Here is a 53,252-nt window from a genome sequence, read left to right as displayed (position 1 = left end):
CATCGCTCAATTGCGACTTCCTTATGTTAACATCTTCGTTTTTCGATGTCAACTAAGTTTTTCATTTTCTTTTTTGTCGTTTACTGCGTTTCCGCATCAGCGACGTTTATTAATATATCATGCAGTATATGTAGGGTCAATACTTTTTACAAAAAAATTTCACATCCCGTTAAAAAGCTAAATTAACTATAGAAAAAAATTACTACTCCTCTTTTATAGACATACTTCTTCCACCTAATCTCTTTCTGTATTGCATCTTAAAAGAAAGCACTACTGTTCTTTAATAAGTGATAAATTTAATCATCGCCTTCGTTTTCATAAAATATTCTAAATTGTGTGTTATATTATCCCTATAGGAGTGTGGTGGGAATGGGTATTAAATATTCGAACAAAATTAATAAAATCCGAACCTTTGCATTGAGTTTAGTATTTATCGGTCTCTTCATTGCATACTTAGGTGTCTTTTTTCGCGAAAACATCATTATTATGACAACCTTTATGATGGTTGGTTTTTTAGCTGTCATCGCTAGCACTGTTGTTTACTTTTGGATTGGTATGTTATCTACAAAAACGATACAAATTATTTGTCCAAGCTGCGATAAGCCAACAAAAATGCTTGGTCGTGTCGACGCATGTATGCATTGCAACCAACCTTTAACACTCGATCCGAGTTTAGAAGGAAAAGAATTTAATGAGAAGTACAATAAAAAAAGCTATAAAGGATAACACGTACTTTCACTTTAGTATTTTTTCATCTCCATATAATGAAGAAAGAGGGTGACGATTTCGTCACCCTCTTTCTTCATTATATATTACGCCTTATGACACTCTGGACAAACGCCATAAATTTCTAAGCGATGACTATTAATAACGAAGCCTGTCGTTTTCGCAGCTTCCTCTTCAAGCTGTTCCAAACCTCCATAAGGAAAATCAACAATCTTACCACATTTTTCGCAAATCACATGATAATGTTGACTTGTAACATAATCAAATCTACTTGAAGCATCCCCATAAGTTAATTCCTTTACAAGTCCAACTTCTTTAAACACACGTAAGTTATTATAAACAGTTGCAACACTCATATTTGGAAACTTACCTTCTAATGCTTTATAAATGTCATCCGCTGTTGGGTGCGTCATAGATTCCACAAGGTACTCTAAAATAGCATGACGCTGTGGAGTAATGCGTACACCCGTATTTTTCAGCATTTCTAGCGCTTCTTTTAATTCTTCTTTGACCACCGTCATGCACCCCGATTCTATACGGATTATTATTTTATAATTCTTATAAAGAGTGTACTCTTTTTCTTATAAATCGTCAATATTTCTACTATAAGTATGTGGTTTATTTTTGTATATATCCTTATTCTTATATACCTTCCCCCATTTCCTATACATTTACATAGAAAAAAGTGCGACATAATCGCACTTGGAATACTATCATCTGAGGAGGTATGCCCTACACTTTCACTTTATGTATCGCAAGAAAATATGTATAGACGCATGCCTTACATATATATTTTTTCTCCACATTAATATAGATTATTTTATCCCGCTATTTGCGGGCAGTAAGACTCCCACTTCAAAATTCCGCAAATGCGAAGGAGTTAGGCGGGAGTCGGGCTGCCCGTAAAAGCCCAATTGGTGCGGGCTAATAATCAGTGTAGATAGACACCCCCCACTAATTAAAGTTTCACTTTATATAAGAAAGAACGTCCTCAATATGTCCTTTCACTTTCACTTTACGCCATTCTTTTACAAGTTCACCATCTTTATTGATAAGGAATGTAGAACGCTCGATTCCCATGTACTCTTTTCCAAAGTTCTTTTTCAACTTCCAAACATCGTACAATTCTGCTACTTTATGATCTTCATCTACTAAAAGTACAAATGGAAGCTCATGCTTCTCGATGAATTTCATATGTCTGTTCACCGAATCAGGACTGACACCAAGGATGACCGTGTCCTTCTCTTGGAATAATCCATATGCATCACGAAAATCACACGCTTCAGTTGTACACCCTGGAGTCATATCTTTCGGATAAAAATATAAAACTACATTTTTACCTCGGAAGTCAGCTAAGCGAATTTGTTCTCCGGTACTTCCCTCTAATGTGAATTCCGGTGCTATTTCTCCTACTGTGATCATTGTTATCACTCCTTTTCTTTTCTATTACTATAACAAATGCTACCTTATTTTTCATTGTCCATTACAGTCCTTACCACAAATGCAAACGGTAATGTATATCCAATTAGCGCTTCTCCAATTGCAATCCATCTTCCGATTCCAATCGGAGCTATATCACCATATCCAACGGACAATAAAGTAACCGCGCTAAAATATAAACATATTTCAACGAGCTGAAAGGAATGAGCACTTAACCTATCCCCATCTTCTTTCAAAACTGCAAAACCCATTTCCTCTAGCACAACATAACTTAATCCAAACGCAATCAGTACCGTTGTATAAATTAAAAACAACGTAGCTAAATTGTACAGCGAAAAGAAACGATTGGAATTTGAATATGAACTCCATAATAATTGGACACTTCTCAAAATAGCGATTGCTGCAATTAATAGAATAAATCCCCATAACATGTCCTCCACCTCATTTTATATGTATGAGGACTATAGCTGATTTATCCCTTAGAAACGAACAAGCTTCTATAATTAATTCCCTGCACCACGATATCGTTTAACCCCTTGATTCCAGAGGGTAATTGCAATAGTAAAACAGATAACACCAACAATTGGCGTTGCGAAAGCATAGCTATTCCACTCTGTTTTTCTTAAAAAGTATGCTGCTGGATATACCCCAACAAATGCAAACGGTAAAACAAACGTTAAAACAAAGCGAATAACACGGTTATAAATATCAACAGGGTAGCGTCCATAATTCCCTATGTTATACATAAGCGGCATAATGGAACTTTTCGCATCCGACCAAAAGCCAAGACTTGCAAGCGTAACAAATATCCCGCCGTACACAAGTGCCCCTCCCCCTGCCATAATTAGGAATAAGAAGAAATCATACCAGTAAAAAGATAATTGCAGCTCCATTGCTGCATAACCCATCACAATAATCCCCGTAATAGCTCCAATTAAAGATTCAAGTTCCATTCTTTCTAATATAATTTGAAATAAACTATGAATCGGTCTCGTTAATATACGGTCCATTTCTCCTTTAATAATGTAACGATCATTAAAGTCCCATATATTAAAGAAAGCTGAAAAAATGGCAAACGGTACTAAAAAGAACCCATAGATAAAGATTACTTCTTCTCGACTCCACCCTTTTAGTGCTTGAGTATGCCCAAACACAACGAGAATGAAGATTAAATTAACAGCTTGTAGTGATAAATCTGAAAGTAATCCGACGATAAAATCGCCACGATACTCCAATTTTGTTTTTATATATTGACTTGCATATTGCAAAAATAATTTTATATATATCATCTCGTCATCCCCCTTGTACGATTAGACGTTTTCTCGCCGTTTTCCACATCAGTACAATTGGAATAATAAGTATAATTGCCCAAATCATTTGAAATAATAAAGCTTCATATAACTTACTTCCTTGTATACCTTCAGAGAAAATCATACTCGGAATATAACTAATTGCTTGAAACGGTAAAAACACCATTGCTTTTTGGGCCCATAACGGATAAAAACTAATCGGTAATAATAAACCAGAAAATAAATCGATAACAACACGTTTCGCATACATAATTCCACTATTATTAAATAAGAAGAATGTAAGCATTCCTGTCATTAAATTTATTTGTGTATTAATGATAAAACTAAATATTAAAGATAAGAAGAAATATAACCACGTTTGAAAATTCGTTGTAATTTGTAATGAAAATAATAACGTAACAATAACCATACCCGGAATTGAAAAGAAAGCAAAACGGAATATCCCTTCTCCAAGCCCTTGCATAACTTTCATACCTAAATAGTTATATGGACGAATTAGTTCTACCGCCACACGTCCTTCTTGAATTTCCATCGCAATTTCTCTATCTATGTTATTGAAATAAAAAGCGCGTGCCATCCATGCGATTGCAATATACGTAGTCATTTGCGAAATAGATAAACTTTCAATATTCTCTTTCCCGCTATAAATTGCTTGCCATAAAAAATAATACGCACCAATGTTAATCGTATAAATTAAAATCCCGCTGTAATAATTTGTACGATAAGCAAGCATCATTAAAAAACGAATCCGAATCATTTCAATATACTTACCCATGCATAATACCTTCTTCATAAATGTTACGAATAATTTCCTCTGTAGACACTTCGTTAATTTTCAAATCTTTAATTTGAAAGGCTTGTACTACTTTAGAAATCAACATAGAAATGATAACTTCTTCATTCGGTATTTTTGCAACCCATGCGTTTTCTTCTTTCGCTTTTGACCAAACAACATGACTATCTGGCATAACCATTGATAACTCCTGGTATGAAACTGGGGCAACAAACTGAAAATGTATTTCCTTCTCTACTCCCCACTGCGTACGAAGATTATCTAAAGATCCGTCATACATAATATTTCCTTCATCAAGCATGATGACGCGTTCACATAAAGCTTCAATATCAGTAATATCATGTGTCGTTAATAAAATTGTTGTTTTATAACGTTCATTCATCTCTTTTAAGAATTCTCGTATTTTCAATTTCACAAGAACATCTAGTCCAATTGTTGGTTCATCTAAAAATAATAACGGCGGATTATGAATTAACGCCGCTGCTAATTCACAACGCATTCTTTGACCAAGAGATAATTTCCGGACCGGTTTATCTAATAAAGGACCGATATCTAACGTTTCAATAACATGTTCCATATGTTCCTTATACTGAGCGTCTGATACACCGTACACTTTCTTCAATAAACGAAATGATTCTTGTACAGCAATATCCCACCAAAGCTGCGAACGCTGCCCAAACACAACACCGATTGTTCTTACAAATTCTTCTCTCTGTTTGTGTGGATTCATTCCGTTCACTGTAATTTGTCCTGATGTCGGAGTCAAAATCCCTGTAAGCATTTTAATCGTCGTTGATTTACCAGCACCATTCTCACCAATATAACCAACCATTTCACCTTGCTTTATAGTAAAAGAAACATCATTTACTGCTGGCACTATTTTATAATTACGATTTAATAAATCGCGAAATGCACCCTTTAAGCCCGGACGACTTGAATAAGCTGTAAACTCTTTACGTAACCCTTGTACCTCAATTACCGATTTCATAATCGGACCCCCTTCCTAAATGTCACAACGAATAGTTTACCCAACTGCTCCTTCTATCACAAACAATACGTCTTTTCGAAAAACATGTTAGAATAATACATAGATTTTTGTAAGGAGATGAATTGTAGTGAATTTCACGAAATCAGAAGCATTACATAAAGAAGCGTTAGAACATATCGTTGGTGGTGTTAATAGTCCTTCTCGCTCTTTTAAAGCAGTTGGAGGCGGTTCCCCTGTTGCAATGGAACGCGGGAAAGGTGCTTATTTCTGGGATGTAGATGGAAATAAATATATCGACTATTTAGCAGCATATGGCCCAATTATTACTGGACATGCTCACCCACATGTAACAGAAGCAATTAAAACAGCGGCTGAAAACGGCGTACTATACGGTACTCCAACAGCATTAGAAGTAAAATTCGCAAAAATGTTAAAAGAAGCAATGCCCGCTTTAGATAAAGTCCGCTTCGTAAACTCTGGTACAGAATCCGTTATGACAACCATTCGTGTTGCTCGTGCTTACACTGGCCGCACAAAAATTATGAAATTCGCTGGTTGTTACCACGGTCATTCCGATTTAGTACTTGTAGCAGCTGGCTCTGGTCCTTCTACCCTTGGAATTCCTGATTCAGCTGGCGTGCCACAAAGTATCGCCCAAGAAGTTATTACTGTTCCATTTAATAATGTAGAAACTTTAAAAGAAGCGTTAGATAAATGGGGACATGAAGTAGCAGCTATCCTTGTAGAGCCAATCGTTGGAAACTTCGGTATTGTAGAGCCAAAACCTGGCTTCCTTGAAAAAGTTAATGAACTTGTTCACGAAGCTGGTGCACTAGTAATTTATGATGAAGTTATTACTGCTTTCCGCTTTATGTATGGCGGCGCTCAAGACTTACTTGGCGTAACCCCAGATCTAACAGCACTTGGTAAAGTTATCGGCGGTGGCCTTCCAATTGGTGCTTACGGTGGTAAGAAAGAAATTATGGAACAAGTTGCACCGCTCGGCCCTGCATACCAAGCTGGTACAATGGCCGGGAACCCTGCTTCTATGGCATCAGGTATTGCCTGCCTAGAAGTACTTCAACAAGAAGGCGTATACGAGAAATTAGATGCACTTGGCGCAATGCTTGAAAAAGGAATTTTAGAACAAGCTACAAAACATAACATCGATATTACAGTAAACCGTCTAAAGGGTGCATTAACTGTATACTTCACGACAAATACAATTGAAGATTACGATGCAGCCAAAAATACAGATGGTGAAATGTTCGGTAGATTCTTCAAGCTGATGCTTCAAGAAGGTATTAATTTAGCACCTTCTAAATATGAAGCATGGTTCTTAACGACAGAACATACAAAAGAAGATATTGAATATACAATTGAAGCTGTTGGCAGAGCATTTTCTACCCTAGCGAACAATAAATAATCTCTTCATTCAAAAGGAAAAAAGAAAGCCCATCTTTCTTTTTTCCTTTTTTCTATTTCATAAATCCCTCATTAATAGTATAATTATTCATAATTATCTGTTTTATATTCTTTTATATCCTTACTATCCCTGTATACAAGGCAGTTCACGCCTTAAATAGTAAGATTATTCAAAATTCATTTTCCAGAGGGGGGATTGACGGATGCTCAATAAAAAAAATAAATGGACACCGTCTTTATTTCGGAATTATAAAAATGCAGAACATGATGCGTGTGGAATCGTTTCCGTTATGGAAAAACGAAGAATTCCTACAAAAGAAAACATCGATTTGTGTATACAATCACTAGTCAAAATGAATCATAGAGCTGGTTTCATTAATGGCGAAGGAGATGGCATCGGAATTCATATCGACATGCCAAAAGCACTTTGGAATGAAAAACTAAAAAGTAGCGGATATAATCCAACGATTGTGGATCATCCCCACTTTATCGTTGGACATTTTTTTCTAAACAAAAAAGAAAACATTGCTGAGTTAAAAGATTACATTCGTACGCAACTAAACAATGAAAACTTTACAATTGTTCTCGAAAATGATGATGTAATAAACTCAGATGCACTCGGTCCTCTTGGTAAACAAGAAGAACCTTTATTTTGGCAAATTGCCCTTATCGCCCAAAGTGAAGTTAAAAATATTGAACAAACATTATTTTCTGTAACAATAAAAATCGAAGAAAATGAAGCAATTCATGTTGCCTCATTAAGTCATGAACATGTTGTATATAAAGTTCTGGGCGCTGGTGATACACTCGTTGCTTATTACAATGATTTACAACACCCACTTATCGCTTCAACTATGACACTAGGACATAATCGCTATTCTACTAATACGTTATCTAATTTTTTTCGTGTACAACCATTTAGTATTCTCGGGCATAATGGTGAAATTAACACGATTGCAAAATTACGTGATCAAGCTGACATGATTAATGTACCACTTACTGCCGGGGGCAGTGATTCCCAAGATTTAAACCGCACCTTAGAAACCCTTCTCGTTCAGTATAACTACAGTTTATTTGAAGCAATGGATATATTATTTCCACCAATTATTAATGAAATAAAACTTTACGAAACAAACTTACAAAACTTATACACTTATATACGTGAGGCTTGGGGGCATTTCGCACAAGGTCCAGCTGGCATCATTTCACGTTATAAAGATGAAGCTGTTTTCAGTGTCGATTCCCTTGGATTACGCCCTGTTTGGAAAGTAGAGACAGAGAGCTCCTATATTTTCTCTTCTGAACCTGGAGTTGTATCACCAGCCGAATATGTAGCAGAGCCGAAACCACTCGCTCCTGGCGAAAAGGTTGGATTAAAATGGAATGAACAAGATGAGCTTGTTCTCTATGAATACGATAATTATCAAATTGAAGTATACAACCGTTTTAAGAAACGAATCGATGTTACCAACTATCATGTAAACTTATCTATCCCTGAAACGAAAGAAACTGAGGGATTATGTGATTCTGTTCAAGTTGAAACGAAGCAATACGTCGCTTTCGGCTGGGATCGAGAACATATTCAGCTCCTTGAACAGATGGCAACAAAAGGCGTCGAACCAATTCGGTCACTTGGGCATGACTCACCACTTGCCGCACTTGATACAGATAGACGAAATATTGCTGATTTCATTAAAGAAAGTGTAGCCGTTGTTACCAATCCAGCAATCGATCGTGATCGAGAAGTCGAACACTTCTCCACACGTACTGTACTCGGAGAGCGTCCGAGTTTATTAGATAACTCTAAACAACCATTTGTAATTGAGATGCTCTCACCAATTATTTTAGAAGGGAGTTTAGCTCAATCTATCGCGGCAGACTTACAGACGATTACGTACGAACAACTTATACAGCTATTCATCACTCATAGCTCTGTCTCTACAATTCCTGTTACATTTAGCCCATCAGAAACTTTACAAAGCGCATTAAATCGAATTAGTTCCGAGGCGATAGCAGCCGTTAAAGACGGGGCTTCCCTACTTTTATTAGATGACGCTAAATCTCATCAAAATGAACTGTTATGGATTGATCCACATTTAGTTACTGCTAAAGTACATCAAACATTAACTGAAAATAAATTACGCCGGAAATGCTCTCTCGTTATACGTTCTGGCGCCCTTCGCTCCTTACACGATATCGTCACGCTATACGGATTAGGGGCAGATGGTATTAATCCATATTTATTGTTCGCAACGGTAAATGATGGAACAAAAGCACCAATTACTAATTTGTATACCGCACTTAATAAAGGACTAGAGAAAGTAATTTCAACGATTGGAATTCATGAATTACGCGGTTACGGTCGCCTCTTCTCCTCTATTGGATTACATGAGGAAATCGCAAATATATTACAAATTACAAACTTCTTCGGTTCAAATGATTTAGCTTTTTCACTTGAATCACTTGCTGAAGATGCGAAAATTCGAGCTGATGATTATAACAATCCAAAAGTTAGAATGCGAAAATCATTTCATATATTCCCCCGGATTTGGAAAGCAATTGGTGATGTTGCAAAAGGAAACTCTTATGATGATTACCGCGAAAAGTTAAGTGAATTAGAAGAAAATAACCCTATCGCAATCAGGCACCTTATGCAAACAAAACAAACAAAACATGTAATTCCAACTGAAGAAGTGTCCATCGGCATTCACAATCATGATTTACCATTTATTATTAGTTCTATGTCATTCGGTTCTCAAAATGAAATTGCCTTTCGCGCATATGCAGAAGCTGCCAATCAGTTAAATATGATTAGTTTGAACGGTGAAGGCGGCGAAATTAAAGATATGATTGGTAAATACCCACATACACGCGGACAACAAGTTGCATCTGGCCGATTTGGAGTAAACGCTGAACTACTAAATTCATCAAATTTAATTGAAATAAAAATCGGTCAAGGAGCAAAGCCTGGTGAAGGTGGACATTTGCCTGGTTCAAAAGTGACTGCCAAAATTGCGGAAGCGCGTAATGCTACAATCGGTTCAGATTTAATTTCACCTTCTAACAACCATGATATTTATTCAATTGAAGACTTGGCTCAAATGATTACAGAAATTAAAACGGCTAATCATCTTGCAAAAGTAGCTGTAAAAGTTCCTGTCGTTCCTAACATCGGAACAATTGCTGTCGGTATCGCAAAAGCTGGCGCTGACTTTATTAACATTAGTGGATTTGATGGCGGAACAGGCGCTGCGCGTATTCACGCATTGCAACATGTAGGTCTTCCTGTAGAAATCGGTGTTAAAGCTGCTCACAATGCGTTACTAGAAGCAAATATGAGACATAAAGTAGAAATTTGGGCAGACGGCGGTATTCGAAGTGTCAATGACGCCTTAAAAATCATGCTCCTTGGAGCAAACCGGATCGGATTTGGCACATTATCAATGATTGCAATTGGCTGTACAACTTGCCGTGGTTGTCATCTTGATACGTGCCACGTCGGAATTGCAACACAAATTGAATCTGAAGCTCAAGCGAAAGAACATGGACTGCGCCGTTTCGTTCCACGTGAATTAGCAAGCGCAGTTACAGGGCTATTAAGCCTATTCACTACTTTCGGTACAGAATTGAAACGTTTAACAGGGCAGCTCGGTTACACAAACTTACAAGATATTATCGGACGATCGGATTTATTAGAACAAACTCGAGGCAAGGACTTATTAGACTTACGTAATTTAATACAAACGATAGAAGATTCATCCGTGAAAATAAAGGTATCTGTACAAGAAAAACAATTTGAAACAACAAATTCTCTCCAGTCAAAAGAATTAGTAAGCGTCGGCGTAGAGCAACGCGTAATGGGCGGTCTAGAATCCTGTTATCGTATTCGTAGCAAATTATATGAAAACACTCAACTTGAACCACTTACATTAAAGTATACAAACGGATCTGTTCCCGGAAACGGATTAGGCGCGTACAATAGCGAGAACTTATTTATACACGTAAATGGTGGCGCGCAAGATGGAATTGGAAAAACTTCATTTGGCGGTGGCATTTATATAACGAAAGCAAAAGGAAAAGATGGAACATATTATAACGGTTCTGTCGGAAAAGGATTTGGATACGGCGCTCAAAAAGGTGCATTATACGTACAAGGTAACGCTGATGCTCGTGCTGGCATTCGCCTTTCTGGAGCAGATATGATAATTGGAGGCAGAATTACAAAACCACTTCGCGAAAAAGAACAAGGAAATATCGGAGTATATTCTAATATAAAAGGATTTGCTTTTGAATATATGACAAATGGTCGTGCTCTTGTTTTAGGAGATCCTGGTCCATGGATTTGTGCCGGCATGACTGGTGGTGTTGTTTATTTACGTCATGAGCCAAACTTAGGTTTAACAGAACACGCTTTAAAAAGAAGAATCGCTAAAGGTGCAAATGTAACATTGCAGCCAATTAGTAAACATGGTTTACAAGATGTAAACGAATTATTATTAGACTACATTCGTGTATTAAATGAGCATGAACAATATGAAGAAGTCGCTTTGTTAACACCATTATTAGATGATATCCAGCTTCACTTCTATGAAATTATCCCGAAAAAAGAACAGGCGGATCCATCTATTTCAACCGAATGATATGTATAATATTTATTTTCATAAAAAAATTGACGAAGCGAGCATCGCATAGTAATCTAGAATAACAATTTGAAACCTGCTGAAATTCAGCAGGTTTTTTTATTAAAGAATAGATGTTTAAAGAGAATTTGGAGAAATTATAAATTGATTGTAATTTATTTATTAAACTTTTTAACGTCACTAAAATATCACTTGCTAACATATTGTAATGAATGTATAGTATCATGTTGTACATTCATTATGACAAGAGAAAGGATATCAATAAGGGTATGAAACTTGGTGCTCGCATTTTAAAAACGGGTATTGCCATTACATTAGCTTTATTTGCTTGTATTTTACTTCAATTACCGAGTCCAGTATTTGCGGGAATCTCAGCTATCTTTGCTGTTCAACCGTCTGTATATCGCTCGTATTTAACAGCTCTTGAGCAAATTCAAGCAAACGTAATTGGTGCGGTATTCGCTATCGTATTTGCTACTGCTTTTGGACATAATCCTTTTATTATTGGATTAACGTGTATATTAGTAATTGCTCTTACTTTACAATTACACTTAGAAAAAACAATATCACTCGCTTTAGTAACAGTTATCGCCATTATGGAGTATCAAGGCGAAGATTTCTTTAATTTTGCCTTACTTCGATTCGCGACGATTATGATTGGAATTATTGCGGCTTCGCTTGTAAATTTAGTATTTATGCCGCCAAAATATGAAACAAAACTTTACCATCGCATCGTTGATAATACAGAGGAAATTGTTAAATGGATTCGTATGAACAGTAGGCAAGCTTCTGATTTTACAACGCTAAAAACCGATATTGATCGCATGAAAGAAAAAATGATTAAACTAAATCATTACTATTTGCTGTATAAAGAAGAAAGAAGCTATACGAAAAAAATACAATTCGCGAAAATTCGTAAGCTCGTTTTATTCAGACAAATGTTAGCGACAACAAGCCGTGCTTTAAGCACGTTAAAGTCATTACATCGCACTGAAAATGAACTGCGCTATATGCCAGAAGAGTTTCAGGAATCTATTCAAAACGAACTTGATTCATTAACGCATTATCACGAACAAGTGTTATTAAAATTTATTGGTAAAGCAAAGAAACAACAATCTGTTGAGATGCTTGATGAAGTTGAAACAGGTAAACAAGAATTGATTGATATCTTTATGGATTATCAAAATAAGGACGATGAGGAAGCATATAAAATATGGTTACACCTCTTCCCTCTTATTTCTTCAATTATTAACTACAGTGAGGAAGTAGAGCATTTAGATTTACTTGTGGATAGCTTCTACACATACCATAAACCAGAAAGCGAACTCCAAATCGAAGATAAAAAAGAAGACGAATAAAAAACAGCTCCTTTTACGCTAAAGGAGCTGTTTCTGTTATATGCTGAAGTCGATATAGATTGTAATAAAATCCCCTTTTTTTCATTAACTCTTCATGAGAACCCTTTTCTTTTATTTCACCATCTTCAACATAAATAATTGTATCGACATGCGTGATCGTCGCTAATCGGTGTGCAATGATAATTGTTGTCCGATCTGCAGCTAACGTTTGCAGTGCCTCTTGAATATACCGTTCATTTTCTAAATCTAAAGCGGACGTTGCTTCATCTAATATAAGTAAAGACGGATTCTTTAGAAAAACCCGCGCGATTGCTACACGCTGTCTTTGTCCACCAGATAATTTCACACCACGTTCCCCAACGACAGTATCATAGCCGTCTGGCAACTCTGTAATAAAATTATGAATTTGTGCAGCTTTGGCAGCTGAAATCACTTCCGCCTCTGTAGCTTTCGGATTGCCATATAAAATATTAGCCCCGATTGTATCGCTAAATAATAAATTATCTTGTAGCACAATTCCAATATGACTACGTAAATTTCTCATATTATACTTTCTTACATCTATCCCGTCTATATAAACTGCACCTTCAGAAACATCATAAAAACGCGGAATTAAACTAGCAAGAGATGACTTTCCTCCTCCACTTGCCCCTACAAGCGCAACCTTCTCTCCCGGGCGCATAGTTAATGACAGATTATGCAATATTTCTTTTTCATCCGCATTATAACGAAAAGAAACATTATCAAATGTAACTTCCCCATTTAACCTTTTCGTTTGCACCGCATTTGGCACATTAACAATATCGTATTTTTCATCCAACAATTCAAACACTCGATCCATCGAGGCGAAAGACTGTGTTAATGTTGTAGATGAATTAACAAGGCGACGAAGCGGACTATATAAACTATCCATATATCCAACAAAAGCAACCATAGTACCCAGTGTTAACGATCCTTGAATTACCTCATACGCTGCAAAACCAATAACAAGTAATGGCCCTAAATCCGTTAACGTATTCACTGCCGAAAATGTTCTCGCTGTCCAACTCGTATGAGTTAGTGCTTTCGTTAAAAATTCATTATTTCTCTTTTCAAACTGTCCTCTTTCATACTCTTCTAATGCAAAACTACGTGTCACTTGCATCCCTTGAATACGTTCATGTAAATACCCTTGCATAGTTGCTAACGCTTGTGAGCGCTCTTTCGTCAATTTTCGAAGGCGCCCGAAAAAATATTTCACTGCAACTACATAAATAGGTAAGATTAATAAAGCAACAAAGGTTAATTTTATATTCATAGAAAACATAACGATAATGGCAATAACAATTGTTGCAGTATCTAACCAAACATTCATAAGACCAGTAATTACAAAGTCCTTCGTTTGTTCTACATCATGGATTACACGTGAAATAAGCTCCCCTGTTTTTGTGTTCGAATAATAACGTAAGCTCAATTTTTGCAAGTGCCCAAAAATATATTTTCGTAAATCGTATAGTATTGTATTGGCAATGCGCTGCGCGAAATATTGACGATAATATTCTATCGGCGGCCTTACTACTGCAAAAATAAAAAAAGCAATCCCAATTGCGGTTATTAATTGAGACGTTTTTTCTTGAAGCGATCCCGTGCCTTGAATAACATCATCAATAATATACTTTAATAACCATGGCATAATAAGCGGGATACCAAACTTCACAAGACCAATAATAATTGTAATAGCAATAAGCCATCGATATGGTTTAACAAATTGTAAATATCTTTTTATACCTTGCACATAATCCCCCCTCTAATAGGACAAACCTGCCGGGAAATCCCCTGCAGGTTTGTTTTAATTTCTGTACATTAAATATCTTTCGTACCACATATCTACGAAATCCGGTGCGAATGGACCTTTTCTTTGATGAATCCACTGTGTTAAATGTGCTACATTTCGTTTTAAAATTGTATCAATAACAGGTGGATACTGCATGATTTGGCTATGCTTCTCATACTCATCTTCATCTAAAAGTGTATATGTCATATCCGGATACACTTTAATATCTAAATCGTAATCAATATACTTTAATGCCTCAGAGTCATATGCAAAAGGAGAACTTAAATTACAATAATAATATACTCCTTCTTCCCTTAGCATTCCAATCACATTAAACCAATAATTGGCATGAAAGTAACAAATCGCAGGTTCGCGAGTAATCCATGTTCGGCCATCTGATTCCGTAACTACTGTACGATCATTCGCGCCGATCACAAGACTCTGCGTCCCTTTTAAAATCGTTGTCTCTTCCCACATTCTATGAATGGAGCCATTATGTTTATAACTATGTATTTGTACCTTTTCTCCTTCTTTGGGAAATCCCATATATGCTCCCTTCTTTCAACTGCAAATGCCATTCTTAAGTTATCTTAACTACCCCTTGAACTGCATTCACTTTTTTTCTATTATAACTTTTTTGTCAAAATTTTAAAACTAAAGCGATAGGACACTTGTTTTCATGAGGAATATAATGAAGTTTGTATTATTGAATACCACATCACCAACCCTTTTACTAAAGGAAAATCCTCTATGAATTAGCAATACGTATTTTAGAAGATTAAACGAAGATATAACAAAAAGAAAAGTCCCCTCATCTCTGTTTAAGAAAGGACTTCTCCCTAAAATCAACAACATACCTCACCCTTAATTTTAAATTATTTTTTCGGTTTCAAAAGATTGAATCACATTATTCGTTTGCTGTTCAAATTTTTCATGCAAAAGTTTTAATGCTATTTCTGTTCTGTATATTTCTTGACGGATAAAATGCAATTCTTTTTTATCACACGTATCCCTTCCACTCATTTCAATTTGCTGATACTTCTCTAAATGTGATTGTAACTTTAAAAGCTCATCCATCGTTTCCAACTGCTCTCCTACCAACTTATCAAAATCGTTCATCACTTACCCCCTTTTGATTCATTCGCCAGTTATAATTCCTATTACATATTTCTAATCGTGAACTTCTTTCTCCTTTGACTATATTTGTTGACTTATTAGAAGTTATGTCGTTCCCTTTATTTTCATTACAGTGACACGCACACAAAGAAAACACTTCTCTCGAACGGAGAAGTGTTTTTCCTTCATTACTGATTTGAGCTAGAAGATTGTGATTGTTTTGCAGCTGATTGTGCATTTTGTTTTTTCACTGCATGCACATCTGTTTCAGTTGCAAACTCTGTACCATAACTAGCATTTGCACTTTGAGCACCAGAAGCTTGTGCTTTCTGTGCCTCTGATTGTGCGTTTGCTTGTTTTACTGCTTGTACATTCGTTTCAGTTGCAAACTCTGTACCATAGCTAGCATTTGTACTTTGAATGCTAGCACCAGAAGTTGCCTTATTATAACCTTGTTGTTTTTTACTCATCTTTCTCACCTCCACAATCAATAATGTAACCAATTCGCTTAGAAGTTATCCCTAATTTTCTTTTTAAAAATTCACGTATATATCTCTTATCACTCATTCAAACTACATATGATGGAGGTGGGAATATGTATACTGGGCGTGATATGACTGAGCTAACTATGATTTCCAAAAATGAATGGAAAGAGGATGAATTAGCTTATTTTCATCATTCATTTCAGCAAATTATGCCTTATCTAAATGTAGAGGGACAAACGATTTATAAAGAAGTTGTGAAAGAAATCGAGTCACGGGGCGGATTATAAACGCATGGATTTTTAACCTCAAAATACAAATTTATTTTCAATATAAAAAACGTGTTCCAAAGTTCTGGAACACGTTTTTATTATTTATCCCGCATTAACGGGCAGTAAGACCCCCACTGATTAAAGTTTCACTTTATTGCATTGTAATTTTCTCAACACACTTTTCGTAAATTGTACGATGTGATTTCGAGAAAGGTAACTGTTCGAACGCTTCTTTCGACACAAACTTTAATGTATCCGTTTCGACAATATTACCTGTTACTTTTCCGTAAAATATAAATATATCCCAAGTACGATGTGTAAAAGTATGTTGTACATTCATCGCGTATTCATCAATTGAAACCGAGAGATCAAAGCTCTCCTTCATATAATCCGTAAGCTGTTGTTTCTGATTACGAATACCTTCACCTAGTTCAATATTCGGGAACTCCCACATATTAGCCAGTAATCCCGTACTTGGGCGTTTATTAATTACGTAACGACCATCTTCAGTTTGAAGTACTCCTGCAACGAGCGGTACCATTGTAGGTGCTTTCGCTTTACTTTTCACTGGTAGTTCTTTTTGAACACCTTCAGCATACCCTCTGCAATGTTCACGTACAGGACAAAGTAAACAAGAGGGATTTTTCGGTATACAAATTAATGCCCCTAATTCCATCAAACCTTGGTTAAAATAAGATGGATTTTCTACCGAAATAATTTCACGCACAATCTCTTCAAAAACCTTTCTCGTCTTCGGTTTTGCAATATCATCCCACACTGATAAAATACGAGATAATACGCGCATAACATTTCCATCAACCGCTGGCTCTGGTATGCCATATGCAATGCTTAAAATGGCACCTTTTGTATATGGTCCTACTCCTTTTAATTTTTCAATTTTCTTTACATCGCTCGGTACTGTCCCGCCATATACTTCTTTTACCTCTTTTACTGCCGCGTGTAAATTTCGTGCTCTAGAATAATAACCTAAGCCTTCCCATGCTTTTAATACTTCTTCATCATCGGCAGTTGCTAGCGCTTCAAGCGTAGGAAACTTCCCCATAAAATTTGCGTAATATGGTTTTACAGCCTCTACCCTTGTTTGCTGTAACATAATTTCCGAAACCCAAACACGGTATGGATCTTTATTTTTTCGCCACGGTAAATCACGTTGTTCTTTTTCAAACCAACCAATTAAATCATTTTGAAACTGTTCTATGTTAAACTCATTTAATATTTCAAGTGTCAAACTTGATCCCCCTCATTTTTTTGCATATATGTACTATTATAAAGATTTTAGGAAAAAATTTAAGTAAGATGACATAGGAAATAGAAGGCAAAGGACTTGAGGTATCGAATAAAAAGAGTTACATTAATAAAAAACGGAGGTGGATTTCTATGGACACAGCCACTCACCTTGTTATGGGCGTTACTCTAGGCAGTTTGGCAACATTAGATCCAGCTATAGCACAAAGTGATATTGGGCCACAAGCAGTGATGCTTGCAACAATTGCCGGTTCCAATATTCCTGACATCGATACAGTTTTAAAATTGCGTAATAACGCTAAATATATAAGAAATCATCGCGGGATTACTCATTCCATTCCTGCAGTGATTCTTTGGTCATTCCTTATAAGTGGCATCTCTTTCGCCTTCTTTTCAGACGCTCCCTATCTGCATCTACTACTTTGGTCATTTATTGCCGTCTTTCTTCATGTCTTTGTGGATATTTTCAACGCCTATGGTACACAGGCATTAAGGCCCTTCACAAAAAAATGGGTAGCGCTCGGCATAATTAATACGTTTGATACGGTCATTTTCTTTATCCATATACTCGCTATAGCCTGTATGCTTGTCGGAGCACATAAAGGCTATACTGCTTTAGCAGCGTATATATTAATGTTTGTTTACTACATCGGCCGCATTATGATGCATCGAAATATCAAAAGTGTAGTATACAAACGTTTCAAAAATGTAGAGAAAGTGATTATTTCTCCTTCTTACAAATTTTATCATTATCATTTAGCCGTCGTTACAACTGAACATTACTACGTCGCAAGATGGCACCGCGGTAATATCCTTGTATACGATAAATTTAATCGCGTACCGTTCCCGAATACTGCCATTATGCAAGCTGCTGTGCGAGATGAAAATATATCTGCTTTCTTATCTTTCTCGCCTGTATATCGCTGGGATATTTTCGATTATGATAACTATTATGAAGTTCGATTTATTGATTTGCGGTATCGAAGTAAAGATTATTATCCATTCGTCGCAATCGTCCAGCTCGATCAAAATTTAAATATTATTAATTCATATACAGGATGGATTTTCAGCGAAGAAAAACTTCGAAAGAAACTGGAATTGCTTCCACATTAAAAAAAGCGACCTAAGTCGCTTTTTTTAATGTTTCAAATGATCTTCTTGATTGATTAAATGGCTATACTTCGGATTATTCGTACGCATTTCATGAAGGCGCTCTCCATGATTATTAACCCATGTTCGTACCACTTGTTCAGTCATTTCCTCACCTTGGTAACGACCTGATTTAGCATAAGTTGTTCGGAAGTCTTCCCACAGTAATTCAACCCATGCACGAGCTTGTGCGTAAGAAAGGTTGTCATTCTTATCTAATAATTCTTTCGTTAATGTTTCATAAATATCATTCATGTTCTATTCTCCTTTTACCTATTTATTCCCTTAATTTCTAAAGGATAGTTTCTTCTATTTTGCACATTCTATAAGTGATACTTCTTAAAGAGGTATCGACTGATAATGAGGGGGCGTTCTTAATGGGTAGACAAGCCGAATTTTGGTCTGAGTCAAAAAACAACAGCAAAATCGAAGGTCAACCGAAAGCGAAATCACGCTTCGCTTCGAAAAGACCTAACGGCACAATTAACACGCACCCACAAGAACGTATGCGTGCTGCAAATCAGCAGGAAGAGTAGTCCAAATTAAATTCCTACACGAGGTGATAAAGATGAGCTACCGTGACCATTTAGATCGTCGTTCTGAATTATTTAACCATACGTGGACTCGTCCAAAACATGCGAAGGCGCAAGTTAACGGACAGACGCAACAAACCCAGTCTCTCATTATACTGGCAAACGAATGTAAAAAACGCCAATTTTAGAATCTCCTATCTCCTTTAACGCCTACCAAAGATGAAAACCAGAGAGATTCGCTCTCTGGTTTTTATTTTTCTTGTAGCAAGGAAATTGGTATTCCAATCTCTTCATTATCATTTTGCTTATATCCCCAAGCAAATACCCCATTGAAATACGTAATTTTAAATACCACACCAGGTTCTTCTACTAATTCATATGTCTCACCAATATGGAATTTATTTATATCTATCATATAAGCACGAGCCATAGCCATTTTTCTCATTAATACATCGAATTCATTTACAATTCCAAGTTGCTCAGCCTTTACTGCTTGCTCCTTCAAAACCCCAATTTCTTCCCTTAGCTCATGTGGCGTCATTTCACTGTAGCGTTTTGGCATACCCATCTTATTTCCTCATCCCTCTTCACGTTTCATTTGTAAAAATATATCTATCTCATCAATAGAGAATCCTTTTCGATATAACGCTTGCTTCACCTTATTTTCGAATGTCCAACCATCATACTTCTTATATTTTTCATAATATTTATTCCCATGATAGTGTAACGCTTCTTGTTGCTGTTCGTCATCTTTTTCGTCTTTCAATTCTTCCAAACAAATTTGAATTACCTCTCTAGAATACCCTTTACGAACAAGCATTTCTTCTAATTTTTGTTTCATTTGTAAAAATGAATGCTTTTGATAAGATTTTTTTTTCTTTTCTATAAGAAACAAAGCATTCTCAATTTGCTTCTCCTTTGGATACTCTTGTAAACTATGTGTAATGATTAAATCCTGAACACCTTTACTTAATAGCCCTCTCCTAATAACAGTTGGACCTTTTTGATTCACATTACTTTGCGTTCGCACGTATGAAATCGCGTACTCTTTATCATTAATATATCGATCATGTAATAATTTCGAAATGACTTCAGAGATGATGGCCTGTCCCACTTCTTTTTTTCGTAAGAAATCTTCTATTTCTTGTTTTGTTCTCATTTGATAGGATAAATAGGAAATTGCTTGTAAATATGCTTTTTGTACCTCTTCATTGTACAAAATATTTCCTAACGCTACTTCATCAATTTCTAAGCCTTTTTGTAACCCATGTTTCATTAAGATTGATTGATTGACACTAAACCCGTACTCTTCACCCTGGCCTTTATCAATATAAATATTAAATCGTTCTTTCGATCGTTTTTGCACTTCTATTTTTGTAATGACAGCCATACTCTCACCTCTCTATTATTTTAACATAGTCAAGGAACGTTTTTGCTTTTCAAGAATATATATAATGAGGAGGAAATGATTGTGAAAATCGCAATTTCTGGTGGCTCTGGCTTTATCGGCAAATACCTTTCTAATTTTTTTATTCAAAAGGGGTATACTGTTTACATTCTTACTCGAAAAAAAACTGCTGAAACTCCACATACTAACCTTCAATACGTACAGTGGACACCGGATTTACAGACCTTCCCCCTCTCCTCTATCGATGTAGTTATTAATCTATCTGGAGAGTCTATTAATAGTAGATGGACAAAGAAACAAAAAGAAACAATTTTAAACAGTCGGATTCAAACAACAAAAGGACTCATGAAACAATTACAAGCACTCGCAACAAAACCACACACATTTATTAACGCAAGCGCTATTGGATACTATGGAACATCTGAAACAGAGTCTTTTACTGAGCAACAAGAAACTCCCGGAAATGACTTTTTAGCAGAAACAGTATTTTTATGGGAACAAGAAGCATCTAAAGCACGTTCTCTTGGAATAAGAACAATCTACTCAAGATTTGGAGTCGTATTAGGTGCAGACGGAGGAGCTCTTCCAAAAATGCTACTTCCCTATCAATTATATATTGGGGGGACAATTGGATCTGGAAACCAATGGTTATCATGGATTCATATAGACGATGTCGTTCGCATGATTGATTTCATCATTCACAAAAAAGAAATTGACGGACCTTTTAATATTACAGCGCCAACGCCAATACGGATGAAAGAGTTCGGTGAAATTATTGCCACTATAACTAGGCGACCTCATTGGTTACCTGTTCCTTCATTTGTACTGCGCGCTTTACTCGGTGAGATGAGTATACTTGTATTAGAAGGGCAACATGTATTACCCAATAAAGCGATTGAACATGGATATCGATACACATTTCCTACAGTTAACCATGCATTACAAAATATACTCTTGCATACAATGTAGTACTTCTAAAATAGTTTTACGGGTAGTTTATCTCCTTCAAAACTTCTCACTTTCTAAACTCCGGAGCATTACTACACGAACAACCTTTCAGTTACTTTGTCTTAACTTACACTAAATATTACAAAGTAACAGAAATGAGGTACCTATGAAAACATTGCTCAAACAAGCCATCGTATATCCTATTACCTCTCCAAAATTTCAAGGAGATGTACTGGTTACAGGAGAACGAATCACCGAGGTCAAACCTTATATTAAGCCTACTCAAGATATGACTGTTATAGACGCACGAGCTCTTCATCTTTTACCTGGATTTATTGATGTGCATACTCATCTTGGTCTCTATGACGAAGGCACTGGTTGGGCTGGTAATGATGCAAATGAAACATCTGAAGTTTCAACACCACATATCCGTTCTTTAGACGGGATCCATCCTTTTGATATTGCATTTCAAGACGCTGTACAAAATGGGGTTACGACTGTTCACGTTATGCCCGGAAGCCAAAATATTATCGGCGGTACTACTTGTGTAATAAAAACTGCTGGAACTTGTATTGATCATATGATTATTCAGGAACCCGCTGGTTTAAAAATTGCCTTTGGAGAAAACCCTAAAAAGGTCCATAGCAACGGCACAAAAGAATCAATAACACGTATGGGAATTATGGGGTTACTTCGTGAAACATTCTATGACGCACAACACTACGGGCATGAAGCTGATTTTCGAATGCTCCCTATTTTAAAAGCACTCCGCCGAGAAATACCAGTACGTATCCACGCTCACCGCGCAGATGATATCACTTCAGCTTTACGCTTTGCGACAGAATTCAATCTTGATTTACGTATTGAACATTGTACAGAAGGACACTTTATTGTTGAGGAACTTTCGAAACATAATTTAAAGATTTCAGTTGGGCCGACCCTTACACGACGTTCGAAAATCGAGCTTAAAAACAAAACATGGGATACTTATCATATATTATCGAAAAGTGGCATAGAAGTTTCTATTACAACAGATCACCCTTATACACCCATTCAATATTTAAATGTTTGTGCCGCTATCGCTGTTCGAGAAGGATTAGATGAAAAAACGGCCTTGGAAGGAATAACTATTTTTCCAGCTCGTAATTTACGTTTAGAGAATAGAATTGGAAGCATTGAAGTTGGAAAAGATGCTGATCTCGTGTTATGGACTCACCATCCTTTCCATTATTTAGCCAAGCCTGTACTCACCATGATTGATGGAAAAATAATTTACAAAAAAAATAAAAAAAACTAGTTTATTTTTTTGACTAGATAAAGTATTATACGATTATAAACTGAATGAAACCATAATCAATTTGTGTCGTGATTATCATTTTCAAATTGATGAATGGGGAAGGCAAATGGTGCGCCACCAGCGTTATAAACTGGTTCTAGTGGGTTCGATTCCCACCCCGAAATTTTTTAAAGATTGATATAAAAATTTCGAGGGTGGGTGTTTTTTCGTCATGCTACCCTCGTGTGAGGAGGAGTTAGTGTGTTGAAAAAACGCGACTTACACGACAGCCACGTTCTATACGAGTTAATGGTGGATCCAGCTGTCTTCCCTTTTGTGCGTCAAAAGGCTTATTCTTATGAAGAATATTTATTTTTAACGAAACAAACAATTGAAGCCGAAGAGCGTGGAGAATTAATCTCACGCACAATTTTAGATGAATGGGGTAACCCTATCGGTACAATTACTTTATTTGATGTGCAAGAAAAAGCCGGATTCCTCGGAACCTGGCTTGGCAAACCCTATCATGGCAAAGGATATAATAAATTAGCGAAAGATTCATTTTTTAGCGAACTTTTCTACGAATTAGATATTGAAACGATTTTTATGCGTATTCGTAAAATAAATATCCGGTCTATTAAGGCTGCCGAAAAACTACAATATGTAAATCTAGCAAACGAAACAAGAAAAGCAGTTTATGATGAAATTAACGCGCATGAAGAAGTATATAATTTATATGAAATTCCAAAAGATCAATATACACTTGCAACAATGCGAGATACAACATTCCAAGAAGCACACCAATTAAAAGAAGCATAATCTAAAAATTCAGAAATAATAATTAATCATTACTAATTTGACATATATGTATATCACCCCATGTCTTTGGAAACGATAGATAGTGACTTTAGGACACGAGGTGATTTGTAATGGATAAAAAGAAACGTGATAAAGCAAAAAACACATTATCTAGTACACAAGAAGTTCTCTATCAACGAGAATTTCGAAAAGCAGATCGTGCAGCGGGCTATCGCTCAAAAAGCATTTAAAGTGAAACTGAATAATTAGAAGGTTTCCCCCCTAATTATTCAGTTTCATTACATAAGATTTTCCAATAGATTGACAAAAAAGGTTCCTTATAAATAAGGAATCTTTTTTGTGGACAACTTTATCCACAAAAATCGTAGAATTGTGCATAAATTCCAAAAGTATTTTACGAATTCATCTATTTAAATGAATTCTAAACGTGAGAATTGTGGATAATTTTCTAAAAATTGTGGACTATGTGGATATAGTTGTTAATATTCCGATTTTACTGTCTAATAGAAGCGTAATACCTTGTGGATAAGTTAATAATTCACGTTTACTTTTTTTACAACAATAAAAAAACCCCCTTTAAATGCTTAAAAGAGGGGTTTCATATTAAGTAAAAGATTCGGCAAGAGCTGGTGATTTAATAGGTATATGATTCGGCTCTGCATGATTTTCTGCCAAAATTGTATCCACAATATGACCAGCTGGCTCAGGACGATAAATACTTTTCATTGCTTCTTTCATTTGAAGAAGCCTCATATCATCTTGTAATAACGCCTCTGTTTTTGCAAAAACTTCACTATCATCACGAATGACAACTGCAGCCCCTTTTTTTTCAAAATACAACGCATTTTCATTCTCTTGTCCTGGGACAGGTTTATATAAAATGACAGGTACTTGTAATGCTGCTGCTTCGCTTAATGTAATACCACCTGGCTTCGTAATCATACAAGAAGTAACACGGAACAACTCATCAATGTTTTCAACATAACCAAATACTTTTAAAGCATCAGAACTTTGTTCCTGTAGTTCCATTAAATCCTGCTTTAAAGCTTCGTTTTTCCCACAAACGACAACTACTTGTAAGTTTGGTACTGACATAAATGACTGGCATAGCTCTTTTACACTCCCTAGCACACCATGAGCACCTGCTACAATTAGTAACATCTTTTTATCCTTACATAACTGATATTTATTATATATAATTGCTGGATTTATCTTTAGCTCAAAACTGCTGCGAATCGGAATCCCTGTTTCAACAATTTGCTCTGCAGGTACACCGATATCAACCATCACTTTTTTCACATGATCGGTTGCTACAAAATAACGATCTACTTCTCGATGGATCCATATTTTATGCACACAAAAATCCGTTAATACGTTATAAACAGGAATAGAAATACCTATTTGCTTTTTCAATTCTGGTACAGCGATGATTGGAAAGGTATTAATAACAATATCCGGTTTCTCCACCTGTAATAGCGTCTTCAAACGCTTTCTTCCAAAATTCGCATACCAAGATGCTATTTTTTTATCATAAATTTTCTCTACACCATAATAAAACAAACGATATAATTCTTTTCCTACCGTATAGCTTTTTAAATATAAATATTTTGTAATATCGGTTATAACTGGATGTGATTCTCCAAACAAGTCGCATACAATTACATCTTTGATTCCTTTTTGACGAAAGGTTTGTTCTAATGTTTTCGCTACTTGCACATGACCGTTACCGTAATGTGCAGTTAATATTAAAACCTTGGGGTTTTTTATCAAACAAATCCACTCCTAGCTTTTTGTTTCTCCATATTGCATATACGACAATAGGAAAAACATTTTCCTTAAACATTACATACTCGGATTCCAATATTCCCCTGTTAGCTATGTACCTGTCGTGGATATGCAAAGCATATAAGATTGACCCCTTAATCCTATCTGTGCTCATATCTTTATATTATACTTTTCTATAAGGGCTTTCGCAATAACTTACAAATGTTCTATATTTCATGATACTCACTCTTTTACTTCTTAATTCTTTTTACTATTTTGTTTTCCCTTTACAATTATGTAAATTTCTCCGCCTATCCTTTACAAAAATATGGATATTCTCTCTTCAGTATACTCTTTTCTAAATATATACTCTAGATTTTATTATAAAGTGAAGGCTAATAATCAGTGGGGGTTTACGGGCAGCAGGGCTCCCACAAATAGCGGGGTAAAGAAACAAAAAGCAGTCTAATCCAATATTTGGATTAGACTGCTTTTAAAATATGTTTTGCATGCTCAACATTTTCTTCTGTCGGTGGATTCACATCCGCAAGTGGATACTTATGTCCAAGTGCCTCCCATTTATAAACACCGAGTTTATGATATGGTAACACTTCCACTTTCTTAACATTAGATAGACTTTGAATAAAGTTTGATAATTTTTGCAGATCCTCTTCACCATCGGTAACACCGGGAACCAATACATGTCTTACCCAAATTAGTTTCTTTCTATCCGATAAATAACGAGCAAATTGTAAAATGTGTTCATTTGGTTTCCCTGTTAATTTACGATGTTTCTTTGAATCAATATGCTTCAAATCTAATAAAACTAAATCTGTATAATCCATTAAAATATCTAGCTTATTTTGGAATTCTGGTTCTTCAGAATAACAACCGCCCGAAGAATCAATTGTTGTATGGATACCAGCTTCTTTGCACTTTTTAAACAACTCAATTAAGAAGTCTAGCTGTAATAGTGGCTCTCCACCGCTAACTGTTATACCGCCTCCAGAAGCTTCAATAAATGGAAGGTAACATGTCACATCCTGCATCACTTCTTCAACTGTTATTTCTTTACCTTTACCGATTTCCCACGTATCAGCATTATGACAATATTGACAACGTAATAAACACCCTTGTGTAAATATGACATAACGAATCCCTGGGCCATCAACAGTACCGCAAGACTCTACAGAATGTATTCTTCCTTTTACCATGTTACTTCCTCCTTTATTGAAACAGCCTCCCTCCGCTATATATTAAAAGCGGAGGAACACTTTTTTCACTTACATGCTTTCATGCATTGTACGGTTAATTACATCAATTTGTTGTTCACGAGTTAATTTAATAAAGTTAACAGCGTAACCAGATACACGAATTGTTAATTGTGGATATTTTTCAGGGTGCTCCATTGCATCCATTAATGTTTCACGGTTAAATACGTTAATATTTAAGTGGTGTCCTTCTTTTATTGCATATCCATCAAGCATAGATACTAAGTTGCGTACTTGTACATCATCTTCTTTACCAAGTGCTTTTGGAATAATAGAGAATGTATTTGAAATACCATCTTGTGCATCTTCATATGGTAATTTAGCTACAGATAATAATGACGCTAATGCACCTTTTGTATCACGGCCATGCATTGGGTTTGCCCCCGGTGCAAATGGTTCTCCAGTACGACGTCCATCTGGAGTGTTACCAGTTTTCTTACCGTATACAACGTTAGATGTGATTGTTAAGATTGACATTGTATGAACAGAATTACGGTATGTTTTATGTTTGCGAAGCTTGTTCATAAATGTTTTCACAAGATTTACTGCGATTTCATCTACACGATCATCATTGTTACCGTATTTAGGGAAATCTCCCTCAATTTCAAAATCAACTGCAATACCATTTTCATCACGAATTGGTTTTACTTTTGCGTATTTAATTGCACTTAAAGAGTCTGCTACTACAGATAATCCAGCGATACCTGTTGCCATTGTACGAAGAACATTTGTATCATGAAGTGCCATTTCAATACGTTCATAGCTATATTTATCGTGCATATAGTGAATTACATTTAATGTATTTAAGTATAGACCAGCTAACCATTCCATTGTCATATCGAATTTACGCATAACTTCTTCATAATCTAATACTTCAGAAGTAATTGGTGCGTATTCAGGACCAACTTGTGCTTTTGACTTTTCATCTTTACCACCGTTAACCGCATATAGTAATGCTTTCGCTAAGTTTGCACGTGCTCCGAAGAACTGCATTTGTTTACCAATTCTCATTGCTGATACACAACAAGCAATACCGTAGTCATCACCGTAGTCAGAACGCATAATGTCATCATTTTCATATTGAATTGCTGATGTTTTAATAGACATTTTTGCACAGTAGTTTTTAAAGTTTTGCGGTAATTGTTTAGACCAAAGAACTGTTAAGTTTGGTTCTGGTGCTGGTCCTAAATTATCTAATGTATGCAAGAAACGGAATGAGTTTTTTGTTACTAACGGACGACCGTCTAACGCCATACCACCGATAGATTCAGTTACCCAAGTTGGATCTCCAGAGAATAGTTCATTGTAATCAGGCGTTCTTGCAAATTTCACAAGACGTAATTTCATAATGAAATGATCAACAATTTCTTGTGCTTTTTCTTCTGTTAAAGTACCATTTGCTAAATCTCTTTCAATGTAAACATCTAAGAATGTAGAGGTACGTCCAAGGCTCATTGCTGCCCCGTTTTGCTCTTTAATTGCTGCAAGATAAGCAAAGTATAACCATTGGAAGGCCTCTTGTGCATTTGTAGCTGGCTTAGAAATATCGAATCCATGAGAAGCAGCCATCTGTTTTAACTCTTGAAGTGCACGCATTTGCTCAGATAATTCTTCGCGTAAACGCATTGTATCTTCGCTCATTACACCGCCAGTTAAATTATAATCAGCTTTTTTCGCTTCAATTAAATGATCTATACCATATAGCGCTACGCGGCGATAGTCACCGATAATACGTCCACGTCCATATGCATCTGGAAGACCAGTAATAACACCTGATTTACGAGCCGCTTTCATTTCTGGTGTGTATGCATCAAATACACCTTGATTATGAGTTTTACGCCAGTCTCTGAAAATCTTGCTAAGTTCTTTATCCATTTCATATCCATACGCTTCACAAGCTTGTTCCGCCATACGAATACCACCATATGGTTGTAAAGAACGTTTAAATGGTTTATCAGTTTGGAAACCGACCACTTTTTCAATATCTTTATTTAAATATCCTGGTTCATGTGATGTAATAGAAGAAACAATTTTTGTATCCATATCAAGAACGCCACCGTTTTCACGTTCCTTTGTTGTTAAATCCATTACTTGATCCCAAAGTTTTTTCGTTGCTTCAGTTGCTTCCGCTAAGAAAGAGTCTTCTCCCTCGTAAACGTTCATATTATTTAAAATGAAATCGCGAACATCAATCTCTGCTTTCCATTTTTCACCTTTAAAGTTTTCCCACGCGTTTTTTACATTTTCTAATACTTGAGTCATCCTAATCTCCTCCATTTTTGATTAGTACAGGACTACGATTTTTTATATAACAGCTTACACACTTAGAATACTACTTTTTTTCGGGAGTGGACGAAATAGTTGTGACATGTTTGTGAAACGTTGAACAAACTACTACACTCGTAGTGTTAACCTCGTTTAAAAGTCTTTATAATTAACCCTTTCTTTAATTGTATTTTTTGGTACCCTTATATACGAGGCCTATTTTGTAATATAAGAACGATACCCATTGTAGAGCTGTAATACTCTTATCTCCTAATCTGTTATAGTTTTATAACAGAGAAAAAAAGTGTACATATGTTGTACACTTTTTTTGTTACCACTATAAAGTGAAACTTTAATCAGCCCTCACCAATCGGGCTTTTACGGGCAGTTATCTCCCACCTAACTTCCTCATATTCGCCGAATTTTGAGGTGGGAGTCTTACTGCCCGTTAAAGCGGGATAAAACATCTCTTTTTCTATTTCCATCGTAAAATCCACCACGACTGTTTGTTAATGCAATTAATTGCTCTAATCCTTCTATATGATCACCAATAATTCGAAGGACAGCTGGAGGATGACCTATTTTTGCGAAATGTTCACTGGGACGAATACGGTTCATCTTATCAACATCGATACGACTTACACAAGCGATTTCAAAACCTGAAAGTACAGCTTTCACTTGTGCTACACAAGGTGACAATAATGATTTATACCCTATTTCCTTCAAACAAGTACGACTAAACGCATTAGGAACCGCAATAAGAGAGCCTACTCCTAAATCTTTTCTATCACAAGCTAAATTTAATGCATATTTAAATGCTGTTACAAGATGAAGTGGTACTCTCAAATCTAAATAATGATTTAAATCATTTAATGCGACATCCGTTCCATCTGCAATAGCTTTTGCAAAGGGATATAGCTCACTAGCTGGGATAACAAAATCACCATCTATAAATAAAACAATTTCTCCTTTTGCAAAATAAGTTCCAAGTGAACGCCCCACATCGTTTCCAAGTGCTTCTTTATACACAATTGTTGTTGCTCCCTTGTCTTTTGCAATTGTTGCCGTTTTATCGGACGAACCATTTACAACAACAATGATTTCCAATGGTTCAATTTTGCGAAGCTCTTCTATAATCTTTCCAATCGTCATCTCTTCATTTTGCACAGGAATAATAACCGATAATTGCTGTCCTTTATACAAATTAGATGTAATGCCCCATCCTTGATAAAGGTCTTCAAAATTTAGAGTATGGTAGACACTATCTCTTTTCCTATTTCCATCGCAATATCCCCCGCGCGTATCACTGCCTAATATCCTTTCTGCTACAGCTTCTATATGATCGCCTATCATTCGTTTTTCGGAATGAGCAAGATTCGCGCCGTATGCAGCATGCTCGAGTGGGCGAAATTTATTCGGAGTAATAACATCAATCGCACAATGACGGCTAATTCTCCATTTACTTTGTGCTAGGCGTAGATGAGCCACAATAGGATTAACAAAACATTCGTATCCAATATTTTGCACAACTTCCTTCGTCAGCGCATGAGGTACAGATAGTAAAGAATCAATTTTTAATTCTTCACGCTCTAACATTGCATTTAATATTTGGCGCCATACTGTAATAGAATGTGGTTTTTGTTTCTTTAAAAATAATGCGTCTAAATTATTTAAAACTACATCAGCCTGATCATATAAAATTGGATTAAGAAATAATTGCAATTGTGAAGTTCGAATAGCAAAATCACCATCTACAAACAGTAATACATCACCTATCGCATGTTTTGCACCAACTGCGCGTCCAACATCGTTACCAAGTGACTCTTTATGCTGGATTACTGTACATCCTAAGCTCTCAGCAATCGCTTCTGTACCATCATTACAACCATTTGCTACTACAATAATCTCTACTGGGTTTAATAGTTTTACCGATTGAACCACGTCTGAAATCGTATCTACTTCATTACATACGGGAATAATAACTGATAACGACTTAGCCATTGTTTTCTTCACGAAACCACTTAATAGTTTCTTTCAATCCTTGTTCCCACGTTACTTTCGCTTGAAACTGAACAAGTTCTCTTAATTTCGTTACATCCGGCTTTCGATTTGGAATTTCTTCAAATCCATGTGGATATACTTCCTCAAATGGAACGTGCACAATTTTGGAAACAGACTTCGTTAATTTTTTTATATCTTCCGCTACTTCCCTTATATTTTTTTCATTCTCAGAACCTATATTAATAATTTCACCATTTACCTTCTCATCCATTGCACGAATCGTTGCCTCGACCGCATCACTTACATACGTAAAGCAGCGTGTCTGCTTTCCATCTCCATACACGAGAATATCGTCACCTTGCAAAGCCGCACGAATAAATCGTGGAATTACTCCTGCGTACGGACCATCTTTCGCTCTTGGACCATAAATATTAAAATAACGAACAATCGTTACAGGTAAGCCTTCTAATGCGTACCCTAAACACAATGTTTCCTCTAACGTTTTACAAATTGCATAACTCCAACGTATTTTGGAAGTTGCACCGTATAAACGATCTCCTTCTTCAGAGAATGGAGGTTTTCCCTTTCCGTATACTTCCGAAGTAGATGCGAAAACTACTTTCTTCTTCCCTTTTAATGCTGCTTGCAAAATGTTTTTCGTTCCATCAAAGTTCGTTTCAATAAGCTCTACACTTTTTTCCATTGTAGTTTTGACTCCCAAAATTGCAGCTAAATGAAACACCACATCATGTTGATTTACTAATTCATAAATTGAACTTTTATCTAACACGCTTATTGGAATAACTGAAATCTCTTTCATTAACTCATTATGATATTTATTTTTTCCTTTATAGAAGTTATCAACAATAGTAACTTCATAACCTCTTTTCACCAATTCTTCAGCTAAATGCGATCCAATAAATCCTGCTCCACCTGTAATTAAACATTTTTTACTCATACACTCACCTTCTTTATAATTCCACGTGTATCTATTAATCGCTCAATTCCTTTAAAGAGCTTCCAATCGATACTAGAGTGATCAGTTACAATTAAAATACAATCTGCTTGTTTAATTCTTTGTTCATCTAATGGAATGGATTGATATAGTGTATCCCCAATTTTCGCTGAAGAAATATAAGGGTCATGATATTCTATCTTGTACCCTTCTTTTATTAATAATTGAATAATTGGCAACGCTGGTGATTCTCTCAGATCATTTACATCTTTCTTATACGCAACCCCTACAATTAACACCGTTGCGGGTGATTGCACCATACCTTTTATTTTCCCAATTATTTTCTCTGGCATTTCTTCATTAATTACATGTGCCGCCTCAATTAATTGACTAATTGCTCCACTCTTTTTTATTCTCCATTGAAAATATAAAGGGTCTACTGGAATACAATGTCCCCCTATCCCTGGACCTGGCCAATATGGAGTAAATCCAAACGGTTTTGTAGATGCAGCTTCAAGCGCCTCATAAAAATTAACATTCAAACTTTCACAAAGTATATTTAACTCATTTACTAATGAAATATTAACTAAGCGCTGAATATTTTCAAATAGCTTACACATCTCGGCCACTTTCGGAGAGCTAACTGGAACGACTACATCAAATATAGCGCTATACAAATCCTGTACTTTTTGTTTACACTGCTCGGTTTGTCCACTAATAACTTTCGGAATAGTTTGGACTGAATACTGGCTATTCGCTGGATCAATTCGTTCTGGAGAATAGCCAATATAATAATCTTCTCCTACCTTTTTACCTGTTTGAGAAATAATCGGAATGATAACTTCCTCCAGTGTACCTGGATATGTGGAGCTTTCAAAAATGAAGGTTTGTCCTTTTTGAAGGTTTTGTTGTATATAATAAGAGGCTGAAATGAGGGCACTTAAATCTGGTTCTTTCTGCTCATTAATTGGGGTTGGCACGGTCACAATGACATAATCGCTATGCTTAAAATCCGCAACACCTTTATCTGGTGTATTCACTATTAATTTTCTTTCGTTTATTAAGCCTTGTAATACTTTAGAAGACACATCAGGAATATAACTTTCTCCTTTTATAATTGATTCTATTTTCCTAGTATCCTTATCTAATCCAAGTACAGCATGTCCTCTTTCTGCAAAAAGGACCGCTAAAGGAAGGCCAACATATCCTAATCCAATAATGGTTACTTTACTACTAGCATTCATCTATATTCTCTTCTTCCCTTCTCAATTGTAGTATTATATCTCTATCCCTTTCTCCATCCGTAAAACTCCCGCGCTCATTCGTATGCTGTAATAAATAAGCAATCGCCTCAAGCTGATCTCCGAAAATACGATCAAATGCAGGAATTCGTCCGTTTACAAACCCGTGTTGTTCTGGACGTATACGGTTCGGTTTTATAACATCAACAAAATCTATTGCGCTTATAGAAAAATCAGCTAGAATAGCTTTCATTTGAGCTAACGGTGGAATAACGAGGGCCTCGTATCCAATCTTCTCTATTACTTTTTTATGCATAGCATGTGGCACTGCCGTTAATGAGTTGTTCCATAAATCTGGTCGTTTCGCTACCAAATTCATGAAATATTTCCCCATACTAATTGGATCTGCCGGGTGAAACATATCTAACAAACATTGCAAATCATTTAACGCCACATCATTTCCGTCTTCAATAGCATGCAAAAATGGAATTAGCTTTTTTGCCGGAATAGCAAAATCACCATCAACAAATAAACAAATATCTGCCGTAGCATGCATAGCCCCTATCGCTCGAGCTACATTATGTCCAAGTGCCTTCGCGAATTCAACTACAATAACATTCTCTAGTTTTGCTTGTTTAATTGTCTCCGCATCCGCTCCATTCGCAACAACTATAATTTCATCTATACCTGCTTTTTTCACTTCTTGTATAACAGATCTTATAGTCATTTTTTCTTCTGATACTGGTATAATCGCACTGTATTTCGCTTTTTCCTTTTGTAATAAAACCGGTTTATACTTCCCTATAAACTCTCTATCCCTGTTTCCCTCCGAAAAACCGCCGCGTTTACCATATGTTTCGATTACGTATTGCAAAGCACGCAAATGATCACCCATAATACGACTAGTCGCTTTCGGATAAGGAGAACCAGGTGATGTACCCGTATGCACAGGACGAACCTTATTCGTGTGAATTACATCGACCGAAGCCATATCGGCAATATCTACTCCTCTAGACATCGCCATCGCTTGAAATAGTGCTGGATCTGCTAAATTCCACCACCCAAGATTCTCAATAACATCCCGATTCATCGCATGTGGAATTGCGATTAAAGAACCAACAACAAGCTCTTTTTTATTCAAATAACGATTCAACATGAATTTCCCAACTGTCGTATAGTGTGGTCTCATCTTTAAATAAACAGACCATGTTAAATTATTCACAACAATTTGATGCCCTTGCTGAACTCCTTTCACGAAACGTTGTAGCTCTTTACTCTCAATAACGATGTCACCATCTAAAAACAATACAATTTCACCTTTTGCTTCTCTAGCTCCAATTGCCCGTCCAACATCATTACCAAGAGAATGTTTATAATGAATCACACGGCAATGATGTTGTAACGCTATTTCTTTCGTTCCATCTGTCGATCCATTATCGACTACGATAATTTCATAAGGCTCGAGCTTCTTCACTTCTACTAGGACTTGATATAAAGTACTCGCTTCATTGTGCGCTGGGATAACAACTGATACTCTCATATTTGTATCACTCTTACCCTTCCAAGCGAACATATGAAATAATAAGAGTACGCACAACTACATCTTCCGGTGGTCCATAAGAAGGAGAAGTACGAACACTTACTGCCCCATCCGTCACAGATAAAAGAATACCTGCAACAACTTCTACAGCTGTCACAACTTGCACTAACTCACCAACATGGTTACGCAATTCATCAGTAAATAACATATATAAGTCTCCTTTCTTACGCTTCTTTCATTGATATAATACTTGTAAATGGTAATAAAACTTCTGTTCCTATTCCTTCTTGCAGCGTTAAGAAATCGTCACCAACTGCTACAATAACACCTGTTAACTGTCCAACTGTCACAGTAATTTCTACGTTTTTCCCTAAATATTGCTTTGCAATTTCTTTAAAAGGTGATGTATTGCATTCTTTTAAAATGTTACAAATAATAGATTGAAATTGACTTGATTCTATAAATTCTTCCATAGCTTGCTTAGAATTTCTTTGAATAAACCTCGCGAAGTTTTGCGAAAATAAAAGTCGTTCCACAGCAGGCAGTAACTTGTCATCTAAAAAATAACCTAATTGTCTATTAAACAGTCTGGATAATTTATGCCAATATTTTTTGAACAGACACATATGCTTCTCCTCCTATTATTTTTAAAGTACAAAAATTCACATCCATACATCTTAATTTATACAAAGCAGGTTTTTTTGTGATAGGTAAGGCATACATTTTCTAAAAGAAATAATTGTTTCAGAGCATAAAAAAAGATAGATGGTTTCCCATCTATCTCTTTGCTAATCTTTAATTTTTAATTGTCACAATGGCAGCTACGCCGTAATATACCGCTCTTGATAATTCTGCTTGTTCGGATATAGAAACTGTAACAAGGGATCCACCACTTGCCGAAAAATATTTTGCAGCTTCTAACGGAATACCATCTTCTTTCACATCAATATGTGTTCCATCTTGCCAGTCTATTTTCTGCATTGTTGCTGAAAAGTCCCCAGTCACTTTACCAATTTCCTTACCATTCATCTCTAAAAATATCCATTCCCATTTTGTTAAACTTAGTACTTGTTTCAACTCTCCAATTTTCTTTCCATCTATACTATAAAATATATAGAAGTTACGCACGCCCATCTTCTTTTGAACACGCAGCAATCTTTCTCCCGATTGATTATATAAATAAAATTGTTGCTTATGTAGTCCCTTAAAAAGAAAAGAAAGTGCACCTTTCCATATACTTTGAATAACGGAATTATACTCTTCTTTTAAAAACCCTACTGCCTTGCCATCTAATCCAAAGTACGTTATTACTTGAAATACCCCTACCTCTCTACGAACAACGAACTTTTGTTGTTCAAATAATCTAGAGCTCCCTATATTACAATTGTCCTGTTTAAGCATTTTTGCTCTTCGTTTTTCTATAAAACTATATATTAGTAATCCAAACGCTGGTAGCAAAATACCTATTAATTTCAGGATTTCTTTATCTGAAGTGAATATTGTTCCTTTTTTATATTCCATAACTAATCCAATTACAACGATAATCCATACAATGATAGCTATAAACAAAGTTCGTTTCGCATTGCGTGCATGATGCTTATGTATACTCATAAACCTCCCCCTTTTCCATTTATTTCATTATCGCACCGCACATATATTTCCTCAATGCAAAAAAGACTATCCAAAAGGACAGTCTTTTACACTTCTATATTTCGTAACATTGTATAAATGTCGTTATTCACTTTACCAAACGATTTAATGTTGTTTTGAATGTTAGATAATAAAACGACATACACACTTCCGTTTTTACTAAATCCATTTAAGCAATTCCATCCTGGCATTACACCATGATTTGAATAACTTCCTGGGTCTACATACCAACCAAATCCGTAATCCTTTTTCACGGCCGTAAACATTTGATCATAGCTCTCTTTTGAAATTAACTTTCCAGAGAAGAGTGCTTCATTAAATAAATATAAATCATGTGCACTTGTATATATATCACCACAACCATATAGTTGTGACATACTTGGAATATTAGGTGTTGTCATATTGTTATTTACTATTTTATAACCTGTCGACGGAAACCTTGTTTGCTCTAACGCTTTACCGAAACCAGAATGTTTCATACCAGCTGTCGCAAAAATATGTTGTTTAATGTATTCTTCTAACGGTTGTCCACTTACCTTCTCAGCGATATAGGCAAGTATCGAATAGTTCGAATCGGAGTATTTCCATTTTTCTCCTGGACTCCCAACACGCTTTTGCTTTCCTATCCGTTTTATCAACTCTTCATGAGAGATATCTTCTGTTCCCTGCTCATATTCTGGAATCCCTGATGTATGTGTTAATAAATGTTTTAGCTGAATGCTATTACCTTGAGGAAAATCTGGAATATATTTTGCAACCGTGTCCTCTACTTGTAATTTATTTTGATCTTTTAATTGCATAATAGCAGTCGCTACAAATGCCTTTGAAATAGAGCCAATATAAAAGGTCGTTTCTGAATTATTCGGTACTTGCTTCTCTTTGTTCGCCATACCGTATCCTTTATTCAAAAGAACTTTTCCGTTCTTCACAATAACAGCTGTTCCACTAAATCCTGCGTTTTGTAAATATTGATCCAATTGAGCGTTTTCATTAATTTCTTGAGGCGGTCCTTCAGCAGGCTGCTCTATAGCTTGCGCTTGTTTCACTTGTTCTTCCTGCTCTTTTTGTTTTTGTGCTTCTTGCTTCTTTTTTTCTTCTTCTTTCTTTTTCAACTCTTCTTGCTTCTTCATTTCTGCTGCTGCTTTTAAAGTTTCCTCTTTTTTATTATGCGCAACAATTTTTGTATACATGAAATATACAAGTGACAGTAGTAGGGCTAGAATGATTGTTCTTTTTATGTATACAATCGACCGATTTGCTTTCCCATTAACAGTATTTTTTTCCTGATCCATGATTACCTTTTTCCCCTTATTTACCGATAATTTAATTCATCTACACAAGACTTATTTCAAATCATTTTCGCAGATTATGGACACTCCATTTTATGTCATCACTACTGTATCACGCACCGAACATATTACCAACCTATATGTTCAAAAAAGAAAAAGAAAATTTATAAAAGTAAGATTCCCTTTAAAAAATTAACAAAAAAAGAGGATATCCTGTAAAAGACTGTTGTTATCAATCTTTTTGGATATCCTCTTATCTAACTATTTACACGTGTTTTTTCATATCATCGGCAACAGATTCAACGTTTGTGCCTACGATAACTTGTACACTTGTATTACTTAATTTCATAACACCTTTTGCACCTGCGCGTTTTAATGCCGGCTCATTTACTAAACCTGCATCTTTCACTTGTAAGCGTAGACGCGTTGCACAGTTATCAATAACTGTTAAATTGTCTTTTCCACCTAAAGCAGCTACATAAGTTTCACCAATTGAACCTGCAACTGGTGCGTCTCCATCTTCAACTAACTCATCATCATCTTCACGACCAGGAGTTTTTAAGTCGAACTTCTTAATTAAGAAGTAGAATACTACAAAGTAAATTGCTGCGTAAATTAAACCGATTCCAGCTAGTAACACTGGTTTTGTTGCAATACCAAAGTTTAAAACGTAATCGATTGCACCGGCACTGAATGAGAAACCATCATGAATGCCCAGTGTCGTTGTAATGAATAAAGAAAGACCTGTTAATACTGCATGAATACCATATAATACTGGTGATAAGAACATGAATGAGAATTCAATTGGTTCTGTAATACCAGTTAAGAATGAAGTTAATGCTAGACCACCTAACATACCTGTAACCATTTTACGTTTTTCTGGTTTAGCAGCCGCAATCATTGCGAAACATGCTGCCGGTAAACCGAACATCATAATTGGGAAGAAACCAGTCATAAACATACCTGCTGATGGATCTTTTGCAAAGAAACGTGCAATATCACCATGAACGATATCACCAGCTGCGTTTGTAAAGTCACCAAGTACAAACCAGAAGTATGTGTTCATTACGTGGTGTAAACCGATTGGAATTAATAAACGGTTTAATAATCCGAATAAACCAGCACCAACTGAACCTAAGTTCACGATGCCGTGTGCTACCGCATCAATACCACTTTGAATTGTTGGCCAAATTTGACCGAATACTAATCCTAAAAGAAGCATTACAATAGAAGTAATGATTGGTACGAAACGTTTCCCCGCAAAGAAACCTAACCATTCTGGTAATTTAATCTTATGGAATTTGTTATATAGTAACCCCGCAACAACCCCAGCAATAATACCACCAAGTATGGCCATATTTATTTTTGGCGTTAACGCCGCTGCTTTTGAAACTTTTGTCATTGTATCTGCTAATTTAGTTGGATCTGCTGAACCGACTAAATCCTGAACACTTTTTAATTTATCATTCAGCTCTGCTGCTGAATAGGCCTTACTTAGAGCGTTCGTTGTATTTTGTAAAACAAGATATCCGATTGCCCCAGCAAGTCCTGCTGCTCCACTACCATCAATAGACAAACCGATTGCAACACCAATTGCAAAAATAAGTGCTAAATTATCAAAAATTGCTGCACCGGCCTGTGCCATAACAGGAATATTAAATACATCTTCTTGTCCTAAACGAAGCAATAATCCTGCTGCTGGTAGTACTGCGATTGGAAGCATTAACGCTTTACCAATACGTTGTAAAAACTGCAACATTTTAATTCCCCCTATCAAATTTATGAAATCGTTATCATTATAAGTACGCTTTAGAAAACGCTTTCTATTACATAACCATAATAACATATAGTTGTATAGATGTGTAGTTTTTATTTGCGAACTTTTTATGGATAAGTTTTCTATTTCCAAACTGTTATATAAAAGGAAAATTCTCCTTGTTAGCTACACAATATACAGACAAAAAAACTTATTATCGCACAAATAACTTTCGTTTTATCATTCCACTTTTTCATGTTATTATTTATTTCCGAGCATATCGGGAAAAGTAAACTTAGTTAATTCGAAATAGGAGCGTTGGTACTATGCAGTGCATTGAAACAAACAACTTACAGCAGTTGTTAGAACAAGTAAAACCATATACGAAAAAAGGAAAACTTGCTACTTATATCCCCGAACTAGGAAATGCAGATCCAGCTGATTTAGGGATTGCCATTTTCCATAAAGAAACAGAATATATCCATGCTGGCAACTCACAAACACTATTTACTCTTCAAAGTATTTCCAAAGTAATTACACTTGCACTTGCTCTTTTAGATCGTGGTGAAGAATATGTATTTTCTAAAGTTGGAATGGAGCCAACTGGTGACCCTTTTAATTCTATTATTAAGTTAGAAACGACAAGTCCTTCCAAACCTCTTAATCCAATGATTAATGCAGGAGCACTAGCTATTACAAGCATGTTAGCTGGAAAAGATAACGAAGAAAAAATGGAGCATATTCTTCATTTTGTACGTGAAATAACAGATAATCCTACTATTAATTATTCTTCTACAGTTGCTAATTCAGAATTAGAGACTGCTTACTTGAACCGTTCACTTTGTTACTACATGAAACAAAACAGCATTATCGATTGTGATATTGAAGAACTTATGGATTTATACACTCGTCAATGTGCAGTTGAAGTAAACTGTATCGATTTAGCACGTATTGGCTTAATTTTTGCAATGGATGGATATGATCCATATAAAAAGAAACAGATCATCCCTAAACATATTACGAAAATCTGTAAAACATTTATGGTTACTTGCGGGATGTATAATGAATCTGGTGAATTTGCAATTCGTGTTGGAATCCCTGCAAAAAGTGGTGTAGCGGGCGGCATTTTCGGCTGCGTAAAAGGCGAAATGGGAATCGGTATTTTCGGACCAGCTTTAGATGCAAACGGAAATAGTATCGCTGGTTTTAAAATTCTCGAATTACTTTCTGCCCAAGAAGGTTGGAGTATGTTTTAATTTAGAAGTTATCCTGCTATATTGGCAGGATTTTTTATTTCACGAAAAAGTCCGTTCTACTAGGCATCAACACAATTCAAAAAAACAGTAATAAAAGTTCTCTTTATTATGCATATTTGTTCCCCCCTCCTGAATAATATAGTACAACCTAGCGCTGTATGTGGAGGTGTAAAAGATGAAACTCATATTTCAAATGGAGAAACAACCTGTTCTCGAAAAAACAATTCTCCTTTTCATATTGAGTATTGTAGAAAGTTTGAAACTAAAAGTTGTTTCACTCGATGAAGCTCACCGATACATATTCAATTTAGAAGTGCTTGAACTATTAATGGATCGGAACATCGATGATCAAGTACTAGAACTTATTCATTTCGGAATGGGACTTGAAGACATTTACCATGTACTTCCCGAAGAACTTGAGCATAGTATTGAAGAACTAAAATGGCTTTGTATTCAAGTTTTAAGTGAGTACAGTATGCATGATGAAGAATGTGCACAACTAATTGAAGATATACGCTAAAAAGCACCTATACAGGTGCTTTTATTTTTTTAAACCTTTTGCACAAACATTGGATAATACTTACAAATTTTCATTACCGTGAAAAGATTTCACGTCGATATATGCAATTTCTTAGTGTATTTCCAAGGAAATACTCGAATACTGTTTTCTCTATCCTTCTTACAACAATTGATCAATTCCAATAAGAATTAATAACACACCTGCAATTATAGTTGCCCATTTCCCTAAGTATTCAGCTAAAAATCTTTTACCAACATACATAAAACCACTAATACAAATAAAACTAAAAATCCCAGAAATACATGCCGTAAGCCAAAGATTTAAATTTGTTACTCCAGCATCAAATCCACCTGCAATATTATTTATGGATAATGCAACTCCTAAAACAATTGCTTCAGAAAAACTAATTGTTTTAGAACCATCAAAATCTGCTTTTTCTGGATCACGTAAAATCCCTATAAGTACACTACCATCTTTAGATCCTAGGGTATCTTGTTGACTCAAGAAAGGCTGACATAAAATAAACACCCCAATTATTCCTAAAACAATTGCTCCAATAAGGTTTGCTGTGAACTCTGAAATAAATAATGCGATCCAATTCCCAAAAAATCCAGCTAGTAAAGTAAATGAAAATCCAAAAAATGCGATGATAAAATTGTTGAACCACGAAATTCGAATTTTACGAATGCCATATGCAATCCCAACACCTGCATTATCTAAATTAGACGCAATCCCGATTAAAAAAATTGAAAATAAACCCGCTGTACTCATCGTACAGTCACCCCTTTCTCACTTTTCAATGCATATTATGAAAATGTTGAGCAACTGTGCTTGTCTGTTTCATATACTTGTAATAAATGCTCAACATTTTTTCAACGATAAAAACTAGAAAAGGAGTGCCTACATTATGCCCAATGAAAATCCAAATGAGCGGCTCGGTAAATTAATAAAGAAACTGTTAAAGGAGCGCGCTCTATCTATGCGCCAACTAGGAACACTGACAAATATTGATCCTGCAACAATTTCAAGAATAATTAATGGCAAACAACAACCGAAGCAAAATCATTTACAAAAATTCGCAAAATGTCTACAAGTTCCACCGCAATTATTACTTGATGAAATGTATCCTGACTCTCCACACATAAATAAGGAAAAAGCAGATATGTACACATCTCTCGATACAATTCAGCAAACATTACAATCCTCTAACCTATTCGACTTCGAGTACACAACAACTCGTGTGAAACAAGAACTTGAAAATTACGAGCGCTATGCTCAAACTACTGAAGGCGAAAAACGTATTCACGAGAGTTTCAAAAGTAAACTAGAACAAATTGATAGTGCCGGCCCTTTCATTGAACAATTAACAAGTATGTACCAACAATTTTGTACAGAAACCATTTCAAACGAAGAACGTGCAATTATTGGGGGTGCCCTACTATATTTCATTTTATCAACAGACATTATCCCCGATTATCTTTTTCCAATTGGCTATTTAGATGATGCCATTGCCGTTGAATTAGCTAAAGAGAAATTAATTGAAGTCAAACGAAGAACATAAACAGCATAACAAGCTATTTCAGATATTGAATTTATCCACCTCTGAAATAGTTACAAAAAAATCGTACAAGCATACTCACTCGCACGATTCAAAAATCAAACTATTTTCTTATTTTCTCGTATGACACCATTCATATATAAAAGCAGTAATTACTTTTGTAAATTCAATTAACTGCTCCACTTCAACTTTCTCATTTACAGAGTGTGCTTCTTCTAGTTTTCCTGGTCCATAAATAATCGCTGGAATGTGGAACTCACTAAACCAACCGCCATCAGTTACCGTTGCTGACATATCTAAAATTGCATTTTTAGATAAAATAGATTCATGTACTGAACTTAGAGTTTTTACAGCAACATGTTCGCTATCTACTTCTAAAGAAGGAAAAATTTCGCCACGATCCACAATCATTGATTCTCCACCCCACTTAAATTGTGGTGGGTTCTCGCTTAACCATGGATCTGCTGCTGCCACTTTTCCTAAATACTCTTCTATTTCTTCTATTATTTTTTCATGCGTTTCATTTGGATAAAAATGTACGGTTATCCACAATCGGCACTCATCCGCAATAAATGCCGCATGACGTCCTCCTTCAATAACAGCTGGATTAATTGTAGTTGTTCCAGATGGATAGCCTTCATATGTTTTCATGACTGCCCAATGACGCTCTAATTCTTGTAAGCTTTGCACAATTTTCATCATTTTCTCAATCGCACTCGCTCCAAATAGACGTCCTCCAGCATGGATCATTTGTCTACGTGTTGCATCATGAAACGTTTGCGGGCTTTTCACAGTAATCCATCCAGTAATTACGCCGCCCTGTCCTTGCATATGTAAATCACTCGTATCCACTACTACTGCAAAATCAGCATCATAACCACGCTTACAACATTGAAGTGTCCCTGCTTCTCCTACTTCTTCGCCAATTACCGATTGAAAAATTAAATCCCCAGGTAATTCAATCCCCGTTTCTTCTAAAAGCTGAATAGCAAATAAGGCTCCAGCTAGTCCACCTTTCATATCTGCCGCGCCTCTCCCAACTAACCAACCATCTGTTATAAACGGCTCAAACGGATTTGTTTCCCACGGCTCGTCCTTTGATACTTCTGCAACATCTATATGCCCATTAATAATGAGACTTTTATGTGACTCACTTGCTGTCCCTTTTTTCACTCCAACAACATTCGGATCATTCGGATATACATCCCATTTATCAATACTAAAATTTCGTTTTTTTAGAAACTCTGCCACAAATTCTTGCGCCTCATTTGTATTTCTTGCTGGTGGTGCTGGTGTTTCAAAGCGAATTAAAGCTTTTGTAAGTTCTAGTAGCTCGTCTTTTCGTAAATCAATTTGTTTTAATAGCTGTGAAACTTCTTGATTCATTGCTAATTCCCCTTTGCATACGTGGTATGTTTCCAGCTTTATTTTCACAAAAAAAGAGACTGTTTACAATCTTACAGTCTCCAAATTAATCAATATTATAAAGTGAAACTATAATTAGTGGGGGGGTGTTCATTCCCCACTAATTATTAGCCTTCACCAATCGGGCGTTTACGGGCAGTTGATCTCCCACCTAACTTCTTTGCTCCAGCCGAATTTTGAGGTGGGAGTTTTACTGCCCGTTAATGCGGGGTAAACTTTCTACTTCTGTTGTATTTGTCTTTTCAATATGTTCTACTTTACTTCCCTTATTTCTTGTAGCACGGTAAAACAGTAAGCAAATAATCATAAATGGAATACCACAATACAATGCCATTCTTTGTTCCGGAATAAAAGCCATGCCAACAATTACAGTTAAATTTAATACTAACGCAAGAATTGGAACAAATGGATACAGTGGTGTTTTAAATTTCAAATCCTTAATATCTCCGCCCTGCTTTAAGTATGTCCTTCTAGCTAATAGGTTAGATAAAGCAATAGATGCCCAAACTAATATCGCTCCGAACCCTGCAATTGAAAGAAGCCATAAATAAACTGTATCTTCCGCATAAATACCTGATAGTAATGAGAGGCACCCTACAAACGTACTTACAATCAATGCATAAATAGGAACACCGTTTTTAGATAATTTACCAAAAATCGGGCTAATCATTCCTTGATTCGACATCGACCATAGCATACGGGAAGTTGCATATAATCCTGAATTCGCAACTGATAATACAGCTGTAATAATAACGAAATTTATAATATCAGCCGCATAAGGAATACCTATTTTATCAAATACAACTACGAATGGACTTTCTATCACGCCTGCTTGCTGCCAAGGAAATAGTCCCGCAAGAATAAAAATAGATAGTACAAAGAAAATAAGTATGCGCCAAACTGTATTATTAATTGCCTTCGGGATAGTTTTCTCTGGATTTTCACTCTCACCAGCTGCAATACCAACTAGTTCTGTTCCTTGGAAGGAAAAATTAACTGCAATCATCGTAATTAAAATAGCCGATAATCCATTTGGGAATAATCCACCATAATCAGTAAAGCTAGAAAACATTGGTGCTGGTTCATTTCCTTTCATATCTAGAAAACCAAACATTGCTGCCCCGCCCAAAATAATAAATGCAATGATTGTAATTACTTTAATACTTGCAAACCAAAATTCAACTTCCGCAAAACTTCTTGAAGATAATGCATTAATAGCAAAGAGCAACACTGCAAACCCTACACACCAAATCCATGACGGTACATCAGGAAACCATCGTTTCATCAAAATACTAACTGCAATTAATTCAATACCTATCGTAGCAGACCAGTTTAGCCACGACATCCATCCCACTACATAACCCGCTGCAGGGGAAATATGCTTTGTAGCATACGTTTGATAAGATCCTGCGTCAGGCATCGCAACCGCTAACTCTCCTAGACAGAGCATCGTTAAATACATAACAAACCCACCGACAAGATACGCTACAATTGCCCCTCCAGGTCCAGCTTCATGAATTGTATAACCCGATCCTAAAAAAAGTCCTGTACCAATAACCCCCCCGAGTGCAATCATAAATATGTGCCGACTTTTCAATTCCCTTTTTAATCCCTGGTTTTGATCCATCATATAAATCCCCCCTTTTCACTTAGCAAACCCTTTTAATGTAAGCGTTTTTAAAACCCTTCATAGTAAAAATAATTATTTAAAAGAGCAAAATATATATTACTACTATTAATCACTACCCGTTATTAAAAGGTCATCTCTCACTGTTATTAATAGTTTTTGATCAGCGATAGCTTCTCCTTCTACCACTTCTAATGATTCGATATAACCACTGATTCCCACTTTAATTTCCACTTGCTGCTTATCTATTGTTTCAATTAACGCTAATTTCTCCCACTCATATACGTAAGAACTCTCAGTAACAAATAATTTCTCTACTTTCCCGTAACAAGGACTATACACGCCTTCTATAACCGTCTTCACTTTATAAATTCCTCCCTCTTATTCATTGGCACTGAAACGTTGCATAACCTATAAAGATTCCTAATCCCCCTACTCTTTAAATTTAGAGATCTCAACTACTATTCATGCAAAATACGTACCAACCTCAACACCTATGTAAAATTGGGATTTCTTACGAAAAAAATCTGCATAACCGCAAAATTTTTCTATCATTTGAAAAGTTTTAAGAGAAAATAGCAAAAAAATTTTGCGATTTTATGAGAATTTTAATAAAATTATAAAAAGTCAGTCTTCATAGGGTATAACGAGGAGAAGATAATACATGCATACAGAAGAAATCAATTTTAAAAAGATTATTGAAATGAATATGCTATATGAAACTTTACTAAATGAACTAGATATTGGGATTCATATTATTAATGAGGAAAGTAAAACGATTATCTATAACCGCAAAATGATGGACATTGAATCAATGGATCGTTCTGATGTGCTAGACAAAAATCCTTTAGAAGTATTTGCATTTGAAGAAAATAAAAATAGTACTCTTATAGAAGCATTAAAACTTGGAAAAACAAACAAAAATATAAAACAAACGTATTTTAACAATAAAGGACAAGAGATTACGACGATTAACGATACTTTTCCTATAATAGAAAATGGAAAAATTAAAGGCGCTATTGAAATTTCAAAAGAGATTAGTCATTTAAAGCAAACAATGAAAACGAACCTTTCTCGCAAACAAAATACTAAGTTTACCTTTGATCACATAATTGGTGATTCTAGAGCTATTCAATCGGTCATTGCAGAGGCAAAGAGAGTAATACGTACATCCTCCTCCATACTTATCATTGGAGAAACAGGGACCGGTAAAGAGCTATTTGCGCAAAGCATCCATAATGAAAGCCAGCGTTCAACAAAACCATTTATTTCGCAAAACTGTGCCGCTATACCAGAAACCTTAATGGAAAGTCTACTATTTGGTACAAATCGAGGTGCTTTTACAGGAGCAATAGATAAACCTGGTTTATTTGAAGAAGCAAACGGCGGGACTTTGTTATTAGATGAGATCAACTCATTAAGTCCAACACTTCAAGCTAAATTGCTGCGGGCTATACAAGAAAAAACAATACGAAGAATCGGAGGCACACAAGAAAAAGAAATTGATGTTCGTATTATAGCAACTATTAATGAAGATCCTCTTGAAGCCATAGCACACAATCGATTAAGGCAAGACTTATATTACAGATTAAGCGTTGTTACTTTATGTCTTCCACCTTTACGGGAACGAAAAGAAGATATTGCATATCTTGTTCAACACTTTATTGAAAAATACAATATCCAATTTGATCTTAGCGTAAAAGATGTAGATTTAAACGTAAATAACTTCTTCTATAAATACGATTGGCCTGGTAATGTGAGAGAACTAGAACATATAATTGAAGGCTCCATGAACTTAATAGAAGATGAAGATATCATTACAGCGTTCCATATGCCAACGCACTTTCGCGAACTAGCAAAAAAGGAACTCAATATGCAGACTCCGCTAACTAGTCACAATACTGATACGCCACAAAATTTAAAACGTATAATCGAAGAAATGGAAAAGAAATATATCCATCAAATTCTTAAAGAAAATAAAGGTAATATCTCACAAGCCGCAAAATTTTTAGGATTAAGCAGACAAAACTTACAATATCGAATTAAAAAATTGCATTTACACATTTGAAATAAATTGAAACTTTAATTAGTGGGGGTTTTGTCCATTCCCCACTGATTATTAGCCCACACCAATTGGGCGTTTACGGGCAGCACGACTCCCACCTAACTCCCTCGCATTCGCCGAATTTTGATGTGGGAGTCTTACTGCCCGCAAATAGCGGGATGAATATCTCTCCAAGTGTAATTAATCATTTGGAAAAATATGTTACAATATACATGTGACCTGATAGAAAGGGGCGATATATATGAGTAATGATAACAAGTTAAAATTATTACACTATTTAGGCCTTTTCCCTACCATCCTATGTATAATGCTATTCATTGATATGAGCAGCTTTCCTCATGCAAAGCTATTAGGCATAATTAGTGGCTCCTTTGCAGCTATTATGCTTGCTGCTTTTTGGAATTTGAAGCTACGTATGAAGAAAGAAAAATCTTCTTAATTTCAAAGTGCAAAAAAAATCGAGCCTTATCAGCTCGATTTTTTTACTTATTATTAAAATTCAACATTCTCCAAATACAAACCACTCGCCTCAGCAAGGCAATTAATTTGATTACGCTGTTTTTCCTCTAAAATGTTTGGAATTGCGTCCGCCTCTAATTGTCCTAATCCAACTTCAATTAATGCTCCAACAATTTTTCGCACCATGTTATGAAGGAATCCGTTACCACTTACTCTAATTTGTACAAATCCTGATTCTTCGAAAACATCAAGTGTATACACTTCTCGAACCATAGATTTTTTCTTAGACTTTGCATTTGAAAAAGCAGTGAAGTCATGTGAACCAATTAAATGTTTCGCAGCTTCTTTCATGCTTTTTACATTTAATTGTTTATTCACGTGCATGCTGTATTTACGCATAAATGGGTTCGTATGCTCTTCATTCCAAATTTTATACAGATATGTTTTTGCTTTAGAATTGTAACGAGCATGGAAACGATCTGGTACTTCTTCTACACTCGTAATACTAATATCATTTGGTAAATATTGATTTAAATACTTTTTCACTTTATGTTCTACTAACTTCTCATCACTTTGAAAGTTAGCTACTTGATTCAAAGCGTGTACACCAGCATCCGTTCTACTACAGCCGATAATTTCAGTTTCTTTTCCGACCATTTCAGATATTATACTTTCGATTTTCCCCTGAATCGTATTGTCATTATTCCCAAGACGTTGCCACCCTTTATAACGCGCACCGTCATATTGAATCGTCAATTTATAATTGTTCATCGTATTCTCCTTACTTCCATTCGCTAAATAAAATATACCCTCACATAACTCCTGCTTTGTGAGGGACATATCCTTATTGAATGTTACTTTCTAACAAGTTTCACTACATTTTCTACATGAGCTGTATGTGGGAACATATCAACTGGTTGCACATACTCCACTTCATAACTCTTCATTAATGTTTGCACATCACGTGCTAATGAGGATGGATTACAAGACACGTAAACAACTTGTTTCGGTTTCACTTTTAAAATCGTTTCAAGTAATTTATCATCGCAACCTGTACGCGGTGGATCGACAACAATGACATCTGGACTCCAGCCTTCTTTCACCCATTTCGGTAACCATTGTTCTGCTTTACCAGCTTCATACTTTGCATTTGTGAATCCGTGGCGTTTTGCATTTTTCTTTGCATCTTCAATCGCTTCTGGAATTACATCCATACCACGTACTTCCGCTGCATCATTCGCAAGCCAAAGTCCAATTGTACCGACACCGCAATACGCATCCACAATCTTCTCGTTTCCTGTTAAAGCAGCTGCTTTTTTCGCTTCATCGTATAAAACAACCGTTTGTTCTGGATTTAATTGGAAAAATGCGCGTGCTGATAATTCAAATGATAAATCACCTAGTGTTTCTTGAATTACTTCTTTTCCAGCTAATTTAAATGTTTTATCCCCGAAAATAACAGATGTTTTACGCCAGTTTACGTTTTGCATAATTGATTTAACACTTGGCATTTGTTTTTGTACTTCTGCGATAAATTGATCTTTATTTGGTAATTCTTCTTTTGTTGTAATAAGTGTGACTTGCACTTCCCCTGTTTGAACTGCAGTACGTGTCACAATTGTGCGTACTAAACCTTTTTGTTTTTTCTCATTGTAAATAGAAACATTTAATTTTTCTAATATACGTCTTACAACTTTTGTCGCTTCATTCGTTGCTTTATGTTGAATCATGCAATGAGAAATATCAATTAACTGATGTGAGTTTTGCTTATATAACCCTGTAATAACCTTTTCGTCTTTACGCCCCACTTGCAATTGACTTTTATTACGATAATGCCATGGATTTTCCATACCAAGCGTCGGGCGAATTTTCTCTTCTAGACTGTCATTCATATACTTCTCGAATGCTTGTACAACGATATCACGCTTTTGATTTAATTGTTCTTTATAATCTAGGTGCTGCAATTGACAGCCACCACACTCCTCATATACTGAACATGGTGCTTTCACACGATGTGGTGATGATTTACGAATTTTTTTCACTTTCGCTTCAGCGAAGCCACGCTGAATTTTCGTTGCTTCAGCAACAACTTCTTCTCCTGGTAATGCCCCTGGAATGAAAACAACTTGTCTCTTAAAATAACCAACGCCTTCTCCGTTAATCCCAAGACGTTTAATTGTCACAGGAAACGTTTGACCAACTTCCAACTTACTCTCTTGTTGCTCTTGTATCATTATTACACCTCTACTCTATACTTTTCCATAAATATAACGCTGCATAACTGCAATATGGTTCACACTCTTGTTTCACTTTTTCTAAAAATGCATCATCAGGCTTATTATCTAATTGAAATACACCTTGAAGTGCACGCCTAATCCCGATATCTGCTTCTGGAAACATGTTTTTCCGGCCAAGCCCAAACATTAAAAAGTTTTGCACTGTCCATGCTCCAATACCCCTTATTGGTAACAATTGTGCCGATACTTCTTCTTCTGTTTCGTTTTCTATCCTTGCTAAATCTAATTTACCGCCTGCAATATGTTTTGCTAATCCTACTATATATTCGGCTTTTCGCTGACTAAACTTCTGCTCTCTCAATTCCTCTATTGAAATATTCGCTACTCTTTCTGGTGTTGGGAAAAAGAAAACGCCGTTCTTCTCTGTCCCATATCGTTTTACAAATTGATCTGTTAGCACCGTAGCAAATTTCAAATTTATTTGTTGATGAATAATACAACGAAGAAGACAAGCGAAATAATCAAATTCTAATATAATTGGAGTATAAGCATATGTTTCAAACAGTGGACGTAATGATGTGTTTAAAAAATGATCTTGTATATTTTGAAACGGTTCATTCCAGTGAAAAATGGACCTCATTCGTTTCATTACTTTCTCTTGATCTCCTGCCTGACTAGAAATCCAAAACTGTGGATTTTGAACAGTACCAATCCCTTGCAAACGAACAACAATTTGTTCTTCGTCTATAAAAAGCGGGACATAAATTACTTTTTCGTCTAATTGAATGACGTTTAACGGGTCGAAAGCTAAACGCTTTAGCACTTCTTCAAAATGGTACGGATATTCTAACGTAACATGTTCGCTCCACATACGTTTCCCCATCCTTTTTACACATCATTATAGCATGAGAAAACCGCAAGCATACATGCTTACGGTTGATTGCTTTTTACTAAATCATCTAGGCTTTTAAAATGATACCCTTTCTCGCGCAAATCATCAATGATTTTCGCAAGTGCTTCTGCATTATCTTTTGATATTGCATGAAGTAACAAAACAGATCCTGGATGAATCATAGTCATTACATTATTATGAGCGTATTGCCATCCTCTTTGCTGATCTACTTTCCAATCAAGAAATGCCAGCGACCAAAACACGTTATGATATCCCATTTCTTTCGTAAGAGCTAACGTTCTTTCGCTAAATACACCTCGCGGAGGGCGTACATATTTAACTTCTTTTTGCCCTGTTACTTTTTTAATCTCTTCCGTTACGCTCGTTAATTCTTCACGAAGTTTTGCATCATTTACTGTTGTAAAATCTGGATGACTCCAAGAATGATTACCAATAATATGTCCTTCATTTTTCATTCTTAATAATAAATCTTTTTGTGTTTTTATATAATGTCCCGTCACAAAGAAAGTTGCTGGTACTTTTTTCTCCTTTAATACATCTAAAATCTTTCCTGTGTATCCATTTTCGTATCCATTATCAAATGTTAAATAAATATCTTTTTTCTTCGTATCTCCTAAATAAAACCCACCATTTTTTTGTAGTAATTCTGTATATAGTTTCCCTGCATCTGGCACCGTTTCATTTTTAGGACGTGGGATTCCCCAGTTATGTGGTGTATTCGTATAAGCAAATGTTGAAACTGGAACAAGTGCCATCATAATTGAAAAAATGAGACCTATATATAACCATTTATATTTCATAAATAGTCTCCTTTCCATATATAATCGTACCTGTAGTTTCTGTTTCCCTGCTTTCTTTCATGCTGAACATGTTTTTCTATATATACCAAAAAATGCACCTCGAATAATTCGAGATGCATTTCTCTTTACTTAAATACAGGTTCTTTAAAGCTCGCCAATTTTTCAAGTGATGTTTTATCAACATCAGCATGTAGACTTTTACCATGAGAATCCATCGTTACAACTGCTTTAAAACCATCGATACGTAAATGCCACATTGCCTCTGGGATACCGAATTGTAAGAAATCAACATCTTTCACTTCTTTAATACATTCAGCATAATATTGTGCTGCACCACCAATTGCATTTAAGTACACACCACCGTGTTCTTCTAAAGCTGCTAATGTTTTAGCACCCATACCGCCTTTACCAATTACAGCACGAATACCGAACTTTTTCATAATATCGCCTTGATATGGCTCTTCACGAATGCTTGTCGTTGGACCTGCCGCTTTAATTTGCCAATTGTCATTCTCATCTTTCACTACAACTGGACCGCAGTGATAAATAATTTGTCCCTTTAAATCTACTGGACAATCGTTGTCCATTAAATGTTTATGAATCGCATCACGTCCTGTATACATCATGCCGTTAATTGTAACAACATCACCAACACGAAGTTCACGAATTTGCTCTTCTGTAATTGGAGCTTGTAATACGATTTCACGCTGCTCTGTTTGTTCTTGCGCAGCATCTTGCTGAAGTGTATCTTCACCTTCCTGGTACAACCAATCCATAATTTCACCTGTTTCAGGATGAATTGTTACACCAAGACGACGATATGCCCAACAATTATATGCAACAGATACGTAGAAGCTCGCTGGCAAACGATTATATACTCCAACTTTGCAACCTAATA

52 protein-coding genes (1 of these 52 only partly in view) are annotated in these 53,252 nt (G+C 35.8%); 17 read left to right on the top strand and 35 right to left on the bottom strand.

The genetic code is table 11. From position 1 onward, the window contains the following. Positions 1–369: 369 nt before the first annotated feature. Entirely contained in the window at positions 370–726 is a 357-nt protein-coding gene (locus JTF23_RS15010; RefSeq protein WP_002159371.1) for a YgzB family protein, read from the top strand. Between the two features lie 86 nt (positions 727–812). Here the strand turns inward: JTF23_RS15010 and perR are convergent, their stop codons facing one another. The 6 genes from perR to JTF23_RS14980 form a co-directional block, all read right to left on the bottom strand. Then, positions 813–1,241 (bottom strand): peroxide-responsive transcriptional repressor PerR, encoded by a 429-nt coding sequence (perR, locus tag JTF23_RS15005; RefSeq protein ID WP_000237831.1) that lies wholly within the window; start codon positions 1,239–1,241, stop codon positions 813–815. A 451-nt stretch (positions 1,242–1,692) separates the two neighbouring features. Further along, the gene (bcp, locus tag JTF23_RS15000) at positions 1,693–2,148 is read right to left on the bottom strand and encodes a thioredoxin-dependent thiol peroxidase (RefSeq protein WP_002010353.1); all 456 of its coding nucleotides are present in this window, start codon (positions 2,146–2,148) and stop codon (positions 1,693–1,695) included. A gap of 44 nt (positions 2,149–2,192) precedes the next feature. Beyond that, complete coding sequence (locus JTF23_RS14995) at positions 2,193–2,597, bottom strand: potassium channel family protein (RefSeq protein WP_002091112.1); 405 nt, start codon at positions 2,595–2,597, stop codon at positions 2,193–2,195. 72 nt (positions 2,598–2,669) lie between these two features. Further along, a complete protein-coding gene (locus JTF23_RS14990; RefSeq protein WP_002159372.1) occupies positions 2,670–3,455 on the bottom strand; it encodes an ABC transporter permease in 786 nt (261 codons plus the stop codon). 4 nt (positions 3,456–3,459) lie between these two features. Further along, positions 3,460–4,251 carry an ABC transporter permease gene (locus tag JTF23_RS14985; RefSeq protein ID WP_002113871.1) on the bottom strand — a complete coding sequence of 264 codons (792 nt, stop codon included), beginning with the start codon at positions 4,249–4,251 and terminating at the stop codon, positions 3,460–3,462. After that, positions 4,244–5,257, bottom strand: coding sequence for an ABC transporter ATP-binding protein (locus JTF23_RS14980; protein ID WP_002113870.1), 1,014 nt, complete (start codon positions 5,255–5,257; stop codon positions 4,244–4,246). The genes JTF23_RS14985 and JTF23_RS14980 overlap by 8 nt, the downstream gene beginning before the upstream one ends. A 127-nt stretch (positions 5,258–5,384) precedes the next feature. On the opposite strand from JTF23_RS14980, the gene hemL reads away from it, so the two are divergent. The 3 genes from hemL to JTF23_RS14965 all read left to right on the top strand — a co-directional run bounded on the left by hemL (position 5,385) and on the right by JTF23_RS14965 (position 12,680). After that, on the top strand, positions 5,385–6,683 hold the full coding sequence (gene hemL, locus JTF23_RS14975; RefSeq protein ID WP_002159373.1) for a glutamate-1-semialdehyde-2,1-aminomutase: 1,299 nt from the start codon (positions 5,385–5,387) through the stop codon (positions 6,681–6,683). A 202-nt stretch (positions 6,684–6,885) separates the two neighbouring features. After that, complete coding sequence (locus JTF23_RS14970) at positions 6,886–11,322, top strand: glutamate synthase-related protein (protein WP_204209095.1); 4,437 nt, start codon at positions 6,886–6,888, stop codon at positions 11,320–11,322. 269 nt (positions 11,323–11,591) lie between these two features. Continuing rightward, positions 11,592–12,680, top strand: a complete 1,089-nt coding sequence (locus tag JTF23_RS14965) for an aromatic acid exporter family protein (protein WP_002159375.1) — start codon at positions 11,592–11,594, stop codon at positions 12,678–12,680. Positions 12,681–12,693: 13 nt separating this feature from the next. Here the strand turns inward: JTF23_RS14965 and JTF23_RS14960 are convergent, their stop codons facing one another. The 4 genes from JTF23_RS14960 to JTF23_RS14945 all read right to left on the bottom strand — a co-directional run bounded on the left by JTF23_RS14960 (position 12,694) and on the right by JTF23_RS14945 (position 16,079). Next, positions 12,694–14,454: an ABC transporter ATP-binding protein gene (locus JTF23_RS14960; protein ID WP_204209094.1), complete on the bottom strand. Its 1,761-nt coding sequence runs from the start codon at positions 14,452–14,454 to the stop codon at positions 12,694–12,696. A gap of 54 nt (positions 14,455–14,508) precedes the next feature. Continuing rightward, positions 14,509–15,039, bottom strand: a complete 531-nt coding sequence (ntdP, locus tag JTF23_RS14955) for a nucleoside tri-diphosphate phosphatase (RefSeq protein WP_000506627.1) — start codon at positions 15,037–15,039, stop codon at positions 14,509–14,511. A gap of 324 nt (positions 15,040–15,363) precedes the next feature. Continuing rightward, positions 15,364–15,612 carry a YgaB family protein gene (locus JTF23_RS14950; RefSeq protein WP_002091121.1) on the bottom strand — a complete coding sequence of 83 codons (249 nt, stop codon included), beginning with the start codon at positions 15,610–15,612 and terminating at the stop codon, positions 15,364–15,366. A gap of 185 nt (positions 15,613–15,797) precedes the next feature. Continuing rightward, positions 15,798–16,079: a gamma-type small acid-soluble spore protein gene (locus JTF23_RS14945; RefSeq protein ID WP_002151730.1), complete on the bottom strand. Its 282-nt coding sequence runs from the start codon at positions 16,077–16,079 to the stop codon at positions 15,798–15,800. 125 nt (positions 16,080–16,204) lie between these two features. Here JTF23_RS14945 and JTF23_RS14940 point away from each other — a divergent pair, with 125 nt between their 5' ends. Next, a complete protein-coding gene (locus tag JTF23_RS14940) occupies positions 16,205–16,381 on the top strand; it encodes a hypothetical protein (RefSeq protein ID WP_002091123.1) in 177 nt (58 codons plus the stop codon). Between the two features lie 133 nt (positions 16,382–16,514). Here the strand turns inward: JTF23_RS14940 and mutY are convergent, their stop codons facing one another. After that, positions 16,515–17,612, bottom strand: coding sequence for an A/G-specific adenine glycosylase (mutY, locus tag JTF23_RS14935; protein WP_002159378.1), 1,098 nt, complete (start codon positions 17,610–17,612; stop codon positions 16,515–16,517). A 149-nt stretch (positions 17,613–17,761) separates the two neighbouring features. Here mutY and JTF23_RS14930 point away from each other — a divergent pair, with 149 nt between their 5' ends. Next, positions 17,762–18,742, top strand: coding sequence for a metal-dependent hydrolase (locus tag JTF23_RS14930; protein ID WP_204209093.1), 981 nt, complete (start codon positions 17,762–17,764; stop codon positions 18,740–18,742). A 24-nt stretch (positions 18,743–18,766) separates the two neighbouring features. Here JTF23_RS14930 and JTF23_RS14925 read toward each other — a convergent pair whose 3' ends face one another. Continuing rightward, entirely contained in the window at positions 18,767–19,033 is a 267-nt protein-coding gene (locus JTF23_RS14925; protein ID WP_002159380.1) for a YfhJ family protein, read from the bottom strand. A 122-nt stretch (positions 19,034–19,155) separates the two neighbouring features. Here JTF23_RS14925 and JTF23_RS14920 point away from each other — a divergent pair, with 122 nt between their 5' ends. Both JTF23_RS14920 and JTF23_RS14915 read left to right on the top strand, forming a co-directional pair. Further along, the gene (locus tag JTF23_RS14920; RefSeq protein WP_002113845.1) at positions 19,156–19,314 is read left to right on the top strand and encodes a small, acid-soluble spore protein K; all 159 of its coding nucleotides are present in this window, start codon (positions 19,156–19,158) and stop codon (positions 19,312–19,314) included. A gap of 32 nt (positions 19,315–19,346) precedes the next feature. Continuing rightward, on the top strand, positions 19,347–19,499 hold the full coding sequence (locus JTF23_RS14915) for a YpzG family protein (protein ID WP_002010325.1): 153 nt from the start codon (positions 19,347–19,349) through the stop codon (positions 19,497–19,499). 62 nt (positions 19,500–19,561) lie between these two features. On the opposite strand, the gene JTF23_RS14910 is transcribed toward JTF23_RS14915, so the two are convergent. Both JTF23_RS14910 and recX read right to left on the bottom strand, forming a co-directional pair. Further along, on the bottom strand, positions 19,562–19,879 hold the full coding sequence (locus tag JTF23_RS14910) for a YfhH family protein (RefSeq protein ID WP_002113842.1): 318 nt from the start codon (positions 19,877–19,879) through the stop codon (positions 19,562–19,564). A gap of 9 nt (positions 19,880–19,888) precedes the next feature. Further along, positions 19,889–20,701, bottom strand: coding sequence for a recombination regulator RecX (gene recX / locus JTF23_RS14905; protein ID WP_002113830.1), 813 nt, complete (start codon positions 20,699–20,701; stop codon positions 19,889–19,891). Between the two features lie 81 nt (positions 20,702–20,782). Between recX and JTF23_RS14900 the strand changes: the two genes are divergently transcribed. From JTF23_RS14900 to JTF23_RS14885, 4 genes are all read left to right on the top strand, one after another. Beyond that, positions 20,783–21,688 (top strand): TIGR01777 family oxidoreductase, encoded by a 906-nt coding sequence (locus JTF23_RS14900; RefSeq protein ID WP_204209092.1) that lies wholly within the window; start codon positions 20,783–20,785, stop codon positions 21,686–21,688. A 145-nt stretch (positions 21,689–21,833) separates the two neighbouring features. Continuing rightward, positions 21,834–22,964: an amidohydrolase gene (locus JTF23_RS14895; protein WP_002113826.1), complete on the top strand. Its 1,131-nt coding sequence runs from the start codon at positions 21,834–21,836 to the stop codon at positions 22,962–22,964. A 240-nt stretch (positions 22,965–23,204) separates the two neighbouring features. Next, positions 23,205–23,762, top strand: a complete 558-nt coding sequence (locus JTF23_RS14890; protein ID WP_002091129.1) for a GNAT family N-acetyltransferase — start codon at positions 23,205–23,207, stop codon at positions 23,760–23,762. A 110-nt stretch (positions 23,763–23,872) separates the two neighbouring features. Further along, positions 23,873–23,992 carry a YfhE family protein gene (locus tag JTF23_RS14885; RefSeq protein WP_000358484.1) on the top strand — a complete coding sequence of 40 codons (120 nt, stop codon included), beginning with the start codon at positions 23,873–23,875 and terminating at the stop codon, positions 23,990–23,992. A gap of 373 nt (positions 23,993–24,365) precedes the next feature. Here JTF23_RS14885 and JTF23_RS14880 read toward each other — a convergent pair whose 3' ends face one another. The 12 genes from JTF23_RS14880 to nagE form a co-directional block, all read right to left on the bottom strand. After that, entirely contained in the window at positions 24,366–25,532 is a 1,167-nt protein-coding gene (locus tag JTF23_RS14880; protein WP_204209091.1) for a diglucosyl diacylglycerol synthase, read from the bottom strand. A 476-nt stretch (positions 25,533–26,008) separates the two neighbouring features. Next, the gene (pflA, locus tag JTF23_RS14875; protein WP_002159384.1) at positions 26,009–26,740 is read right to left on the bottom strand and encodes a pyruvate formate-lyase-activating protein; all 732 of its coding nucleotides are present in this window, start codon (positions 26,738–26,740) and stop codon (positions 26,009–26,011) included. Positions 26,741–26,809: 69 nt separating this feature from the next. After that, entirely contained in the window at positions 26,810–29,059 is a 2,250-nt protein-coding gene (pflB, locus tag JTF23_RS14870) for a formate C-acetyltransferase (protein ID WP_204209090.1), read from the bottom strand. 441 nt (positions 29,060–29,500) lie between these two features. After that, the gene (locus JTF23_RS14865) at positions 29,501–31,063 is read right to left on the bottom strand and encodes a glycosyltransferase family 2 protein (RefSeq protein ID WP_204209098.1); all 1,563 of its coding nucleotides are present in this window, start codon (positions 31,061–31,063) and stop codon (positions 29,501–29,503) included. Further along, on the bottom strand, positions 31,056–32,021 hold the full coding sequence (locus JTF23_RS14860) for an NAD-dependent epimerase/dehydratase family protein (protein ID WP_078180133.1): 966 nt from the start codon (positions 32,019–32,021) through the stop codon (positions 31,056–31,058). Before JTF23_RS14860 ends, JTF23_RS14865 begins: the two co-directional genes overlap by 8 nt. Next, positions 32,018–33,262 (bottom strand): nucleotide sugar dehydrogenase, encoded by a 1,245-nt coding sequence (locus JTF23_RS14855; RefSeq protein ID WP_078180134.1) that lies wholly within the window; start codon positions 33,260–33,262, stop codon positions 32,018–32,020. Before JTF23_RS14855 ends, JTF23_RS14860 begins: the two co-directional genes overlap by 4 nt. Then, a complete protein-coding gene (locus tag JTF23_RS14850) occupies positions 33,252–34,799 on the bottom strand; it encodes a glycosyltransferase family 2 protein (RefSeq protein WP_204209089.1) in 1,548 nt (515 codons plus the stop codon). The genes JTF23_RS14855 and JTF23_RS14850 overlap by 11 nt, the downstream gene beginning before the upstream one ends. A gap of 13 nt (positions 34,800–34,812) precedes the next feature. Next, on the bottom strand, positions 34,813–35,007 hold the full coding sequence (locus JTF23_RS14845; RefSeq protein ID WP_204209088.1) for a hypothetical protein: 195 nt from the start codon (positions 35,005–35,007) through the stop codon (positions 34,813–34,815). Between the two features lie 16 nt (positions 35,008–35,023). Further along, positions 35,024–35,425, bottom strand: a complete 402-nt coding sequence (locus tag JTF23_RS14840) for an LSm family protein (protein WP_002159391.1) — start codon at positions 35,423–35,425, stop codon at positions 35,024–35,026. Between the two features lie 169 nt (positions 35,426–35,594). Next, positions 35,595–36,410, bottom strand: a complete 816-nt coding sequence (locus tag JTF23_RS14835) for a sugar ABC transporter ATP-binding protein (RefSeq protein ID WP_204209087.1) — start codon at positions 36,408–36,410, stop codon at positions 35,595–35,597. An 86-nt stretch (positions 36,411–36,496) separates the two neighbouring features. Further along, positions 36,497–37,741 (bottom strand): serine hydrolase domain-containing protein, encoded by a 1,245-nt coding sequence (locus tag JTF23_RS14830; protein WP_078180138.1) that lies wholly within the window; start codon positions 37,739–37,741, stop codon positions 36,497–36,499. A gap of 262 nt (positions 37,742–38,003) precedes the next feature. Further along, positions 38,004–39,497 (bottom strand): N-acetylglucosamine-specific PTS transporter subunit IIBC, encoded by a 1,494-nt coding sequence (gene nagE / locus JTF23_RS14825; protein WP_204209086.1) that lies wholly within the window; start codon positions 39,495–39,497, stop codon positions 38,004–38,006. 323 nt (positions 39,498–39,820) lie between these two features. Between nagE and glsA the strand changes: the two genes are divergently transcribed. Together glsA and JTF23_RS14815 are read left to right on the top strand one after the other, a co-directional pair. Continuing rightward, positions 39,821–40,750: a glutaminase A gene (gene glsA / locus JTF23_RS14820; protein ID WP_002113796.1), complete on the top strand. Its 930-nt coding sequence runs from the start codon at positions 39,821–39,823 to the stop codon at positions 40,748–40,750. Positions 40,751–40,925: 175 nt separating this feature from the next. After that, positions 40,926–41,270: a DUF3969 family protein gene (locus JTF23_RS14815; RefSeq protein ID WP_016103267.1), complete on the top strand. Its 345-nt coding sequence runs from the start codon at positions 40,926–40,928 to the stop codon at positions 41,268–41,270. Between the two features lie 159 nt (positions 41,271–41,429). On the opposite strand, the gene JTF23_RS14810 is transcribed toward JTF23_RS14815, so the two are convergent. Further along, positions 41,430–42,041 carry a manganese efflux pump gene (locus JTF23_RS14810; RefSeq protein ID WP_204209085.1) on the bottom strand — a complete coding sequence of 204 codons (612 nt, stop codon included), beginning with the start codon at positions 42,039–42,041 and terminating at the stop codon, positions 41,430–41,432. A gap of 136 nt (positions 42,042–42,177) precedes the next feature. Between JTF23_RS14810 and JTF23_RS14805 the strand changes: the two genes are divergently transcribed. After that, positions 42,178–42,831 carry a helix-turn-helix domain-containing protein gene (locus tag JTF23_RS14805; RefSeq protein WP_002201865.1) on the top strand — a complete coding sequence of 218 codons (654 nt, stop codon included), beginning with the start codon at positions 42,178–42,180 and terminating at the stop codon, positions 42,829–42,831. Positions 42,832–42,939: 108 nt separating this feature from the next. Here JTF23_RS14805 and JTF23_RS14800 read toward each other — a convergent pair whose 3' ends face one another. From JTF23_RS14800 to JTF23_RS14790, 3 genes are all read right to left on the bottom strand, one after another. After that, positions 42,940–44,262, bottom strand: coding sequence for an acetylornithine deacetylase (locus JTF23_RS14800; RefSeq protein ID WP_307839189.1), 1,323 nt, complete (start codon positions 44,260–44,262; stop codon positions 42,940–42,942). A 181-nt stretch (positions 44,263–44,443) separates the two neighbouring features. Beyond that, positions 44,444–45,883 (bottom strand): amino acid permease, encoded by a 1,440-nt coding sequence (locus tag JTF23_RS14795; RefSeq protein ID WP_204209083.1) that lies wholly within the window; start codon positions 45,881–45,883, stop codon positions 44,444–44,446. Positions 45,884–45,988: 105 nt separating this feature from the next. Next, positions 45,989–46,243, bottom strand: coding sequence for a biotin/lipoyl-containing protein (locus tag JTF23_RS14790; RefSeq protein WP_204209082.1), 255 nt, complete (start codon positions 46,241–46,243; stop codon positions 45,989–45,991). Between the two features lie 301 nt (positions 46,244–46,544). On the opposite strand from JTF23_RS14790, the gene JTF23_RS14785 reads away from it, so the two are divergent. Beyond that, positions 46,545–47,948, top strand: a complete 1,404-nt coding sequence (locus tag JTF23_RS14785; protein WP_002159400.1) for a sigma-54 interaction domain-containing protein — start codon at positions 46,545–46,547, stop codon at positions 47,946–47,948. Between the two features lie 238 nt (positions 47,949–48,186). Further along, positions 48,187–48,384, top strand: coding sequence for a hypothetical protein (locus tag JTF23_RS14780; RefSeq protein ID WP_204209081.1), 198 nt, complete (start codon positions 48,187–48,189; stop codon positions 48,382–48,384). A gap of 53 nt (positions 48,385–48,437) precedes the next feature. Here JTF23_RS14780 and truA read toward each other — a convergent pair whose 3' ends face one another. The 5 genes from truA to fumA all read right to left on the bottom strand — a co-directional run. Further along, on the bottom strand, positions 48,438–49,175 hold the full coding sequence (gene truA / locus JTF23_RS14775; protein WP_199692946.1) for a tRNA pseudouridine(38-40) synthase TruA: 738 nt from the start codon (positions 49,173–49,175) through the stop codon (positions 48,438–48,440). An 83-nt stretch (positions 49,176–49,258) separates the two neighbouring features. Then, a complete protein-coding gene (gene rlmD, locus JTF23_RS14770; protein WP_204209080.1) occupies positions 49,259–50,638 on the bottom strand; it encodes a 23S rRNA (uracil(1939)-C(5))-methyltransferase RlmD in 1,380 nt (459 codons plus the stop codon). Positions 50,639–50,648: 10 nt separating this feature from the next. Next, on the bottom strand, positions 50,649–51,512 hold the full coding sequence (locus tag JTF23_RS14765; protein ID WP_199692945.1) for a DNA-3-methyladenine glycosylase family protein: 864 nt from the start codon (positions 51,510–51,512) through the stop codon (positions 50,649–50,651). Positions 51,513–51,571: 59 nt separating this feature from the next. Next, entirely contained in the window at positions 51,572–52,354 is a 783-nt protein-coding gene (gene pdaA / locus JTF23_RS14760) for a delta-lactam-biosynthetic de-N-acetylase (protein WP_002201873.1), read from the bottom strand. 125 nt (positions 52,355–52,479) lie between these two features. After that, on the bottom strand, positions 52,480–53,252 hold the 3' portion of the coding sequence (gene fumA / locus JTF23_RS14755; RefSeq protein WP_087945984.1) for a class I fumarate hydratase. Its footprint extends 751 nt past the window's final position; only the last 773 of its 1,524 coding nucleotides appear in the window; the start codon falls outside the window, past its right edge — the gene reads right to left on this strand; it ends in the stop codon at positions 52,480–52,482.

This window comes from Bacillus sp. RIT 809 (genome assembly GCF_016892495.1).
GTDB lineage: Bacteria > Bacillota > Bacilli > Bacillales > Bacillaceae_G > Bacillus_A > Bacillus_A cereus_U.
The sequence above is the reverse complement of the archived record's forward strand: the minus strand, read 5'-3'. Positions and strand labels throughout refer to the sequence as shown.

What these genes read in the sequence shown, in the direction of transcription:
- JTF23_RS15010 (WP_002159371.1), top strand. Translation starts at nt 370, where the DNA reads ATGGGTATTAAATATTCGAACAAAATTAATAAAATCCGAACCTTTGCA.
- bcp (WP_002010353.1), bottom strand. Translation starts at nt 2,148, where the DNA reads ATGATCACAGTAGGAGAAATAGCACCGGAATTCACATTAGAGGGAAGT.
- JTF23_RS14995 (WP_002091112.1), bottom strand. Translation starts at nt 2,597, where the DNA reads ATGTTATGGGGATTTATTCTATTAATTGCAGCAATCGCTATTTTGAGA.
- JTF23_RS14990 (WP_002159372.1), bottom strand. Translation starts at nt 3,455, where the DNA reads ATGATATATATAAAATTATTTTTGCAATATGCAAGTCAATATATAAAA.
- JTF23_RS14985 (WP_002113871.1), bottom strand. Translation starts at nt 4,251, where the DNA reads ATGGGTAAGTATATTGAAATGATTCGGATTCGTTTTTTAATGATGCTT.
- JTF23_RS14980 (WP_002113870.1), bottom strand. Translation starts at nt 5,257, where the DNA reads ATGAAATCGGTAATTGAGGTACAAGGGTTACGTAAAGAGTTTACAGCT.
- JTF23_RS14970 (WP_204209095.1), top strand. Translation starts at nt 6,886, where the DNA reads ATGCTCAATAAAAAAAATAAATGGACACCGTCTTTATTTCGGAATTAT.
- JTF23_RS14965 (WP_002159375.1), top strand. Translation starts at nt 11,592, where the DNA reads ATGAAACTTGGTGCTCGCATTTTAAAAACGGGTATTGCCATTACATTA.
- ntdP (WP_000506627.1), bottom strand. Translation starts at nt 15,039, where the DNA reads ATGGGATTTCCCAAAGAAGGAGAAAAGGTACAAATACATAGTTATAAA.
- JTF23_RS14950 (WP_002091121.1), bottom strand. Translation starts at nt 15,612, where the DNA reads ATGAACGATTTTGATAAGTTGGTAGGAGAGCAGTTGGAAACGATGGAT.
- JTF23_RS14945 (WP_002151730.1), bottom strand. Translation starts at nt 16,079, where the DNA reads ATGAGTAAAAAACAACAAGGTTATAATAAGGCAACTTCTGGTGCTAGC.
- JTF23_RS14940 (WP_002091123.1), top strand. Translation starts at nt 16,205, where the DNA reads ATGTATACTGGGCGTGATATGACTGAGCTAACTATGATTTCCAAAAAT.
- JTF23_RS14930 (WP_204209093.1), top strand. Translation starts at nt 17,762, where the DNA reads ATGGACACAGCCACTCACCTTGTTATGGGCGTTACTCTAGGCAGTTTG.
- JTF23_RS14925 (WP_002159380.1), bottom strand. Translation starts at nt 19,033, where the DNA reads ATGAATGATATTTATGAAACATTAACGAAAGAATTATTAGATAAGAAT.
- JTF23_RS14920 (WP_002113845.1), top strand. Translation starts at nt 19,156, where the DNA reads ATGGGTAGACAAGCCGAATTTTGGTCTGAGTCAAAAAACAACAGCAAA.
- JTF23_RS14915 (WP_002010325.1), top strand. Translation starts at nt 19,347, where the DNA reads ATGAGCTACCGTGACCATTTAGATCGTCGTTCTGAATTATTTAACCAT.
- JTF23_RS14910 (WP_002113842.1), bottom strand. Translation starts at nt 19,879, where the DNA reads ATGGGTATGCCAAAACGCTACAGTGAAATGACGCCACATGAGCTAAGG.
- recX (WP_002113830.1), bottom strand. Translation starts at nt 20,701, where the DNA reads ATGGCTGTCATTACAAAAATAGAAGTGCAAAAACGATCGAAAGAACGA.
- JTF23_RS14895 (WP_002113826.1), top strand. Translation starts at nt 21,834, where the DNA reads ATGAAAACATTGCTCAAACAAGCCATCGTATATCCTATTACCTCTCCA.
- JTF23_RS14885 (WP_000358484.1), top strand. Translation starts at nt 23,873, where the DNA reads ATGGATAAAAAGAAACGTGATAAAGCAAAAAACACATTATCTAGTACA.
- pflA (WP_002159384.1), bottom strand. Translation starts at nt 26,740, where the DNA reads ATGGTAAAAGGAAGAATACATTCTGTAGAGTCTTGCGGTACTGTTGAT.
- pflB (WP_204209090.1), bottom strand. Translation starts at nt 29,059, where the DNA reads ATGACTCAAGTATTAGAAAATGTAAAAAACGCGTGGGAAAACTTTAAA.
- JTF23_RS14865 (WP_204209098.1), bottom strand. Translation starts at nt 31,063, where the DNA reads ATGGCTAAGTCGTTATCAGTTATTATTCCCGTATGTAATGAAGTAGAT.
- JTF23_RS14860 (WP_078180133.1), bottom strand. Translation starts at nt 32,021, where the DNA reads ATGAGTAAAAAATGTTTAATTACAGGTGGAGCAGGATTTATTGGATCG.
- JTF23_RS14855 (WP_078180134.1), bottom strand. Translation starts at nt 33,262, where the DNA reads ATGAATGCTAGTAGTAAAGTAACCATTATTGGATTAGGATATGTTGGC.
- JTF23_RS14850 (WP_204209089.1), bottom strand. Translation starts at nt 34,799, where the DNA reads ATGAGAGTATCAGTTGTTATCCCAGCGCACAATGAAGCGAGTACTTTA.
- JTF23_RS14845 (WP_204209088.1), bottom strand. Translation starts at nt 35,007, where the DNA reads ATGTTATTTACTGATGAATTGCGTAACCATGTTGGTGAGTTAGTGCAA.
- JTF23_RS14840 (WP_002159391.1), bottom strand. Translation starts at nt 35,425, where the DNA reads ATGTGTCTGTTCAAAAAATATTGGCATAAATTATCCAGACTGTTTAAT.
- JTF23_RS14835 (WP_204209087.1), bottom strand. Translation starts at nt 36,410, where the DNA reads ATGAGTATACATAAGCATCATGCACGCAATGCGAAACGAACTTTGTTT.
- JTF23_RS14830 (WP_078180138.1), bottom strand. Translation starts at nt 37,741, where the DNA reads ATGGATCAGGAAAAAAATACTGTTAATGGGAAAGCAAATCGGTCGATT.
- nagE (WP_204209086.1), bottom strand. Translation starts at nt 39,497, where the DNA reads ATGTTGCAGTTTTTACAACGTATTGGTAAAGCGTTAATGCTTCCAATC.
- glsA (WP_002113796.1), top strand. Translation starts at nt 39,821, where the DNA reads ATGCAGTGCATTGAAACAAACAACTTACAGCAGTTGTTAGAACAAGTA.
- JTF23_RS14815 (WP_016103267.1), top strand. Translation starts at nt 40,926, where the DNA reads ATGAAACTCATATTTCAAATGGAGAAACAACCTGTTCTCGAAAAAACA.
- JTF23_RS14810 (WP_204209085.1), bottom strand. Translation starts at nt 42,041, where the DNA reads ATGAGTACAGCGGGTTTATTTTCAATTTTTTTAATCGGGATTGCGTCT.
- JTF23_RS14805 (WP_002201865.1), top strand. Translation starts at nt 42,178, where the DNA reads ATGCCCAATGAAAATCCAAATGAGCGGCTCGGTAAATTAATAAAGAAA.
- JTF23_RS14795 (WP_204209083.1), bottom strand. Translation starts at nt 45,883, where the DNA reads ATGATGGATCAAAACCAGGGATTAAAAAGGGAATTGAAAAGTCGGCAC.
- JTF23_RS14785 (WP_002159400.1), top strand. Translation starts at nt 46,545, where the DNA reads ATGCATACAGAAGAAATCAATTTTAAAAAGATTATTGAAATGAATATG.
- JTF23_RS14780 (WP_204209081.1), top strand. Translation starts at nt 48,187, where the DNA reads ATGAGTAATGATAACAAGTTAAAATTATTACACTATTTAGGCCTTTTC.
- truA (WP_199692946.1), bottom strand. Translation starts at nt 49,175, where the DNA reads ATGAACAATTATAAATTGACGATTCAATATGACGGTGCGCGTTATAAA.
- rlmD (WP_204209080.1), bottom strand. Translation starts at nt 50,638, where the DNA reads ATGATACAAGAGCAACAAGAGAGTAAGTTGGAAGTTGGTCAAACGTTT.
- JTF23_RS14765 (WP_199692945.1), bottom strand. Translation starts at nt 51,512, where the DNA reads ATGTGGAGCGAACATGTTACGTTAGAATATCCGTACCATTTTGAAGAA.
- pdaA (WP_002201873.1), bottom strand. Translation starts at nt 52,354, where the DNA reads ATGAAATATAAATGGTTATATATAGGTCTCATTTTTTCAATTATGATG.